General features: G+C 61.5%; 51 protein-coding genes, 2 tRNA genes, 1 other RNA gene, 1 pseudogene and 1 riboswitch. Of the genes and pseudogenes, 36 read left to right on the top strand and 19 right to left on the bottom strand.

Annotated features, from left to right (window positions below; translation table 11 throughout):
- The 6 genes from JQN68_RS13100 to JQN68_RS13080 form a co-directional block, all read right to left on the bottom strand.
- Positions 1-1,985, bottom strand: a 1,985-nt coding sequence (locus JQN68_RS13100) for a type I secretion system permease/ATPase (RefSeq protein ID WP_249621233.1), incomplete at its 3' end; no start/stop codon positions are given.
- A 568-nt stretch (positions 1,986-2,553) separates the two neighbouring features.
- Entirely contained in the window at positions 2,554-2,688 is a 135-nt protein-coding gene (locus JQN68_RS14665; RefSeq protein WP_283775539.1) for a hypothetical protein, read from the bottom strand.
- Entirely contained in the window at positions 2,688-2,957 is a 270-nt protein-coding gene (locus tag JQN68_RS13095) for a CopG family ribbon-helix-helix protein (RefSeq protein ID WP_225072798.1), read from the bottom strand. Before JQN68_RS13095 ends, JQN68_RS14665 begins: the two co-directional genes overlap by 1 nt.
- Positions 2,958-3,064: 107 nt before the next feature.
- Positions 3,065-4,519, bottom strand: a complete 1,455-nt coding sequence (locus JQN68_RS13090) for a DUF4139 domain-containing protein (RefSeq protein WP_225072799.1) — start codon at positions 4,517-4,519, stop codon at positions 3,065-3,067.
- Positions 4,520-4,622: 103 nt separating this feature from the next.
- On the bottom strand, positions 4,623-6,809 hold the full coding sequence (locus JQN68_RS13085) for an ATP-dependent helicase (protein WP_225072800.1): 2,187 nt from the start codon (positions 6,807-6,809) through the stop codon (positions 4,623-4,625).
- On the bottom strand, positions 6,802-8,607 hold the full coding sequence (locus JQN68_RS13080; protein ID WP_225072801.1) for a chloride channel protein: 1,806 nt from the start codon (positions 8,605-8,607) through the stop codon (positions 6,802-6,804). Before JQN68_RS13080 ends, JQN68_RS13085 begins: the two co-directional genes overlap by 8 nt.
- A gap of 258 nt (positions 8,608-8,865) precedes the next feature.
- On the opposite strand from JQN68_RS13080, the gene JQN68_RS13075 reads away from it, so the two are divergent.
- The gene (locus tag JQN68_RS13075) at positions 8,866-9,642 is read left to right on the top strand and encodes an SDR family oxidoreductase (RefSeq protein ID WP_225072802.1); all 777 of its coding nucleotides are present in this window, start codon (positions 8,866-8,868) and stop codon (positions 9,640-9,642) included.
- A gap of 82 nt (positions 9,643-9,724) precedes the next feature.
- Here the strand turns inward: JQN68_RS13075 and JQN68_RS13070 are convergent, their stop codons facing one another.
- From JQN68_RS13070 to JQN68_RS13055, 4 genes are all read right to left on the bottom strand, one after another.
- On the bottom strand, positions 9,725-10,912 hold the full coding sequence (locus JQN68_RS13070; RefSeq protein WP_225072803.1) for an FprA family A-type flavoprotein: 1,188 nt from the start codon (positions 10,910-10,912) through the stop codon (positions 9,725-9,727).
- A gap of 189 nt (positions 10,913-11,101) precedes the next feature.
- On the bottom strand, positions 11,102-11,260 hold the full coding sequence (rd, locus tag JQN68_RS13065) for a rubredoxin (RefSeq protein WP_225072804.1): 159 nt from the start codon (positions 11,258-11,260) through the stop codon (positions 11,102-11,104).
- A 43-nt stretch (positions 11,261-11,303) separates the two neighbouring features.
- Positions 11,304-11,840: a rubrerythrin gene (rbr, locus tag JQN68_RS13060; RefSeq protein ID WP_225072805.1), complete on the bottom strand. Its 537-nt coding sequence runs from the start codon at positions 11,838-11,840 to the stop codon at positions 11,304-11,306.
- A 111-nt stretch (positions 11,841-11,951) separates the two neighbouring features.
- Positions 11,952-12,398: a Fur family transcriptional regulator gene (locus JQN68_RS13055; protein ID WP_225072806.1), complete on the bottom strand. Its 447-nt coding sequence runs from the start codon at positions 12,396-12,398 to the stop codon at positions 11,952-11,954.
- A 244-nt stretch (positions 12,399-12,642) separates the two neighbouring features.
- On the opposite strand from JQN68_RS13055, the gene JQN68_RS13050 reads away from it, so the two are divergent.
- The gene (locus JQN68_RS13050) at positions 12,643-16,479 is read left to right on the top strand and encodes a CheR family methyltransferase (RefSeq protein WP_225072807.1); all 3,837 of its coding nucleotides are present in this window, start codon (positions 12,643-12,645) and stop codon (positions 16,477-16,479) included.
- Between the two features lie 77 nt (positions 16,480-16,556).
- On the opposite strand, the gene JQN68_RS13045 is transcribed toward JQN68_RS13050, so the two are convergent.
- Positions 16,557-16,633: transfer RNA gene (locus tag JQN68_RS13045), tRNA-Met, on the bottom strand.
- A 135-nt stretch (positions 16,634-16,768) separates the two neighbouring features.
- Here JQN68_RS13045 and JQN68_RS13040 point away from each other — a divergent pair.
- Positions 16,769-16,945, top strand: a complete 177-nt coding sequence (locus JQN68_RS13040) for a hypothetical protein (RefSeq protein ID WP_225072808.1) — start codon at positions 16,769-16,771, stop codon at positions 16,943-16,945.
- A gap of 45 nt (positions 16,946-16,990) precedes the next feature.
- Here JQN68_RS13040 and metX read toward each other — a convergent pair whose 3' ends face one another.
- Both metX and JQN68_RS13030 read right to left on the bottom strand, forming a co-directional pair.
- On the bottom strand, positions 16,991-18,133 hold the full coding sequence (gene metX / locus JQN68_RS13035; protein ID WP_225072809.1) for a homoserine O-acetyltransferase MetX: 1,143 nt from the start codon (positions 18,131-18,133) through the stop codon (positions 16,991-16,993).
- A 72-nt stretch (positions 18,134-18,205) separates the two neighbouring features.
- Positions 18,206-18,314, bottom strand: a riboswitch (SAM riboswitch).
- A gap of 55 nt (positions 18,315-18,369) precedes the next feature.
- Positions 18,370-18,867, bottom strand: coding sequence for an RrF2 family transcriptional regulator (locus tag JQN68_RS13030; RefSeq protein ID WP_225072810.1), 498 nt, complete (start codon positions 18,865-18,867; stop codon positions 18,370-18,372).
- A gap of 185 nt (positions 18,868-19,052) precedes the next feature.
- Between JQN68_RS13030 and gluQRS the strand changes: the two genes are divergently transcribed.
- Positions 19,053-19,967 carry a tRNA glutamyl-Q(34) synthetase GluQRS gene (gene gluQRS, locus JQN68_RS13025; protein WP_225072811.1) on the top strand — a complete coding sequence of 305 codons (915 nt, stop codon included), beginning with the start codon at positions 19,053-19,055 and terminating at the stop codon, positions 19,965-19,967.
- A gap of 38 nt (positions 19,968-20,005) precedes the next feature.
- On the opposite strand, the gene JQN68_RS13020 is transcribed toward gluQRS, so the two are convergent.
- Entirely contained in the window at positions 20,006-20,821 is an 816-nt protein-coding gene (locus tag JQN68_RS13020; RefSeq protein WP_249621232.1) for a transporter, read from the bottom strand.
- A gap of 146 nt (positions 20,822-20,967) precedes the next feature.
- Between JQN68_RS13020 and JQN68_RS13015 the strand changes: the two genes are divergently transcribed.
- The 28 genes from JQN68_RS13015 (at position 20,968) to rpsA (ending at position 48,232) form a co-directional block, all read left to right on the top strand.
- Positions 20,968-22,221: an MFS transporter gene (locus JQN68_RS13015; protein ID WP_225072813.1), complete on the top strand. Its 1,254-nt coding sequence runs from the start codon at positions 20,968-20,970 to the stop codon at positions 22,219-22,221.
- A gap of 77 nt (positions 22,222-22,298) precedes the next feature.
- Positions 22,299-23,099 carry a hypothetical protein gene (locus JQN68_RS13010; RefSeq protein ID WP_225072814.1) on the top strand — a complete coding sequence of 267 codons (801 nt, stop codon included), beginning with the start codon at positions 22,299-22,301 and terminating at the stop codon, positions 23,097-23,099.
- A gap of 531 nt (positions 23,100-23,630) precedes the next feature.
- Positions 23,631-24,878 (top strand): transcription termination factor Rho, encoded by a 1,248-nt coding sequence (rho, locus tag JQN68_RS13005; protein ID WP_225072815.1) that lies wholly within the window; start codon positions 23,631-23,633, stop codon positions 24,876-24,878.
- A 123-nt stretch (positions 24,879-25,001) separates the two neighbouring features.
- Positions 25,002-25,208: a 50S ribosomal protein L31 gene (rpmE, locus tag JQN68_RS13000; protein WP_225072816.1), complete on the top strand. Its 207-nt coding sequence runs from the start codon at positions 25,002-25,004 to the stop codon at positions 25,206-25,208.
- A gap of 137 nt (positions 25,209-25,345) precedes the next feature.
- Positions 25,346-26,032 (top strand): FAD-dependent thymidylate synthase, encoded by a 687-nt coding sequence (thyX, locus tag JQN68_RS12995; RefSeq protein WP_225072817.1) that lies wholly within the window; start codon positions 25,346-25,348, stop codon positions 26,030-26,032.
- Between the two features lie 28 nt (positions 26,033-26,060).
- Positions 26,061-27,128, top strand: coding sequence for a peptide chain release factor 1 (prfA, locus tag JQN68_RS12990; protein WP_225072818.1), 1,068 nt, complete (start codon positions 26,061-26,063; stop codon positions 27,126-27,128).
- Positions 27,129-27,130: 2 nt separating this feature from the next.
- Complete coding sequence (gene prmC, locus JQN68_RS12985; protein WP_283775536.1) at positions 27,131-27,982, top strand: peptide chain release factor N(5)-glutamine methyltransferase; 852 nt, start codon at positions 27,131-27,133, stop codon at positions 27,980-27,982.
- A 56-nt stretch (positions 27,983-28,038) separates the two neighbouring features.
- Entirely contained in the window at positions 28,039-29,292 is a 1,254-nt protein-coding gene (gene murA, locus JQN68_RS12980) for a UDP-N-acetylglucosamine 1-carboxyvinyltransferase (RefSeq protein WP_225072820.1), read from the top strand.
- Between the two features lie 104 nt (positions 29,293-29,396).
- Positions 29,397-30,065: an ATP phosphoribosyltransferase gene (hisG, locus tag JQN68_RS12975; protein WP_225072821.1), complete on the top strand. Its 669-nt coding sequence runs from the start codon at positions 29,397-29,399 to the stop codon at positions 30,063-30,065.
- Positions 30,065-31,354, top strand: coding sequence for a histidinol dehydrogenase (gene hisD / locus JQN68_RS12970; RefSeq protein ID WP_502799363.1), 1,290 nt, complete (start codon positions 30,065-30,067; stop codon positions 31,352-31,354). The genes hisG and hisD overlap by 1 nt, the downstream gene beginning before the upstream one ends.
- A 104-nt stretch (positions 31,355-31,458) precedes the next feature.
- On the top strand, positions 31,459-32,046 hold the full coding sequence (gene hisB / locus JQN68_RS12965) for an imidazoleglycerol-phosphate dehydratase HisB (RefSeq protein WP_225072823.1): 588 nt from the start codon (positions 31,459-31,461) through the stop codon (positions 32,044-32,046).
- Between the two features lie 4 nt (positions 32,047-32,050).
- Positions 32,051-32,671, top strand: coding sequence for an imidazole glycerol phosphate synthase subunit HisH (hisH, locus tag JQN68_RS12960; RefSeq protein WP_225072824.1), 621 nt, complete (start codon positions 32,051-32,053; stop codon positions 32,669-32,671).
- A 55-nt stretch (positions 32,672-32,726) separates the two neighbouring features.
- Entirely contained in the window at positions 32,727-33,470 is a 744-nt protein-coding gene (gene hisA, locus JQN68_RS12955) for a 1-(5-phosphoribosyl)-5-[(5-phosphoribosylamino)methylideneamino]imidazole-4-carboxamide isomerase (RefSeq protein WP_225072825.1), read from the top strand.
- Between the two features lie 110 nt (positions 33,471-33,580).
- Positions 33,581-34,348, top strand: coding sequence for an imidazole glycerol phosphate synthase subunit HisF (gene hisF / locus JQN68_RS12950; RefSeq protein ID WP_225072826.1), 768 nt, complete (start codon positions 33,581-33,583; stop codon positions 34,346-34,348).
- A gap of 320 nt (positions 34,349-34,668) precedes the next feature.
- Positions 34,669-35,004, top strand: a complete 336-nt coding sequence (locus tag JQN68_RS14805) for a phosphoribosyl-ATP diphosphatase (protein WP_225072845.1) — start codon at positions 34,669-34,671, stop codon at positions 35,002-35,004.
- 207 nt (positions 35,005-35,211) lie between these two features.
- Positions 35,212-35,661: a GatB/YqeY domain-containing protein gene (locus tag JQN68_RS12935; RefSeq protein ID WP_225072827.1), complete on the top strand. Its 450-nt coding sequence runs from the start codon at positions 35,212-35,214 to the stop codon at positions 35,659-35,661.
- A gap of 22 nt (positions 35,662-35,683) precedes the next feature.
- Positions 35,684-36,199, top strand: a complete 516-nt coding sequence (locus JQN68_RS12930) for a CvpA family protein (protein WP_225072828.1) — start codon at positions 35,684-35,686, stop codon at positions 36,197-36,199.
- Between the two features lie 6 nt (positions 36,200-36,205).
- Positions 36,206-38,575, top strand: a complete 2,370-nt coding sequence (locus JQN68_RS12925; RefSeq protein ID WP_225072829.1) for an endonuclease MutS2 — start codon at positions 36,206-36,208, stop codon at positions 38,573-38,575.
- Complete coding sequence (gene dnaG, locus JQN68_RS12920) at positions 38,572-40,356, top strand: DNA primase (protein ID WP_225072830.1); 1,785 nt, start codon at positions 38,572-38,574, stop codon at positions 40,354-40,356. The genes JQN68_RS12925 and dnaG overlap by 4 nt, the downstream gene beginning before the upstream one ends.
- Positions 40,357-40,423: 67 nt before the next feature.
- Positions 40,424-42,181 (top strand): RNA polymerase sigma factor RpoD, encoded by a 1,758-nt coding sequence (gene rpoD / locus JQN68_RS12915; protein ID WP_225072831.1) that lies wholly within the window; start codon positions 40,424-40,426, stop codon positions 42,179-42,181.
- 68 nt (positions 42,182-42,249) lie between these two features.
- Positions 42,250-42,325 (top strand) — tRNA-Ile (locus JQN68_RS12910).
- Between the two features lie 114 nt (positions 42,326-42,439).
- Positions 42,440-43,564 carry a Nif3-like dinuclear metal center hexameric protein gene (locus tag JQN68_RS12905; protein WP_225072832.1) on the top strand — a complete coding sequence of 375 codons (1,125 nt, stop codon included), beginning with the start codon at positions 42,440-42,442 and terminating at the stop codon, positions 43,562-43,564.
- Between the two features lie 65 nt (positions 43,565-43,629).
- A complete protein-coding gene (locus JQN68_RS14800; RefSeq protein WP_349632324.1) occupies positions 43,630-44,343 on the top strand; it encodes a zinc ribbon domain-containing protein in 714 nt (237 codons plus the stop codon).
- A gap of 31 nt (positions 44,344-44,374) precedes the next feature.
- An RNA gene (rnpB, locus tag JQN68_RS12895) (RNase P RNA component class A) lies at positions 44,375-44,770 on the top strand.
- A 72-nt stretch (positions 44,771-44,842) separates the two neighbouring features.
- The gene (locus JQN68_RS12890) at positions 44,843-45,400 is read left to right on the top strand and encodes a hypothetical protein (protein WP_225072833.1); all 558 of its coding nucleotides are present in this window, start codon (positions 44,843-44,845) and stop codon (positions 45,398-45,400) included.
- A gap of 36 nt (positions 45,401-45,436) precedes the next feature.
- Complete coding sequence (locus JQN68_RS12885; protein WP_225072834.1) at positions 45,437-46,465, top strand: LOG family protein; 1,029 nt, start codon at positions 45,437-45,439, stop codon at positions 46,463-46,465.
- Between the two features lie 35 nt (positions 46,466-46,500).
- Positions 46,501-46,989 (top strand): NUDIX domain-containing protein, encoded by a 489-nt coding sequence (locus JQN68_RS12880; protein ID WP_225072835.1) that lies wholly within the window; start codon positions 46,501-46,503, stop codon positions 46,987-46,989.
- Positions 46,990-47,035: 46 nt separating this feature from the next.
- Complete coding sequence (rpsA, locus tag JQN68_RS12875) at positions 47,036-48,232, top strand: 30S ribosomal protein S1 (RefSeq protein ID WP_225072836.1); 1,197 nt, start codon at positions 47,036-47,038, stop codon at positions 48,230-48,232.
- 104 nt (positions 48,233-48,336) lie between these two features.
- Here rpsA and JQN68_RS12870 read toward each other — a convergent pair whose 3' ends face one another.
- The 4 genes from JQN68_RS12870 to purB all read right to left on the bottom strand — a co-directional run bounded on the left by JQN68_RS12870 (position 48,337) and on the right by purB (position 51,584).
- On the bottom strand, positions 48,337-48,807 hold the full coding sequence (locus tag JQN68_RS12870; RefSeq protein WP_225072837.1) for an FKBP-type peptidyl-prolyl cis-trans isomerase: 471 nt from the start codon (positions 48,805-48,807) through the stop codon (positions 48,337-48,339).
- Between the two features lie 161 nt (positions 48,808-48,968).
- Positions 48,969-49,793: a CvfB family protein gene (locus JQN68_RS12865; RefSeq protein WP_225072838.1), complete on the bottom strand. Its 825-nt coding sequence runs from the start codon at positions 49,791-49,793 to the stop codon at positions 48,969-48,971.
- A 44-nt stretch (positions 49,794-49,837) separates the two neighbouring features.
- Positions 49,838-50,059: a DUF1653 domain-containing protein gene (locus tag JQN68_RS12860; protein ID WP_225072839.1), complete on the bottom strand. Its 222-nt coding sequence runs from the start codon at positions 50,057-50,059 to the stop codon at positions 49,838-49,840.
- Positions 50,060-50,228: 169 nt separating this feature from the next.
- On the bottom strand, positions 50,229-51,584 hold the full coding sequence (gene purB, locus JQN68_RS12855) for an adenylosuccinate lyase (protein ID WP_249621231.1): 1,356 nt from the start codon (positions 51,582-51,584) through the stop codon (positions 50,229-50,231).
- 271 nt (positions 51,585-51,855) lie between these two features.
- Here purB and JQN68_RS12850 point away from each other — a divergent pair.
- The 4 genes and pseudogenes from JQN68_RS12850 to JQN68_RS12835 form a co-directional block, all read left to right on the top strand.
- Positions 51,856-52,095 (top strand): annotated as a pseudogene (locus tag JQN68_RS12850) (tyrosine-type recombinase/integrase); the annotation flags it as partial.
- Positions 52,096-52,136: 41 nt separating this feature from the next.
- Complete coding sequence (locus JQN68_RS12845) at positions 52,137-52,712, top strand: hypothetical protein (RefSeq protein WP_225072841.1); 576 nt, start codon at positions 52,137-52,139, stop codon at positions 52,710-52,712.
- A 27-nt stretch (positions 52,713-52,739) separates the two neighbouring features.
- Positions 52,740-53,195: a DUF2846 domain-containing protein gene (locus JQN68_RS12840; RefSeq protein WP_225072842.1), complete on the top strand. Its 456-nt coding sequence runs from the start codon at positions 52,740-52,742 to the stop codon at positions 53,193-53,195.
- A gap of 211 nt (positions 53,196-53,406) precedes the next feature.
- Complete coding sequence (locus tag JQN68_RS12835; RefSeq protein WP_225072843.1) at positions 53,407-53,934, top strand: hypothetical protein; 528 nt, start codon at positions 53,407-53,409, stop codon at positions 53,932-53,934.
- Between the two features lie 288 nt (positions 53,935-54,222).
- On the opposite strand, the gene JQN68_RS12830 is transcribed toward JQN68_RS12835, so the two are convergent.
- On the bottom strand, positions 54,223-56,544 hold a 2,322-nt coding region (locus JQN68_RS12830; protein ID WP_225072844.1), incomplete at its 5' end, for an ATP-binding protein.

Genomic DNA, 56,544 nt, shown 5'->3' with positions numbered 1-56,544 from the left:
GCGATGAGGAACACCGTTCGTCCCCGGCAGATGTGGGTCATGTTTTTCTGGATGATGGCTTCCGATTCATAATCCAGGGCACTGGTCGCCTCGTCGAAGATGAGAATGCGCGGGTTGCTGACCAGGGCGCGCGCGATGGCGATGCGCTGGCGCTGCCCGCCGGACAGGGAGCAACCGTGCTCGCCGACCAGGGTATCGTAGCCCTCGGCCATTTCGACGATGAATTCGTGGGCGCCGGCGAGTTTGGCCGCCTGGACGACATGTTCCATGGGGATGCCCGGGTCGGAGAGGGCAATGTTGGCTCTGACGGAGCGGTTGAAGAGGAAATTTTCCTGCAGTACCACGCCGATCTGGCGCCGCAGCCAGGTGGGATCGATCTGGGCCAGGTCGATGCCGTCGATGAGCACCCGGCCGCTCTCGGGAACATAAAGACGTTGAATGAGCTTGGTGATGGTGCTTTTGCCGGAACCGGATCGACCTACCAGGCCGATGATCTTGCCCGTCGGCACCTCCAGGGACAGCCGCCGCAGGATTTCGGGGCCGTCGGGACGGTAGCGGAAGGTGACCTGGTCGAACACTACATGTCCGGTAAGGCTCGGCAGGGTAGCGCGATTGGGGTTGAAGGCGGGTTCCGGGTGGGTGTTGAGGATATCGCCGATGCGTTGTACCGAGATCCCCGCCTGTTGGAATTCCTGCCATAGCTGCACCAAGCGCAAAACCGGCCCGCTGACCCGCCCGGCCAGCATGTTGAAGGCGACCAGTTGGCCGATGGTCAGCTTGCCGTCCATGACCAGGTAGGCGCCGACCCAGATGATGGCGATGGTGGTCAGTTTGTTGATCAGGGACGCGCTTTGGCCGGCGAGGTTGCTGACATGGTGGGCCCTGAATCCGGCGCGTACGTAGCCGGCCAGCTGTTCTTCCCATAGGCGCTGCATGGCCGGTTCCACCGCCATGGCCTTGACGGTCTGGATGCCGTTGACGGACTCGACCAAAAAAGCCTGGTTTTCGGCGCCCCGATTGAACTTCTCGTTCAGGCGGGCGCGAATGACCGGGGTGACGAAAACCGAGAGCAGGATATAAAAGGGCAGGGTGCCCAGAACGATCCAGGTCAGCAGGGGGCTGTAGTAGAACATGACGGCAATGAAGACGAAGGTGAAAAACAGGTCGATGACCACCGTGACGCTGGAACTGGTTAGAAAATTGCGGATATTTTCCAGTTCGCGAACCCTTGCCACCGAGTCCCCGACGCGTCGTGCTTCAAAATAGGCCAAGGGCAGGCGCAGCAGGTGACGGAACATGCGGGCGCCGAGGCCGACGTCAATGCGGCAGCAGGTGTGGGTGAACAGGTAGGTGCGCAGGCCGCCGAGGAGGATTTCGAACAGCGCCAGGGCCAGCATGCCGATGCCCAGGACCTGCAGGGTGGTCAGCCCTTTGTGTACCAATACCTTGTCCACCACCACCTGAAAAAACAGCGGCGTCAGAAGGGCGAAAAGCTGAATGAAAAAGGAGGCGACGAGAACGTCGCCCAGCAGTCGACGATATTTGACCAGGGCAGGAATGAACCAGGTGAAATCGAAGGTGCGGTCTTCAGGGCGCAGGCCGGCACGGCGGGTCACCAGAATGAGAGCGCCGCTCCAGGTTTGTTCGAGTTCGGCTCGCGAAAGGACGCGCGGCTTTGCCTGCTCGGGATCGTGAATCAGCACCTGCTCCTGGTCAACCTTGGCCAGCAGGAAAAACCGGCCATCGCCAGTAGCGGCAATGCAGGGCAGAGGCGTTTGGGCGAGGCGTTCCCAGGAAGATAGGATCTGTCCGGTTTTAAGGCCAAGGTGGCGCGCCGCGAGCAGGATTTCCTGGCTGCCAAAACTGCTGCCGGAGCGGCCGAATTCGTGGCGCAACTGGGCAGCATCGGCGGGAAGGCCGAAAAAGCGGCATAACAGCACCAGGCAGGACAGGCCGGTATCGGACCGGTAATCAGGATGGTTCAAGCGCGCCTCGGGTCTTTTTGTCGGCAGTGGGGTCAAAGGACCATGCAGGGTATTTTTGAAAAAAGGAGCGGGTAATAGTCGATTTCTGCATTCTGGCCAAACAGGCTTCCTAATAATTTATCTGAGTTGAACGGGGATAATGAAATTAACTTTTTTATTAGCAGTAGTCAAGGTGGTTTTTTAGGTATAGAAAATGAAATTTTTTGCATACGCGGCATGTTGCGGCATTGCCATGAAGGCATTGGGCGACGCATTGTTGCAATAATTGGTTGTGTCAGAGGCAGTGTTTGGGGGCGAGCTCAAAAGATGGGAGTGGATAATGACGGGAGAACTTCATGTAGAAAAAACGGGGAACGCCAAGGCGTTCCCCGTTTTGGGGTGTGTCGGTGGGAGGTGGCGGCCGGATGACTTGGCGGTGCAAGTCGTTTGTGGAACCTGAAAGCGAGAATTACTAGCCGGATGGAAAGGGCTTCTCAGCGAGGCATGGTTCCCCTGCCTGGCCGAGGGATAAGAAAATGCCCAACCGGATCATTCATGAATGCAATGATTCCTGCCGGCCTTCCCGATGTTACCATTGACGATTTTCTCTGGCATGCCAGAGCCGCAGCACATAAATAATCTCGTCCGCGACCTCGTAGCGCATCTCGTATTGATGCAGGCGTGCCAAATCGGACAACGCCTTGCTGGTCCACTTCAGTTCCATTAGCGAGGCAGCGGCAACGGTTCGTCGGTACTCAGGCTATCCGCCCAGGCCTGAACGGAATCGTGGTTGCTGACGCGACCGGCGTCCACGTCGGCCAACGCCTCATGGGTCAAACGGTCGCGTTCTTCCTCCTGGGCGATCCAGGCTGAGAGTGCCTGCTTCATAATCCAAGCGCGTGAACGCTCCAGGCGGTCGGCCAACTGGTCTACTTTTTCGGCCAGTGGAACGGGGATATGCGCGGTCACCACTCGAGTTTCGGTTTTGGCCATGGGCAGGCTCCTGCTTGAGTTTTTCGCAGAGTATTAGATTCAGAATCAATCAAAGCGATGAGCCATCAATCAAGCAAGCAGGATGTCCATGCCCCAGCTTCCCCGCCTCAGAAGCGCACCCGCACCCGGTAGGTCAGCACCGTCTGGCCTTCGGCCGGGACCGGGATGCGCCACAGGGCGGTGCGGGCCGATTCCTTTTGATGGGGGTGGCTTTGTTGGACGATCTGCCAGTCGCCGGGCATGGTTTCCTCCACCACCACCGTGACCGCTTCCTTGCGGGCGTTCTTCAGCACGATGCGGTAGGCGCTTTCGGTCACCGTCTCGTTGGGCCCTGAAGCGATTTTCTGGAAATCGGTCTGAGTACGGTCGGCGGTGACGTCGAAGGCGTCGCCGAGGCGCAGGCGGACCTTTTCGTTTTTCGGGGTATGATCGATGCGGTCTTCACCGACGAACTGGGCGGCGCCGCCGGAATCCTTTTTGTAGACCCGCATGATGCCCATGGGCAGGGGCAGGCCCAAGCCGCTCTTTTCGGTGTTGGCGAACTCCAGGAAGACGGCGGCCTTGATTTTTCGGCCGAGGTCGCCGTAGCGGCCGCGATAATAGTAATTGCCGCCCTGCAGCCGGTATTCCTTGACCACGGGGATGCCGGAACCGCTCAGCAGGGCGACCTGCTTGACCTGGTTTTCGCGGATGGTGGTCGGCCGTTCGAGGGTGTACAGGTGATAGTCGAGGAGGCTTTCCTGCGCCATCTGCGGGGCTTCGGCGGCGGCCTTCAGGGTGCGCACGGCGAAATCGGCGGTTTCCATCTGCGCCGGGGTGACGCGATGCACGTCGCCGGCCACCAGTTGCAGGCGGGCGTTCCGGTAGGCGCTGCCGCTCTGGTTGTTGAGGGTCACCCAGCCGGACAGGTCGAGGCGATCGTCAGCGGCATTGAGTTCCGCCACGTAATCGGCCTTCCAGGACAAGCCGCCGGTCAGGTAGCTCAGTTCCACCTGTCGGCTGCCGGCAGCGGCGTTGCTGAGCTGCACCACCAGGGTCGGGCGGTCCCGCAGGTTGGCCGGCACGTCAGGATAGACCAGGCGTCCGGGGATGCCGGTTTCGATGCGATTGCCCATGCCCAGCACCACGCCGCCGTTGGCGGCCAGCACCTGGGCCGGTTCCATGGTCTCGGCGCCGGTCTGCGGATGGGTGCGCACCACCTGGACGGTGCGGCCGACATATTTTTCCAGCAGTTTCTGGGGCGTCAGCAGGTCATAGTCGAAGCTCTGTTCCACCACCGTCAAAGGCGCCTGGCCGTCAAGGCTGCGCAGCAGGGCGGTTTCCGGCATCATCCGGGCGCTGACCTCGCGCAGGGCCAACAGGCTTTCTCCCTTGGGCAGGCGCACCTGCCGCTGATCCTTGACCAGGGCCAGGTTGTCGTTGTAGATGGTCACCGCCACTGCGCGCTGATCGTCCAGGGTGCTGCGCAATTCCTCCAACGCTGCGACCGGTGCGACCAGGGTCAGCAGAACCAGGCCGCCGAGCAGACTACGGCCGCAATGTTTCACCAGACTTCGCTTCATGATGGTCCTCCGTGGATATCGGCTTGTTCCGGAAAAGGCATTTTGAACAGTCTAGCCTGACCTGAATCCTTGGCAACATTTGAGTCATGAAAAGCAGAAAGGTTTACGCCGGTTCCAAGCCGGCGAACCGCACCAGCAGTTTTTTCAGTCCGACGGTGCGGAACTGGACCATGACCTTCTGGCTTTCGCCGCTGCCCTCCAGGCGGCGCACCACGCCGACCCCGAACTTGACGTGACGCACCTGGCAGCCCGGGCGCAGCCCGTACTCTGCTTCCGGGACCAGCCGCACCTCCTCGAAAAAATCGTCCGCATCCGCCAGGGGATCGGGCTGCAGCTGTTCGAACACCGAAGCCAGGTTGTGGGACGGCGGCTGCTGCAGGACGGGCTGCGCTTCAGCCAGCAGCCGGGGGGGGATCTCCTTGAGGAAGCGGCTCGGCGCATTGTACTGGAAATCGCCGTAAATGCGCCGCCGCCGGGCATGGCTCAGGAACAGCTTGCTCATGGCCCGGGTCATGCCGACGTAACACAGGCGGCGTTCTTCCTCCACGTCGTTGTCCTGCTCGGCGGCGCGGCCGTGGGGAAACAGGCCCTCTTCCATGCCGGTCATGAACACCACCGGGAATTCCAGACCCTTGGCGGCATGCAGGGTCATGAGGGTAACCCGGTCGAGGCGGGTGTCGTAGCTGTCCAAATCGGTGACCAGGGCGACCTGCTCCAGGTAGTCCTGCAGACTGCTTTCGTCGCTCTGGTGCTCCTCCATGCTGGACAGCAGTTCCTCCAGGTTCTGCAGGCGTTCGCGGGCTTCCTCGCTGCGCTCCTCGCGCAACGTCGGCCCGTAGCCGCTCTGTTCCATGAGTTCGGCGGTCAGCCGGGGATAGGGCCATTCCTGCAGGCGGGCGGCGAAGGCATCCATCAGTTCAACAAATTGGCGGACCTTGGCGGCTGCCGCGCCCTTGAGCAGGCCGCGCTCCAAGGCCAGCCGGCAGGCCGGCAGAAAACCGCCCGCCTCCTCGTCGAGAGTGGCGATGCGATCGACGGTGACGGCGCCGATGCCGCGCGCCGGGACATTGACGATGCGCCGGGCCGACAGGGAATCGGCCGGATTGACCAGCACCCGCAGGTAGGCCAGGATGTCCTTGATCTCCTTGCGGGAGAAGAATTTCAGACCGCCGACCATGACATAGGGCAGGCCTTCCCGCACCAGGGTTTCCTCCAGCACCCGCGACTGGGCGTTGGTGCGATAGAACACCGCCATGTCGCGCAGGTGGCGGCCAAAGCGGTGCAGGCGGGCGATCTCGCCGGCCACGAAGCGCGCCTCTTCGAGATCGTCTTCCAGGGTTTCCAGGGTGATTTTTTCCCCGGGCGGATTGTCGGTCCACAGGGTCTTGCCCTTGCGGCCGATATTGCAGGCCACCACCTGCCCCGCGGCTTCGAGAATGGTGGCCGAGGAGCGATAATGCTGCTCCAGGCGGATGACCCGGGTGCCGGGAAAATCCCGCTCGAAGTGCAGGATGTTGCCGATCTCGGCGCCGCGCCAGGCGTAGATGCTCTGGTCGTCGTCGCCGACCACACAGAGGTTTTGCGAGCCGGCGGCAAGCTGTTTCACCAACTGGTACTGGACCAGGTTGGTGTCCTGGAATTCGTCCACCAGCAGATGGGTGAAACGGGCCCGGTAGCGCTCCAGGACTTGTGGGTGCTCCCGGAACAGCCGCACGGTCTGCAGCAGCAGATCACCGAAATCGAAGGCATTGGCCCGCGCCAGGCGCTGCTGATAAAGTTGATAGACGCGGACCATCAGTTGCCCGGTATAGTCCCGGGCCTCGTAATCCTCCGGCAGTTGACCGCGATTCTTGGCGCTATCGATGGCCGCCGCCGCGGCCCGCGGCTTGAGGGTTTTTTCGGCGATGTCCAATTCATCCAGGCAATCCTTCACCAGTCGCTGCTGGTCCTGGTCGTCATAGATGCTGAAATCCGACCGGTAGCCGAGGGCTTCGGCCTCGCGGCGCAGGATGCGGACACAGGCCGAGTGGAAGGTGCTGATCCAGAGATCCTCCGTTGCCCCCAGCAGCGATGCCAGGCGCTCGCGCATCTCGGCTGCCGCCTTGTTGGTGAAGGTGACGGCCAGAATGCGCCAGGGAGCGATCTGTTGCTGTTGTACCAGGTAGGCGATGCGATGGGTCAGGGTACGGGTCTTGCCCGAGCCGGCGCCGGCCAGGATCAGCAGGGGCGCACCGTGGTGCAACACCGCCTGGCGCTGGTTTTCATTGAGGCCGCTCAGCAACTCAGCCATTCTGCTCCTCCTCGAGGGTACGGGTCATCAGGGCCCGGTTGTAAGCCGATACCATGTCGCGGCGACTGATGATGCCCAGCAGTTTGCGGCCGGTTTCACGATCCACCACCGGCAACCGTTCGATGTCGCGATAGCCGATCTTGCGCATGGCCTGGTCGAGATTGTCTTCCATGTGCACGGTAATGACCTCCAGGGTGGCGAGGTCCTTGACCACCACCAGATCGAACAGATCGCGCTCGAAGACCACACCGAGAAAATCCTGGGCCGACAGGATGCCGGTCAACTCTCCCTGGCTGTTGACCAGGGGGAAATGGGTGTGGCGGGTGGTGGCGAGAAATTGGTTGAACTGGCGCAGGGTCATGCTTTCCGGAATGGCTTGGGGATCCTTTTTCATGACGTCGCCGACCAACAGGGATTTCATGATGTTGCGTTCCTTGCCCGCCTCCAGATCGATGCCGGCCCGGGTCAACTCGACGGTATCCAGGCTGTCGGCCTTCAGCCGGCGGGCGACGGCGGTGCCGACCACGCAGGCCAGCATGATGGGGATAATCAACTCATAGGAACCGGTCAACTCGAAAAGCATGAAGATGGCCGTCATGGGGGCGTGAGTGGCGGCGGCCAGGAAGGCTCCCATGCCGACCAGGGCGTAGGGCCCCGTCGCGTTGACCATGTCCGGCAGCAGTTTCTGGAACACCTTGCCAAAGGCGCCGCCGGTGGTGGCGCCGATGAAGAGAGAGGGAGCGAACAGGCCGCCCGGCATGCCCGAACCGAGGGTGATGGAGGTCGCCAAAGCCTTGATGACCACCAGGCCGGCCAGCAGCATCAAGGTGCCGTCACCATGCAGGGTCCGTTCGATGAAGGCATAGCCGTTGCCGAAGATCTGCGGACAGACGATCCCCATCAGCCCGACCAGGCCGCCGCCCACCGCCGGCTTGATCAGGGGATGCAACTTCAGGTCGGTAAAGCGGTCCTTGATGCGGAAGTGGATGCTGATGAATGCCGCTGCCAGCATGCCGACCAGCAGACCCAGGGCGAGATAGCCGAGCAGTTCGACGGGTTGAAAGGAGCCGTAGGCCGGGGCCAGCAGTTCCGGGTGATCGCCCAGCAAGGCCCGTGAAACAACCGTTGCGATGCCGCTGGCGATGACGATGGAGGTGAAGCTGGTCAGTTCGAAGGAGGAGATCAGGACGATTTCATGGGCGAAAAATACCCCGGCAATGGGGGCGTTGAAGGTGGCGGCAATGCCGCCGGCCACGCCGCAGGCGACCAACAGCTTCAAGCGATGGCCGCTCATCTTGAACAGTTGCCCCCAATAGCTGCCGATGGCGCCGCCGATCTGGGCGATGGGTCCTTCCTGGCCGGCGGAACCGCCGGTGCCCAAGGTGATGGCGCTGGCCAGGCCGCGGGTAAAGATGGTACGGCCATGGATCTTGGCGCCTCGCAGGTTGACCCGCTGCAGAAAATCGGCGAAACCGGAGCGTAGATCCTGGCCGAAAAACAGCCAGAAAGGGATCAGCAGCAAACCCCCGGTGAGGGGAAAAAACACCGACCAGAGGCGGGCCGTGCTCCAGTGTTCGAAGGAGATCTGCCAATAGGCCTGGCCCTGCTCGATGACCAGCCAGTGGATCAGCTTGATGGTATGGCGAAAGGCATAGTTGGCCAGGCCCGCCACAATTCCGACACCTACGGCGATGAGGGCCAAAAAGGTATTTTCGCTGAAGCGCAACCGACCAAGCATGGCCGTGGCGTGCCGGACCAGCCCGTTGGTCAGGGCGGTGGAGCGAATCGTTGGTCGCATGGCTCGAAATGGGGGTTGGAGGCGCAAATCGGGGCGAAGGCAGAATCGTCGGACAGCTTCCGGGCCGCGGCATTTGGTCATGGTGGAGCGAAGCCGCAGCAGACGACGCGCCGATGGGGTCTGCCGCAATGCCGGCCGTCTGGGCAGGGCCGGACGTGCCTGACAATAAAAAATCCATTATAGTATAGAGACCCCTTGATGAAATCAACCCGCAAATCGCCCCGCGCCGGTTTGGTGGGTCACAGGCAACAGTTTGGAATGGAAAGTGAGACAGCCATGGAGGAACGACCCGTAGTATTGATTACCGGTGCCGCGCAGGGCATCGGCAAGGCTATGGCCGGCGAGTTTTTACAGGCCGGTTATCGGTTGGCTTTGCTGGATGTGGATCTGGAAGCCGGCCGTGAAACGGCGGCTGAACTGGCAGCCGGCGAAGATCTGCTGCTGGTGACGGCCGATGTAGGCCGCGAAGCCCAGGTGGCAGCGGCCGTAGCCGACGTGGAGAAGGGGTTCGGGCGGCTCGACGTGCTGATCAACAATGCCGGTTTTTGCCGGCGCAAACCCCTGGCCGAGTTGAGTCTGACGGAATGGCAGCAGGTGCTGGATGTCTGCCTGACGGGGGCGTTTCTGTGCTCCCGATACGCCCTGCCCCTGTTGCGCCGGTCCCGAGGCGCCATCGTCAATGTCGCCTCCACCCGGGCTCTCATGTCCGAGCCCGATACGGAAAGCTATGCCGCCGCCAAGGGCGGGCTGGTGGCCCTGACCCATGCCCTGGCCGTCAGTCTGGGGCCGGAGATTCGGGTCAACTGCATCAGCCCGGGCTGGATCGATGTCACCGCCTGGCAGTTGCAGAGCCGTCGGCGGCCGGCGGCGATTGCCTCCGAGGACCATGCCCAGCATCCCGTCGGCCGGGTCGGGAGGCCCGAGGATGTGGCGGCCCTGGCCCTGTTTCTGGCCGGTCCGCAGAGCGGTTTCATGACCGGCCAGAACCTGGTGCTGGACGGCGGCATGACGCGCAAGATGATTTATCTGGAGTAACCGCCGGCCCGCCGGTTAAACGCATGGCGGCCGCCTTCCGCAAGGAGGACGGCCGCCATGGCATTCGTGACACCCGTGCCGGTCAGGCCTGTTGCATGGTCTGACCGATGCGGCGACCGTATTCAAAGCAGGCTTCCAGGGCGGCTTCGTCGGGTACGAACAGCACTTTCAGGGGATCTTCCACCATCCGGCAGCCCATGGCGACCAGTTCGTCGTGAACCAGCTTGGGAGCTTCGCCGCTCCAGCCGTAGGAGCCGAAGGCCGCGCCGAGGCGGTTCTTCGGTTTGAGCCCCTTGAGATAGGTCAAGACATCGGCCAAGGTCGGGAACAGGCCGTTGTTCAGGGTCGGCGAGCCGACGATCAGGGCCTTGGCGTCAAAGGCGGCGGTGATGATATCGCTGCGATGGGTGTTGCGGGCGTTCATGGGCTCGGCGCGGATGCCTTCCGCCTGCAACCCGGCGACGATGGCCTCGGCCATGGCCTCGGTGCTGTGCCACATGGTGTCGTAGATGACCAAAGCCTGGTCGCCCGGCTCCTGGCGGCACCATTCCTGATAGGCCGCTACGATTTTCAGCGGATCCTGGCGCCACATGATGCCGTGATCCGGACAGATCATCTTGATGGGCAGGTTCATCTTGACGACCTTGTCGATGAGGTTTTTGATCAGCGGCGCATAGAGCCAGAGAATATTGGCGAAATATTTCTTCGCGAAGGGCATGATGGCATCGCCGATCTCATCGTCAAAACGTTCCGGCCCGGCATAGTGCTGGCCGAAACCGTCGCTCGAGAACAGAATCTGGTCTTCGACCAGATAGCTGAACATGCTGTCCGGCCAGTGCACCATGCGGGTTTCCATAAACTTGACGGTGCGCTGGCCGAGGCTCAGTTCTTCACCGTCCTCCACGGGGCAGTAATTGAGGCCCGGCGCAAAGTGCCGGCTCAAATCCTTCAGGCCCATCTTCGAGCAGTAGATGGGCTTGTCCTTGCCGATGGCTTCCATCACCGCCGGCAAACCGCCGGAGTGATCCATTTCCGTATGGTTGCTGATCACCAGGTCAATCTTTTTCGGATCGACGATTTTAGAAACTTTGCGCAGCAGTTCGCCGACAAATTCCTTCTTCACCGTATCGATGAGAGCGATCTTTTCGTCGACGATGAGAAAGGCATTGTAGGTCGAGCCCTTCTCGGTGGAATAGCCGTGGAAATCGCGGACATTCCAGTCCACGGCGCCGACTTCGTAAATCCCTTTGGCGATTTCTATGGGCCGCATTGTTTTGTCCTTTAGTGTTGAATACAGGCTGCATCAGCCGCAGCGACACACCTGTAAAGGCTGGTAATAGTCCGCCCCGCGCCGGAAGTCAGGGACCGCCGGCGCGGGGCGCAGGGTGAAACGTCGTTGTTTCAAAGATAGTCAGGCAACGGACGGTGTTGCCGGATCCTGCCATAAGCTGTTGCGGAATCAGGCCGGTTCGAACAGATCCTTACCGGCGCCGCAGATGGGGCAGGTCCAGTCTTCGGGCAGATCGTCGAAAGCGGTTCCGGCTGCGATGTCGTTGTCCGGATCGCCCACCTGCGGATCGTACTCATACCCACAGACCGTGCAGACATATTTACCCATTGTTTCCTCCTTGTGATAAGGGATTAAAAAACTGCTCTCAATATTACAACAGGTCGACCTCAATTTCAAAGAATCCTTGCGGATGGGCACAGACCACGCAGCTCTGAGGTGCCGCGGCATCGTTCAGCAAGTGCCCGCAGTTGCGGCATTTCCAGGTGACGGATGCCTGGCGCTGGAAAACCGTACCGTTTTCAATGGCCTGCAGGATGCGCTGATAGCGTTCCTGGTGGGCCTTTTCGATGCGCCCGATCTCCTCGAACATGACAGCCAGGTTTTCAAAGCCTTCCTCCCGGGCTTCGGCGGCCATGCGCGGATACATGTCGGTCCATTCATGGTTTTCGCCTGCCGCGGCGGCCCGCAGATTGTCCAGGGTGGAGCCGATACCCTGCAGGGCTTTCAGATGCAGTTTGGCGTGTTCCTTTTCGTTGTCCGCCGTTTCCTGAAAGATGGCCGCGATCTGCTGATAGCCCTCTTTCTTGGCCACGGAGGCGAAATAGCTGTATTTGTTGCGGGCCATGGATTCGCCGGCAAAAGCTTCCTGCAGGTTGCGTTCGGTTTTGGTACCTTTCAAATTCGCCATTTTTCCCTCTCTGTCACTGAATGTTTTGGGTTGAAGTCATGAGCGGCCGCGGTCCGGTTACGGGCGATTCTTGCCTGGCTCGGAGTGGTTAACCGGTGCCCATGACGGGTCCTATAGCTCGCGGCAGCGGGCACAGCGGCCAAGAAAAACGATGGAGCACTCTTCGATGGCAAAGCCATCATGGGTCAGCGCCGGGTAGGCCAGGGCCGGCAAGCTTACCTCATGACCATCCATGACCTGTTGGCAGCCAAGGCAAACCAAGTGGGCATGGGGACGGGTATTGGCGTCGAAATGACTGCGGGCATCGGGGCAGGCGATTTTTTTAACCAAGCCGTGATGCACGAAGGTGTCCAATACCCGGTAGACCGTGGTGCGCGACAAGCCGTCCTGCTGTTCCCGCAACGCATCGAAGATCTGGTCGGCCGTCGGATGGTCGACGCGTTCCGCCAAGTGGGCGAGAATCGCTTTGCGTTGCAAGGTCAGGCTCAGTCCCCGCGCTTGGCAGAGGGTCAGCAACTCACGGTATTTTTCGTTTTGAAAAGTTGTCTTGGCGTCCATGGATGCAACAATATTGCAAATGGTATTTTGTGTCAATAGAAAAAATGTAATTTTATGCAAAAGGGTGGAGAGAGTAATGCTCCCGGCTCGGATAACAGAAAAATAATCTTTATGGGCCTTGTAATTTTCCCGGGAACTGGAAAGATTAGGGGCTTAAATTCCGTCGGATTAACAATCCGGCGTCTGATGCATTGGCAACGGGATGGATCGGGGGATCCGCAAACAACCTGCACGGAGAAGGCTTATGATGTCTGACCTGCCGCAAGGGCCTGGTTCCTCCTTGACGACACCGGATTCCGCTCCCCGTCTTCCCTCCCATGTGGTGGCCATCGGGGCCTCGGCGGGGGGGTTGGCCGCCCTGGAGGATTTTTTCGACCACATGCCGGCGGACAGCGGGATGGCGTTTGTCATCATCCAGCATCTGTCACCGGACTTCAAAAGCCTGATGGATGATCTGCTGGCCCGGCATACCCGCATGAGCATACATCGGGTTACCGAAGGCATGCGGCTGGAAGCCGATTCCATCTACCTGATACCGCCGAAAACGGTCATGACCGTTACCGATGGACGGTTGCGCCTGCGTGCCGTGGCCGGGGGGCAACACAACGAACTGCCCATCGATGCCTTCTTCCGATCCCTGGCCGAGGATGCCGGGGCGAAGACCATCGCCGTCGTTTTGTCGGGGACCGGTACCGACGGTTCCCGGGGCATTGCCCCCATCAACCAGGCGGGCGGATTGGTGCTGGTGCAGAGCTTCGACAGCGCCCAGTTCGATGGCATGCCGCGCAGTGCCTTTGCCACGGGCCTCTGCCATCTGATGCTGAACCCGGAACAGATGCCGCGGGCCATCATGGCCTATCTGCAGACGCCCGAAGGCGAGCGGCCGGAGTTTTTCCAGCAATGGCAGCAGGACGAAGAGCATGGGGAATTTCACCAGATCTTCGCCATTCTGCGCAGCCACTATCATTTGGATTTTTCCAAGTACAAGCCGCCCACCGTCGGCCGACGCATCCAGCGCCGCATGGAGTTCATGCGCCTGGACAATCCGGTCAGTTATGCGGCGTTGTTGGCGACCAACAATGAGGAGCTCGATGCCCTGTATCGGGATCTGCTCATCGGGGTGACGGAGTTCTTCCGCGACATCAAAGTGTTTCGGCGCCTGGAGCAGACCGTTCTGCCGGATTTGTTCCGCAATCGCAAGGCGGAGGAGGAGGTGCGGGTCTGGTCGGCGGGCTGCGCCACCGGTGAGGAGCCCTACTCCTTGGCGATACTGCTGGCGGAACACGCCGCCCGCACGAATTTTCAGGGCACCATGACGGTATTCGCCACCGATGTTCACCGGGTCTCCCTGGATCTGGCTTCCCAGGGTATTTTTGAAAAAGCGCGGTTGAAGAACGTCTCGCCCGAGCGGTTGGAGCGCTATTTCATTCCTGAGTCCGGTGACCGATACCGCATCAGTCCGGCGATTCGCAAGATGATCGTATTCGCACCGCACAATCTGATCAGCGATCCGCCCTTCACCCGCATGGACCTCATCTGCTGTCGCAATCTCCTGATCTACCTGCAGCCGGAGATTCAGGACAAGGTGTTGGCCCTGTTTCATTTCGCCCTCAAGCGCAACGGCGTCCTGTTCCTGGGGACCAGCGAGGGGCTGGGCAAGCTGGCGGGGGAATTTGAAACGCTGGAACATTCCTGCAAGCTGTATCGCAAGGTCCGCGATCTGCGGATTGCCCTGGACATGAAAATGGAGCCTGCCGCCCCCCGGTTTTCCGTCTCGGGCATCAGCCCCCATCCCCATCGGCTGACGGTCAGTCTCGACCGCCAACTGGTGACCGACTATGATCGCCTGCTGGAACTGTATATGCCGGCCGGCGTTCTCATCGATGAAAACCGCCATATTCTGCACTGCTTCGGGGACGTTTCCAACCTGGTCCAACAACCCCAGGGACGTTTCGAAAACGATCTGCTGGCCTTGGTTTCAGAGGATCTTAAAATACCCCTTAGTACGGCCTTGCACCGGGCGGGAAAGACCCAGAGTCACGTTACGGTGCCGAATATTACCGTTCGGCGCGGAGATGCCTGCCAGAAGCGGGATCTTTTCGTGGAATACCTGCAGGACGCCAAAAGTCCGGCGGGCCATTTTTTCGTTACCATCCAGCCGGTGCCCGTAGGAGTTCCGGAGCCGCAGATGGAGCAGAACTGCCAGATCGACAGCAATCAGGTGCCCGTGCATCTGCATTCCCGCATCGGCGATCTTGAGCAGGAATTGCAGGTTACCAAGGAGAACCTGCAGGCCACCATCGAGGAGTTGCAGACCACCAACGAGGAACTGCAGACCACCAATGAAGAGCTGATGGCGGCCAATGAAGAACTGCAGAGCACCAACGAGGAACTGCATTCCGTCAACGAGGAACTGTATACGGTCAATGCCGAATTCGAACTGAAAAACAAGGAACTGAAGCAGCTCAACCAGGATCATGAAAACCTGCTCGGCAGCACCGATGTCGGCACCGTCTACCTTGACAAGCACCTTCGGATTCGCAAGTTCAATGCGGCCATCGAAAAGATTTTCAAATTGCTGCCCCAGGATATCGGCCGCCCCATCGACCACATTGCCTGTCATCTCAATCACCAGGACGAAATGCTGCACCATATCCGTCGGGTGCTGGAAAGCGGCCAGGTCGAGGAGCGCGAGGTGGTGACGCAGGAAGGGCAGTGCCTGTTGCAGCGGTTGCTGCCCTTTCGAACGGAAGCCGGCAAGGTCGAAGGGGTGGTGCTGACCTTTACCGACATTACCCGCATCAAGGAAACGGAGCGTGCCCTGGCCGAGGCCAACGAGCGGCTCGAGAGGGAGGTGGTGCAGCGCACCGCCCAACTACAGGAAGCCAAGGCCGCGGCGGATCGGGCCAACGCCGCCAAGAGTCTGTTTTTGGCCAATATGAGCCATGAGATACGCACTCCCATGACCGGCATTTTCGGCACCATTCAATTGCTGGAAAATACCGAACTGTCGCCCCGCCAGCAGGAATGCCTGCGGACCCTGCGCATCTCCGCCGGCAACCTTATGGAAATCCTCGACGATATTCTGGATTTTTCCAAAATCGAGGCCGGCAAGATGATTCTCAATCCGGAAGAATTCTGCCTGGCAACCCTCATCGAGGAATTGCGTCAATTGCATCGGCCGCGTCTGGAGGCCAAAGGGTTGGATCTGGAGCTGGACTTGGCGGATGGTCTGCCTGCCGCTTTGGTCGGAGATGCCCTGCGCCTGAAGCAGGTGCTGTCCAACCTGTTGGCCAACGCCATCAAGTTTACCGACCGAGGCAAGGTGGGATTGCTGGTGCAACAGGTTGGGGACGCAGAGGAACAGTTGCAGTTGCAGTTTACCGTCTGGGATACGGGCATCGGGTTGGCACCGGAGGTCTTCAAACTGATTTTCGAACCCTTCACCCAGGCCGATTCGTCCATTACCCGACGCTATGGCGGCACCGGACTTGGATTGGCCATCTGCAAGAAGCTGGTGACTTTGATGGGCGGCCGGATCTGGGCGGACAACCGACCGGATGGCGGGGCGGCGTTCCATTTTACGGTGCTGCTCCATGTCCCCATGAGCCGGCATCCCGAAATTCTGCGGGGTGGTATCACGGAGAACGCCGCCATGCTACGGGGGCAGCCGGGCCTGAAGGTGCTGGTAGCCGAAGACGATGCTCTCAATCGGGAGATGATCGTCGCCATACTGCAGCATCTGGGCTGCGTGACCGTAACCGCCCAGAATGGCGCCGAGGCCATCGAGGTGCTGGCGCGTGAGCCCATCGACATGGTCCTGATGGATGTTTCCATGCCGGAAATGGACGGCGTCTCGGCAACCCGACACATTCGTTCCCTGCCTGAAACTGTCCCGCAGCGCCTGGTGCCCATCATCGCCCTGACCGCTCATGCCCTGGAGGAAAATCGCCGGCAGTTCATGTCCGCCGGTTTCAACGAAGTGCTTACCAAACCCTTCACCATCGAAGCGCTGAAAAAAGCGCTACACCGTTGCCGTCGCCAGCCGGACGAGGGGACCTCCCCGCTGCCGCCGGTCTGACGGGGTTGGCGGCCCGCAGAGAAGCGGGCATGAAAAAAGGGGATTCGCCGGCCGGCGAATCCCCTTGAACATTTATTTGGTAGCGGGGGCAGGATTTGAACCTGCGACCTTCGGGTTATGAGCCCGACGAGCTACCGAACTGCTCCACCCCGCGTCAACGAAGTCGAATCATACTCAAGCACGCCCGGATTGTCAACCCCCCTGCCATGCCTTGTCCTCCAAGGGTTACTGCTTGCAGGAGAGTTGCCGGGCTGTTAGAATCGGATCGTCTGCCATCAGGGAGAGTCGCTTGGTCAGAAAAACCCCCGTCGAAACCTGTAATGCGCTTTGCGCCCGCTGCATCCATGCCTGCCGGCAACCGGCCGGAACGGTACTGGTCTGTTGTCCCCGCTTTCAGCCCCGCCCCTTCAAAATCAAGGAATACCGCTTCGACCAATTGGAACTGTTCGATCATCGCAAGCCCTGACGACCTGCAAGGTGTTGGCGGATTAAGCCGCGGACCTGGCTCCCCTTACTCCGCCTGTTGCAGGCCATTCAGGAAGGCGGTGATGTACGGCGTGAACTTTTCCGGCTCGATGAGAAAGGAGTCGTGACCGTACTCCGACTCGACGAGGTGGTATTGTACCGGTTTGCCGAGGGTCTTCAGGCTGGTCACCAGCTCTTCCGTCTGGTAGGGCGGATACAGCCAGTCGGAAGAAAAGGCGAACCACAGGGACGGGCAGCAAAGACGCGCCAGGGCCTGTTCGCGACTGTCGAAATTCCAGGCCACGTCATAAAGATCGAGAGCTTTGGCCAAGTATAGAAAGGCGTTGGCGTCGAAACGGTCGACGAAGGCACGTCCGTTGTATTCCAGGTAGCGTTCCACTTCGAAGCGGCCGAAGAAATCGAACATGCCGTCGCGGGCTGAAAAGCGCCGTCCGAACTTGAGCTGCATGGAGGTGTCGGAGAGAAAGGAAATGTGCCCGACGGCTCGTCCCAGGGCCAGGCCGTCGGCCGGCGGCTGTTCCGGACGGTAATTGCCCTTTTTCCACATGGGGTCGTTGAAGATGGATTGGCGCGCCAGGGCGTTGAGGGCAATGGCCATGGGGGAGGTCTGCCCGGTGCCGGCGATGGGGATGATGGAGCGGGGCACCTCGGGGAACAGCACGCCCCATTCCAGAGCCTGCATGGCGCCCATGCTGCCGCCGATGACGCTCAGCAGGGAGTCCAGTTCCAAACGGTCGATGAGCAGTTTCTGGGCCCGCACCATGTCGCGCACCATGACGACCGGGAAGGCCAGATTATAGGGCCGGCCGGTGCGGGGGTTGATGCTGGTCGGGCCGGTGGAGCCGCGGCAGGAACCGATGACGTTGCTGCAGATGATGAAATAGCGCTCCGTGTCCAGGACCTTGCCGGGACCGATCATGTCGTCCCACCAGCCCGGTTTGCGGTCGTCGGGACTGTTTTTGCCGGCCGCATGGGCGTCGCCGGTCCAGGCGTGGGTTACCAGGATGGCGTTGGAGCGACGTGCGTTGAGGGTGCCGTAGGTTTCATAGGCCAGGGTCAGGGGCGCATCGAGCAGGCGACCGCTTTCCAACTGCAGTTCGACGTCAAAGGTCGCGTATTGGGTGGTGACGATGCCAACCGACTGGTCCAATGCCCTGAAGTCCTCCATGCGACGAAAAACGGCCCCTTCCCAAATGTGAGAAGGGGCCGCCAGTCATATATCCCTGCCAAGCGGGCTCCATCCTCATCTTTCTCCCCGGGGGAGAAGGAATTAGCACCTGACATCCGCCCTTGGCGAACCGGTTGCTGTGGCTTCACAGGGCCTGTCCCTCCACCACTCACGATAAAGACGTTGCGCTTTTTCAAGCTATGTTGCCAAGACTCTATAAGAGGGCGGTGAAAATGTCAATCCCCGCTGCAAAGGTTGCCCGTGGCCGTGCCTGCGACGTCTTCCGCCAGCCAGGCTTGGAGGGGGGCCGGAAGCGAGTCTCGATTGAGGTTTTCCATCTGTACTAGTTGGGCAAAGTTGTGTTGCTGCAGGGTGGCCAGCAGATTGACGCGGGCTTGATGCCAAACCTGGCTGACGGGGCAGAAATGCCGCCGTTCGCAATCGTCGTGTTCAAGGAGGCAGGTATTGAGAAAGGGCATGCCTTCCTCGGCGGCAATCACGTCCAGGAGGGATATGTCCTGCGGTTGTTTCTGTAACAGAAATCCTCCGCCGACCCCGCGCTGGGAGCCGACAATGCCGCATTTGATCAGGGGTTGCAGAATCTTGGTGAGAAAGGCCGGCGTTATTTTCATGGCACGGCAGATATCTTTTTTCAGCACGGTGACGCCGGGTTCCCGGGACGCCATGAACAGGACGGCGCGAATGGCATATTCCGTGGCACGGGTGATAATCAAGGGGCAGCCTCCATTATTGATTACTTGTCCGGTTATCATTACCCGGGGGGACGCCTTTTGTCAAGAACCCGTACGGCGGCAGCGTTGCCATCGGTGGGGCAGGGTGCCGGGCATTCCCTGCGGCATGCTTGACAGAGAGGGGCGGAGCGCCGCATTATCGTCAATCAGGCAAGGAGGAGGGTAACGTGGCAGAGGGCACATGCGCAGCCGTCCCGGTGGGACGCTTTGCTCCAAGTCCGACGGGGCCGTTGCATTTCGGTTCCCTGGTGGCGGCAGTGGGCAGTTTTTGCCTGGCGCGGTGTGCCGGAGGGCGCTGGCTGGTACGTATCGAGGACTTGGATACGCCCCGGGTGGTGGCCGGTGCGGCGGAGGATATTTTGCGCACCCTGGAGCGGTTCGGCCTCACCTGGGACGGGCCCGTCTGGAGGCAAAGTCGCCGCCGGGAGCACTACGAGGCGGCCCTGAACCGCCTGGCGGGGCAGGGCCGGCTGTTTGCCTGCGGTTGTTCGCGTAAAGAGGTCCTGGCCAGTGCCCCCCATGTCGGCGAGGAGGGGCCGGTTTATCCCGGCACCTGTCGCCAAGGGGTGCCGGGGGGGCGGCCGGCCCGAGCCTGGCGGCTCAGGGTGCCTGACCGACTGATCGAGTTCGACGATCCGGTCTGGGGAAGGCAGCGGCAAAACCTGGCCGTTGAAGTCGGGGATTTTGTGTTGCGCCGGGCGGATGGCTTGTTCGCCTACCAGTTGGCCGTGGTGGTGGATGATGCGGCAAGCGGCATCACCCAGGTCGTGCGCGGCCAGGACCTGCTGGCATCTACCCCTCGACAGCTGTATTTACAGCAATGTCTGGGCTATCCGGCGCCGCAATATCTGCATCTGCCCCTTGCTCTGGGCCCGGACGGCACCAAAGTCAGCAAGCGTCATGGCGCCCTGGCGGTGCCGGAGAGTCTGGAACCGGGAGAGTTGCTATGGCGCGCCCTGCACTTTCTGGGGCAGGGGGTGCCGGAGGAGTTGTACGGAGCGCCGGCCCCGGAACTGCTCGCATGGGCCTTGAGCTGCTTCAGGGCCGAACGCATACCGGCAAGGTCGGCGCCGGCCGGGTAAAGGCGCCTAGAGGCCTTTACCCGGCCCGCTGAATCCGCCTACCAGCCGCCGGGCAGGGAGAATCGGGTGGTCAGACCGGTGCGAACGCTCCAGTCCTCGCTCTTGCTCTTGTATCCGACCGAGCCGCCCAGATCCCAGATGAATCGGCCCAGGTAGGTTTGGACGCCGGCCCGCAAGGCACCACGACGATTGATGGATTCACCGCCTTCCATGCCTTCGATGGAGACCAGGGCATCGACGCGCTCGGCCGCCAGGGGCACACGCACGCCGAAGCCGAATTTGAACAGGTCGTCCTGGCCGCTGAAGCCGGGGCGGGGGTCGCCGAGAATGGCCACGCCGAGGTTGGCGTAGAGGGAAAAATTCTGGAAGTTGCGGGTGGTCAGCAGTTCGATATAGATATCCGCTTCATCGGTACCGAAATCTTTCTCCTCGTCGGCATTGGGCAGTTTGGTGGCCAGGCGCAGGGCCACCGCCGGCAGGTGCAGTCCTTCGCGCAGGAGGCGCACCTTAAGGCCGAGGGTCACGTCCCCGCTGCCCCATTTATCGCCTTGGCCGTCTTCGCGAAGGTGCAGGTAGCTGTAAAGGATTTGCCCCTCCACACGTTCGCCCAGGCCCAGGTTAAGAGTCAGAGAGGGCACCTCCATCAGGCGACGGTTGCGGTTTTCGCGTTGAAACTGGTTGTGCAGGCCATCCGCATAGGAAAAGCCGACGCGCAACTCGGCGCTGTTTTTGGGCAGCAACTGGCCATCCTGCAGTCCGGTCGGTTCCAGGATGGCGGCCTGGGCGGTTCCCGCCAGCAGTATGCCGGCCAAGATCAGGCAGGCCGTGAGGCCTTTGGCAGAGCGGAAATTCATGAAATTTACCTCCTTGAAAGAATGGACAAATCAATTGTGATAAAGGCGAAATGGGGGAAATTTGACTTTGAATGTTAAACCCTCAATAAGGGTCTGTCAACTCTGCAGGCACCATTGCCTGGCTGGTCGCCGACGGGTTGTCGAAAGTGGCTTTTAAAGAGAGCAAATGGCGCTTCTTTCTGATCTTGACCGGCGTCTATCTGCTGGCCTATTTTTATCGCGTATCAACGGCCGTTATCGCCCAGGAGTTGCGCGTCGATCTCGGTCTGAGCGCCTCGCAGTTGGGCAGTCTGTCAGCGGGCTTGTTCTATGCCTTTGCCTTGGCGCAATGGCCCTTGGGGCCATTGCTGGACCGCTTCGAAGGCGGGCGGGTCATCGGGGTTCTGGGTTTCGTCACCGCTGCGGGGGCGCTGCTGTTTGCCGGCGCGACGGAGCATGGCCCGGCCCTGGCGGGACGAATCCTCATCGGGGTCGGAACCGCCGGCGTTCTGATGGGCTCCCTGAAGGTCTACACCACCTGGTTCTCCGCCCGGACCTTCGCCACCCTGGTCGGGCTGCAGGTGGCTCTGGGCAACACCGGCAATCTGTTGGCCACCGCGCCCCTGGCCTGGCTTTCGGGTCACTTCGGATGGCGGACCGTGTTTGTCGGTTGCGCGCTGCTTTCGGCGGTCGGCGGGGCTCTCGTCCTGTGGGTGGTGCGTGACGGGCCGCTGGCACCCAAGCGTCCGCAATCCGACCTTGGCGCAATATGGCGCAATTGGCGTCGGCTTTACCGACGGGCGGATTTCTGGCGGGTCGCCGTGCTGGCTTTCTTCTGGTATGGCGGTTATATGGGCATGCAGGGGCTCTGGGGCGGTCCCTATCTGCGGACGGTCCTTGGCCTGGAACGCGATTCCGCAGCGCGACTGCTGTTGATGACCGCGGTCGGCTTTATCATCGGCAGCCCCCTGGCAGGGCGTCTTTCCGACCGGATTTGGCGGTCCCGCAAACGCTTGGTGATGCTCGGGCAGGGCGGTCTGACCCTGTGTCTGGCGCTGCTGCTGGGACCCTTGACGCACCTGCCGGACTTTTGCCGACCGTTGTTTTTCCTGGTTTTCGGTCTGTGTGTGGCGACGGGACCGGTGCTGTTCGCGCAGGTCAAAGAGCTGTTTCCGGCGGATATGGCGGCCACTGCCATGACGGCCATGAACTTTTTTGTGGTGCTGGGCGCTGCGCTGATGCAGCAGAGCATGGGCCTGATCCTGGCCTTCCGCCAGGCTTCCGGCGCCACACCGGCCGAGGCGTTCCGGGCCGCCTTCGCTATGCCCCTGGTGGGGCTCGGTTTGGCCTGGATCTGGTATTGGCGCTGCCGGGATACAAGCCCCGACTCGCCCCCTCACGCGGTAATGCACGAGGAATAGGAAACCGGAATTCGATGGGCGGCCGGGTCGAAACGGACCCGGTTTTCCCAACGTAACCCCAATCGGGAGGTTTTACCATGAAGCGATGGTTATCGGGTCTGCTGGCAATGGTTGTGCTGGTCGGTTGTGGCGGTGGAAGCTACAAGGTTACGCGACAGGAGTACCGGGAACGGGTCCGAACCCTGGCCGTGGTGCCGTTGATGGTCGACGGCGGCTCGGTGGTCAATCACCCGCAGCGGGCGCAGGTCATGGAACTGCTGCGCAACGCCAATGTCGGGCGTACCCCGGAGCTGGTCACGGCCTTGCAGGAAAAACGAGCCTATTTCGATGTGCGGGAAGTTGCCGGGCAGCCGGAGCGTTTGCTGGAACAGTTGGCTGCCGCACGGATTCCCCTGGCCGATACGGATGGCGGCTTTCGTTATCGCTTTCACCGGGAGGCGGTGGCCGAATTGACCCGCGTCAATATGGCCGACGGACTGCTGGTGGTGGTGCTCCACGGTGCGGTGCGCAACGAGCGGCAATGGGACCGGACCCGACTGAAATATCTGGATGACAGCTTCAATGTGATCATGGCCTACGCCGCCGTGCTGTTGCCTTCCGGAGAAACGGCCTGGGAATGGCGCAGCCCCGTGAACAAGGCCTTTTTGAACCTGCAATATGCCGATTTCGACGAGGCGGCCCACAACCGGACCGACAAGGTGTCCACCAAATTCCTGCTCCCGGAGGGACTGGAACGGACCCTGACCGAACCCGGGCGGAACCTGCTGGGGCGCAGCCGTCTGCCGGATCCCTATCATCGGTTGTTTTCCGATCTGTCCTCCGCGTTGCGGCCCGGCCTGCTCAATCCTTTCGCGCCCGCGCCCGCCGCGGCGCCCTAGCCCTCGACGGGGGGTGGCGCGAGTTGCTGTTTCAGGACGGCTTGAATAGCCGCCTTGTTTGACAGGCTTTGAACAGACGTGCACATTCCCCGGCCGGCCGGTTCACTATGGCCGCCGGCCAGGGATTGAAAAATGTCTAAAACCGGCTTAATGTTTTGTTGTGAGGCAAATTATTATTTGACATGGCCGACTAAAAAGGGTAGAAAAAATCGATATTCAAAATGCCTTCGGCCAGCAGTCCCAGAAAACTCCTTTCGGAAATTCATTCCATACCACAACGCGAAGCCATGGGCGATTGACGGACCGATCTGATACCCGCTGCCAATGCATGACGCGATGGCGCCATAAGGAAAATACCCTGCCAATTTCAACATATTATTAATTCTTCCAGGACCAGCGAAAATTCACATCCACAATATTCGTAAAGCATAACAGCGATCATCGGGCAGCGGTCCGGTTGCCCTCCATGGCAAGGCCTGCCGCGGTCGGGGAATGTCTGTTGCGGGCGGCAAATCCGGCCGAGGAGAAAGCATGAATCTGAAGGAACTCAAGGAAAAAAAGATTACTGATTTGGCGGGGATTGCCAAGGATTTGAAACTGGATGGCGCGGCAGGGATGCGCAAGCAGGACCTGATTTTCGCCATTCTGAATGCGACGGCGGAAAAAAACGGCGCCATTTTCGGTGAAGGGGTGCTGGAAATCCTGCCCGACGGCTTTGGCTTCCTGCGGGCGCCGGATGCCAACTATCTCCCCGGTCCGGACGATATCTACGTTTCGCCCTCGCAGATTCGGCGCTTCAATCTGCGTACCGGCGATACCGTTTCCGGACAGATTCGGCCGCCAAAGGAAGGGGAACGCTACTTCGCGCTGCTGAAGGTCTCCGAGGTCAATTTCGAAAATCCCGCCGTGGCGCGCGACAAGACCCTGTTCGACAACCTGACCCCCCTCTATCCCGAAGAACGACTCATTCTCGAAACCGCCCCGGACAACCTGCCCATGCGGGTCATGGATTTGGTCACTCCCCTCGGCAAGGGCCAACGCGGCCTGATCGTGGCGCCGCCGCGCACCGGCAAGACCCTGCTGCTGCAGAATATCGCCAACTCCATCGCCGTCAATCATCCCGAGGTCTATCTCATCGTGTTGCTCATCGACGAGCGACCGGAGGAAGTGACGGACATGCAGCGCTCCGTCAAGGGCGAGGTCATTTCCTCGACCTTCGACGAGCCGGCCACCCGTCACGTTCAGGTCGCCGAGATGGTTATCGAAAAGGCCCGCCGGCTGGTGGAGCACAAGCGGGACGTGGTCATTCTGCTCGATTCCATCACCCGCCTGGCCCGCGCCTACAACACCGTGGTTCCGCCCAGCGGCAAGATCCTCTCCGGTGGCGTCGACTCCAATGCCCTGCACAAGCCCAAGCGCTTTTTCGGTGCCGCCCGCAACATCGAGGAGGGGGGCAGCCTGACCATCATCGCCACCGCCCTGGTCGATACGGGCAGCAAGATGGACGAGGTGATTTTCGAGGAATTCAAGGGTACCGGCAACATGGAGGCATTGCTGGATCGGCGCCTGGTCGACAAACGCACTTTCCCGGCCATCGACATCAACAAGTCGGGTACCCGCCGCGAAGAGCTGTTGGTCACGCCGGTGCAACTGCAGCGACTCTGGCTGCTGCGCAAGGTTCTCTCGACCATGAACGTGGTGGACAGCATGGAATTCCTCCTCGAAAAACTGGGGGCCACCAAAACCAATCAGGAATTTTTCGATTCCATGAACCAGTAGCCGCCGATGGCCGACGGACGGTGAAAAATCCTTGTTTTCCGGTTCCGGAAATGTTACAAGGTACGCTTTGCCTGTGTTTGTGCAACCACCCTGTACCTGCCAGGGATCCAAGGAGATGCGCTCATGAAAGAAGGAATCCATCCCAAGTACGAGACGGTCACCGTCAAGTGTCACTGCGGCAACGAGTTTGAAACCCGCTCCACCCGGGGACAGGACATTCAGACCGAGGTCTGTTCCGAGTGCCATCCGTTCTTTACCGGCAAGCAGAAGCTGCTGGATACGGAAGGCCGCATCGAGCGGTTCCGGAAAAAATACGGTCAAGGCAAGTAACTGCCGGAGACGGCCCTCCGGGGCCGTTTTCTTTTTTCCGAACAAGGCAGAGTCGCCCGAGGCGTCTCTGCCTGCTCGCGTTCTAAGGGTGGGCGCTGTCCCAAGAGGCGGCGGGCACCCCCTGGCAGGATGCCGTCATGCTGGTGGAATTGTTGACATATACGCCCGATCCCGAGCGACTGGTGGCGGCCGCGGCGCGGCTGTGCTATTCGCCGGCGGCGATTCGCGAACTGCTCGACCAGGAACCGGCCCAAAGGCGTCGACTGCTGGATCGGATCCGGGAAATGGGACACCTGTCGGTTCTCGAGCACGTCGCATTCAGTTTTGGTATCGAGGGCATCAGTCGGGCCTGTTCCCACCAGCTGGTGCGCCATCGGCTGGCTTCCTATTCACAGCAGAGTCAGCGTTACGTGTCACACCAGGAGCCCTTTGCGGCGGTAACCCCCGACTCCATTGCCGCCATGCCGGTTCTGTTGCAGCGTTACCAGGGCCTGCTGGCTGAGATCCATGCGGTATACGGCGAGCTGCTGGCCGCCGGAATTCCCGCCGAAGATGCCCGCTTCGTGCTGCCCAATGCCGCCCAGACCAAGCTGGTCATGACCATGAACGCCAGAGAATTGCTGCATTTTTTTCAGCTGCGCTGCTGCCGGCGGGCCCAGTGGGAGATTCGCCGTCTGGCCACGGCCATGCTGCGTTTGGTCAAACCGGTGGCCCCCCTGCTGTTCGCCGGCGCCGGGCCCGCCTGTCTGGAAGGCGCCTGCCCCGAAGGCCAGCTGAGTTGCGGGGCCCTGGCCGAGGTGCGCCGGGAGTTCGAGGCGCAGTAACTGCGGCTGCAAGGCTGCCAGGAAATATATGTTCGACAAGCTGGAAGAAGTTGAAGATCGTTTTCGTGAGGTGGAAGGCCTGCTCTCGGATCCGACAGTCATGGGCCGCCAGGATCGCTTTCGGGAACTGACCCGCGAACACGCCGAGCTGTCCGCTCTGATGGAGGTCTACCGGGCCTACAAGCGGGTTTGCGAGGATCTGGAAGGCAACCGCGAGCTGCTGCAGGATGCCGATGCGGAGTTGCGCGACCTGGCGCGCCAGGAGCTGCCGGGGCTGGAGGAGCGCCGCGAGGCTCTGGCCCAGCAGCTTAAGGTCCTGCTGCTGCCCAAGGATCCCAACGACGAGCGCAATGTCATCCTGGAAGTGCGCGCCGGCACCGGTGGCGAGGAGGCGGCCCTGTTTGCCGCCGATCTGTTCCGCATGTACAGCCGCTACGCCGAAACCCAGGGCTGGAAGGTCGAAACCCTGAGCGTTTCCGAGGCGGATGCCGGTGGTGTCAAGGAAGCCATCGCCATGATCAGCGGCCAGCGCGTCTACTCCCGCCTCAAGTACGAAAGCGGCACCCATCGGGTCCAGCGGGTTCCGGAAACGGAAGCCCAGGGGCGGATTCACACCTCGGCCTGCACCGTGGCGGTGTTGCCGGAAGCCGACGATGTCGACCTCAATATCGATCCGACGGAGTTGCGCATCGATGTCTATCGCGCCTCCGGGGCCGGCGGTCAGCACGTCAACAAGACCGAATCGGCGGTGCGCATCACTCACATTCCCACCGGGGTGGTGGTGGCCTGCCAGGATGAAAAATCCCAGCACAAGAACAAGGCCAAAGCCATGAAGATTCTGCAGTCGCGGATTCTCGACAGCCTGGTGGCCGAACAGCAGGCACGCATGGCCGCCGACCGCAAAAGCCAGGTCGGCAGCGGCGATCGCAGCCAGCGCATTCGCACCTACAACTTTCCCCAAGGGCGTTGCACCGATCACCGCATTGGCCTGACCCTGTATCGGCTGGACGCCATCATGCAGGGCGACTTGACCGAATTGGTCGAATCCCTGACAACCTATTTCCAGAGCGAAGCCCTGGCCGCCCAGGAGGCGTGAGCTTGGCCGAAACCTGGACGGTGGTGAAAATTTTGCAATGGACCGCGGACTATTTCCTGTCCCGGGGTCTCGAGGGCGGTCGCCGGGATGCCGAACTGCTGCTCGGCGCCGTATTGGGCCTGGATCGCGTAGGTCTCTATCTGAATTACGACCGACCTCTGGAGGCCGCCGAGTTGACGGACTACAAAGCTCGGGTGGTGCGCCGCGCGCAGCACGAACCGGTGCAGTACATTCTCGGCGAAACGGAATTCTGGTCCCTGCCTTTTACCGTTAACCCGGCGGTGCTGGTGCCGCGCCCGGATACCGAGGTGCTGGTCGAAGAGGCGTTGCGTTGCGCTCCCGCGGCGGAACGTATTCTCGATGTCGGCACCGGCAGCGGCGCCATTGCCGTGACCCTGGCCCATGAATTGCCAAGGGCCCGCATCGAGGCCCTGGACATTTCGTCCGCCGCCATCGCCGTGGCCGGAGAAAACGCCCGGCGCAACGGTGTTGCCGAGCGGGTCTGTTTCCTCGAAGGGGATCTGGCCCATTTGCCGGCCGGCCCCTTTGATTTGATCGTGTCCAATCCGCCCTACATCCCGGCGGCCGACCTGGCCGGCCTGATGCCCGAGGTGCGGGATTTCGAGCCACGGCTGGCCCTGTGCGGCGGGGCCGACGGTCTCGATTGTTATCGCCTGCTGGCGGCCCAGGCTCCAAACTGCCTGGCTCCGGCCGGTTGGTTGTTGCTCGAGGTCGGTATCGGCCAGGCCGACGCGGTGCGGGATCTGCTCACCACCGCCGGACTGACGGACCCCTTCTGCCGAAACGATTATGCCGGCGTGCCGCGGGTCGTCGGCGCCAGAAAAGCCGGCTGAACCGCATCATCAAACCCTGTTCCGCATCTTCAACCTTCTACTAGGTGGTTCTGGCATTGGAAAAGATCATCATTCACGGCGGCCGGCGACTCAAGGGTGAGGTCGCCATCAGTGGAGCCAAAAATGCGGCATTGCCGCTGCTCTTCGCCACCCTGCTGACCGGCGGCCGGCATTGCCTCGACAATGTGCCGGCGTTGCGCGACATCCATACCGCCGAGCAGTTGCTGACCACCCTGGGCGCCTCCGTCGAACGCCACGGGTCCCGATTCGAGGTCGAGGCCAGCCATCTCAATCACGTCGAAGCTCCCTACGATCTGGTCCGCACCATGCGCGCCTCGGTGTTGGTCCTCGGTCCGTTGCTGGCCCGTCTCGGCCATGCCCGGGTCAGCCTGCCCGGTGGTTGCGCCATCGGCGCCCGTCCCATCAATCTGCACCTCAAGGGTCTGGAGGCCATGGGGGCCCGCATCGAGTTGAGTCACGGCTATGTTGAAGCCCGCGCCCGACGTCTGCGTGGCGCCCGGATCTATTTCGACCTGCCGACGGTCGGCGGCACCGAGAACCTGATGATGGCCGCCAGCCTGGCGCGTGGCACGACCGTCCTGGAAAACGCCGCCTGCGAACCGGAAATCGTCGATTTGGCCCAGGCCCTGACGCGCATGGGGGCCCGCATCGAGGGCGCCGGCAGCGACCGCATCGTCATCGAAGGGGTGGATGAACTGCATCCGCTCCAGTATTCGGTCATGCCGGACCGCATCGAAGCCGGAACCTTCATGGTGGCGGCGGCCATGACCCGCGGCGATATCCGCCTGCGCGGCGCCCGTCCCGGAGACATGGAAGCCTTGATCAGCAAGTTGCGCGAAGCCGGCGCCGAAGTGACCGTCCTGGACGATGGCTTGCGGGTTCAGGGAAACCGCCACATCAGGCCGGTCAACATCAAGACTCTGCCTCATCCCGGCTTTCCGACCGACATGCAGGCCCAGTTCATGGCCCTGATGGCTCTGGCGGAGGGCACCAGCGTCATCACCGAGAGCGTTTTCGAGAACCGTTTCATGCACGTTTGCGAACTGCAGCGCTTGGGGGCGGATATTGCTATCGAAGGCAGTACCGCCACCGTCAAGGGGAGCAGGGGGCTGGTTGGGGCTCCGGTCATGGCCACCGATCTGCGGGCCAGCGCCTGCCTGGTGCTGGCCGGACTGGCGGCGGAAAACACCACCGAGGTGGCGCGCATCTATCACCTGGATCGCGGCTACGAGCGCATCGAGGAAAAATTCCGTCAACTTGGCGCGAGTATCGAGCGGGTCAAGGCGTAACGCAACATGGGTCACTGGTCATCAGTCATGGGTTGCCGTCCGTTAGACCATGACAAACGACAAATGACAGCTGACGGTTTTCCCGGCTGACAAAGGACCGTTGAATGAGCGATTATATAACCTTTGCCCTGCCCAAGGGGCGCATCATGCAGGATTCCATGGCGCTCTTCGAGCGCATCGGCATCACCTGCCCGGAAATGAACGGCGACAGCCGCAAGCTGGTGTTCGAAAACCGCGACAGTCGCTACCGGTTCATGGCGGTGCGGGCCACGGACGTGCCGACCTATGTCGAGTACGGCTGCGCCGACCTGGGCGTGGTGGGCAAGGATACCCTCCTCGAGCAGGGCAAGGACCTCTACGAGCCCCTGGATCTGAAATTCGGCTATTGCCGGATGGTGGTGGCGGAACCGGGGGAACTGCTGCGTGACGAGGACCCGTCCAGTTGGTCCAATATCCGGGTGGCGACGAAGTACCCCAATATTACCGAACGGTTTTTCGCCCGGCGCGGAGTGCAGGTGGAGATCATCAAACTCTACGGATCCATCGAATTGGCGCCCCTGGTCGGCCTGTCGGAACGTATCGTCGACCTGGTGTCGAGCGGCGCGACCCTGCGCGACAACGGCCTGGTGGAGGTGGAAACCATTTCCGAAATCACCAGCCGCCTGATCGTCAACCGTGCCAGCCTCAAGACCAAGCACCAGCGCATTACCCGTATCATCCAGGATCTGGAAGCGGTCCTGGCCGCCGGGGAGCAGGAGGAGGCCCGCCCATGATGCAACTGCTGTCCTTTGACGACGAGCGTTTCGAAAGTGCCCTCGACGCCATCGTCGGCCGGGCGGAAACGCCGCCGGCCGGCATCGAGGAGACCGTCGCCGCCATCATCGAAGCGGTGCGGCGCGACGGCGACCGGGCCCTGATGGAATATACCGCCCGCTTTGACGGCCTGCAGCTGAGGGCCGCCGATCTCGAAGTATCGCCGGCGGAAGTGGAACGGGCCATGGCGGAGGTCGCGGAGGAGGATCTCGCCTGCCTGCGGCTGGCGGCGGAGCGCATCCGCGCCTTTCACAGCCGCCAGAAGACCGAGAGCTGGATCACCAACGACGAGCCCGATGTGCTCCTCGGCCAGTTGGTGCGGCCCCTGGAGCGGGTCGGCATCTATGTGCCCGGCGGCAAGGCCAGCTATCCTTCGTCGGTGCTGATGAACGCCATCCCGGCCAAGGTGGCCGGTGTCGGCGAGGTGATCATGGTCGTCCCCATGCCCCGTGGCGAGGTCAATCCCCACGTGTTGGCCGCGGCGCGACTGGCCGGCGTCGATCGCATCTTCCGCATCGGCGGCGCCCAGGCGGTGGCGGCCCTGGCCTATGGCACCGCTACGGTGCCGCGGGTGGACAAGATCACCGGGCCTGGCAATATTTATGTGGCGACGGCCAAAAAGCAGGTTTTCGGTCAGGTGGACATCGATATGATCGCCGGGCCGAGCGAAATTCTGGTGGTCAACGACGGCAGCGGCAATGCGGCCCACATCGCCGCCGATCTGCTGTCCCAGGCCGAGCATGACGAACTGGCCGCCGCCATCCTGGTTACCACCGACGCCGATTTCGCCCGCCGGGTGCAGATCGAGGTGGAGACCCAGTTGGGCGGTCTGGGCCGGCAGGCCATCGCCCGGCGCTCCATCGATGCCTTCGGCGCCATTTTCGTCGCTCGGGACCTCGAGCAGGCGGTGGCCCTGAGCAACCGCATCGCTCCGGAGCATCTGGAACTGGCGGTGGCCGAGCCCTTCGCCCTGCTGCCGCGCATCCACCACGCCGGGGCCATTTTCCTCGGTCACTACTGCCCCGAGGCCCTCGGCGATTACCTGGCCGGGCCCAACCATACCCTGCCCACCGGGGGCACGGCGCGCTTCTTCTCGCCCTTGGGGGTGGACGACTTCGTCAAAAAGTCGAGCCTGATTTCCTGCAGCCCGCAGGGATTGGAGCGGCTCGGCGGTGCGGCCCTGCGCCTGGCCGGACTGGAAGGACTGGAAGCCCACGGCCGGTCGGTCGGCATCCGACTGGAGCCGTGACCGGTTGCTGAGAAGTTCGGCCATGGGTTAATCGGCGCCGCCCGTTGACGTTTTTCCGGTCGCCCGCCAATGTTTGTCATCCTTTTCACGTCAGGAGGTTCGTCATGTCCCGCAGCGCGACTATCGACCGTCAGACCGCGGAAACCCAGATTCACCTGACTCTGAGTCTGGACGGGTCCGGCAGCGGCCAGATCGCCACGCCGGTGCCCTTCATGAACCATATGCTGAACCTCATGGTCCGCCACGGTTTCTTCGACCTGGTGGTCCAGGCGGCCGGCGACGTCGAGGTGGACGACCACCACACCGTCGAGGATCTCGGCATCTGTCTCGGCCAGGCCTTCGCCCGGGCCCTGGGTGACAAGCAGGGGATTCGCCGCTACGGGGATGCCGTGGTGCCCATGGACGAGACCCTGGCGACGGTGGCGGTGGATTTTTCCGGGCGGGCCCGGCTGGTGTTCAACGTACCCCTGCCGAAAGCGCGGGTCGGCACCTTCGAGGTGGAACTGGTGGAAGAATTTTTCGCTGCCTTCTGCAATCATGCCGCGGCTAATGTGCACGTCAACCTGGCCTATGGCAGCAATCTGCACCACATCGTCGAGGCGGTCTTCAAGGCCTTTGGCCGGGCCTTGGACGCGGCGACGGGACTGGACCCCCGGGTCCGGGGGGTGCTGTCCACCAAGGGGAAACTGTAAACACATGATCGTCATCATCGATTACGGCATGGGCAATCTGCGCAGTGTGCAGAAGGGGTTCGAGAAAGTCGGTTTCGAGGCCCTGGTGAGCGACGATCCGCGCGTCATCGAAGGGGCCGACAAGCTGGTCTTGCCCGGGGTCGGGGCGTTTCGCGACTGCATGGACAATCTGCGACAGGGCGGCTTCATCGGGCCCATCGAGCGCCATATCGAGGCCGGTCGGCCGTTTCTGGGCATCTGTCTCGGCCTGCAACTGCTGTTCACCGAGAGCGAGGAATTCGGCTTGCATGCCGGCCTGAACATCATTCCCGGCCGGGTGCGGCGCTTTCCCGCCGATCTGCAGCAGGCCGGCCAGGCCCTCAAGGTGCCGCACATGGGCTGGAACCAGCTCGCCATCCAGCGTCCGGCGCCCCTCTTCGAAGGGGTGCCGAGCGGCGAGTCGGTCTATTTCGTCCATTCCTATTATGTCGAACCCGAGGACCCGTCGGTGGTGGCGGCCACGGCCGACTACGGCCTGACCTTCTGTGCCGCAGTGTGGCGGGACAACGTCATGGCCACCCAGTTCCATCCGGAAAAAAGCCAGCAGGTCGGCCTGCGCATTCTGAAAAACTTCGGTGGGATGTAAACCGGCCGCGGCCGGTCCCGTCCCATACCCATAAGTCATCACGGAAAGGATATCCATGCTTGTCATTCCGGCCATCGATCTGAAGGAAGGACGCTGCGTCCGGCTCGAACAGGGCCTGATGGAGCGGGACACGGTGTACAGCGACGATCCCGCCGGCCAGGCCCGCATCTGGCAGGAACAGGGCGGCGAACTGCTGCACATCGTCGATCTGGACGGCGCTTTCGCCGGCGTGCCGCGCAACCGGGAGGCCATCCGCGCCATCGTCGAGGCGATTTCCATTCCCACGGAGTTGGGCGGCGGCATCCGCGATCTGGCGACCATCGAGGCTTATCTGGAACTGGGGGTCGGCCGCGTCATTCTGGGTACTGTGGCCAAGGAAAATCCGGCCCTGGTGGCCGAAGCCTGTCGCCTGTTTCCGAGCCGCATCGTGGTCGGTATCGACGCCCGCGACGGTCTGGTGGCGGTGCGCGGCTGGGCCGACGTGACGGAAAAGCTGGCCCTGGATCTGGCCCGGGAGATGGAGAACTTCGGCGTCGAGGCCATCATCTATACGGATATCGCCCGCGACGGCATGATGGGCGGTCCCAATCTCGAGGCCACCCGCGCCCTGGCGGAAGCCATCCGCATTCCGGTCATCGCCTCCGGCGGCGTTTCCTGCCTGGAGGATATCCGCCAATTGCTGACCATCGAAGCCAGCGGCGTGACCGGGGTCATCACCGGCAAGGCGCTCTACAACGGCTCCCTGGATCTGCGAGAGGCGGTAGCCCTGGCGAAACAGCCGCGTCAGGCGGCCGGCTGACCCATGGGATCGAGCCGGTCGTTGGCCAACGGCAACCGGGGCAGGCTGTCGGAAAATGACCGCCAGACCTTGCAATCTCATCCGGGCATACTTACTTTGGATATAAAACCATGCTGACCAAACGCATCATACCCTGTCTGGATGTCAAGGACGGCCGGGTGGTGAAAGGCATCCAGTTCCTGGAACTGCGCGATGCCGGTGATCCGGTGGAAGCGGCCGAAGCCTACGATGCCCAGGGCGCCGACGAGCTGACCTTTCTGGATATCACCGCCTCCAGCGACAAACGCAACATCATATTGGATGTGGTGGCGCGCACCGCCGAACGGGTGTTCATGCCTCTGACGGTGGGCGGCGGCATTCGCGAAATCACCGATATCCGCAACCTGCTCAATGCCGGGGCCGACAAGGTTTCCATCAACACCGCCGCCGTCTACCGGCCGGATTTCGTCCAGGAAGCGGCCGAGCGTTTCGGCTGCCAGTGCATCGTGGTGGCCATCGATGCCCGCCGGGTGCCCGGCAGCGATCCGCAGCGCTGGGAAGTCTACACCCACGGCGGCCGCACCCCGACGGGCATCGACGCCGTGGAATGGGCGGCGCGCATGGAAGCCTACGGCGCCGGCGAGATTCTGCTGACTTCCATGGACTGCGACGGCACCCGGGACGGTTACGATCTGGCCCTGACCCGCACCGTCAGCGACCGGGTCGGGATCCCGGTCATCGCTTCCGGCGGGGTCGGCAACCTGGAGCATATCCGTCAGGGATTGACCGAAGGCGGCGCCAGTGCCGCCCTGGCGGCCAGTATCTTTCATTTCCGCGAATACACCATTCGCGAGTGCAAGGAATATCTGCAGCAGCGCGGCGTGCCGGCGCGGCTGTGACGGGGGACAAGGTGGCGAATCCGGCAATGGAAGAGATCCGTTTCAACGCCGATGGCCTGGTGCCGGCCATCGTCCGCCGGGCCGTCGACGGCGAGGTGCTGACCCTTTGCCATCTCAATGCCGAGGCCGTGGAACGGACTCTGGCCACGGGCCGTCTGCACCGCTGGTCCCGCTCCCGCAAGGCCCTGGTGGTACCGGAGGCCGGCGAGGCGGTGCGCGAGGTGCGCCTGAGCTGTTCCGGCGACGCCCTGCTGGTGGCGGTCGAGGGCCTGGCGACCGGCGGCAACTGTTTTTCCCGATTGCTGCAGGGTGACGGGACCCTGTCCCCCGCTACGCCGACCGAGGATATTCTCGAGGCGGTCTATCGGGTCATTCTGGAGCGTCGCGCCAATTCGTCCCGGCAGTCCTATGTCGCCTCCCTGTTCGACAAGGGACTGGACAAGATTCTCGGCAAGATCGGCGAAGAAGCGACGGAAACCGCCGTGGCCGGCAAGGGTGGCGACCCCGAGGCGGTGGTTTACGAAACCGCCGATCTGTTTTTTCACGTTCTAGTGCTGCTTGGCTACTACGAGTTGCCGCCGGAGCGGATCTATGCCGAACTGCGGCGCCGTTTCGGGCTGTCGGGCATCGCCGAAAAGGCCGGCCGGGCAGGATGAGGCGGAAGGCCGGGCGAGGCCTTGAAAAACCATCGTTGAATGGTCGCCACAGGGTCTCGGGGCACCCTCACCGAGGGTGTCTGGCGCCCGGATGGCGCCAGTCAAGCCCCAGGGATGGGTTCATGCGGCCCTCGGTGTGGGGGTCGTGAGACCCTTATCCACGGCAAGTGAATAGTTTCGAACCATTTTTATCAGGTTGGAGCGGTCATGAATCTCAAGCAGCAGTTGACGGAAGCCATGAAAACGGCCATGAAGGCCAAGGACAGCCTGCGGTTGAGCGCGGTGCGCATGATTCTGGCGGCCGTCAAGAACCGGGAGATCGAGCAGCGTCAGGAACTGGACGACGAAGCGGTGCTCGGGGTGCTGACCACCCTCGCCAAGCAGCGCCGGGAAGCCGCCCAGGCCTACCGGGACGGCGGCCGCGAGGACTTGGCCGCCAAGGAAGAGGCGGAACTGGCCATGCTGCAGGATTTTCTGCCGGCGCCTCTGACCCGGGAAGAACTGGTCGCCCTCATTGAGCGGGCGGTGGTGGAGACCGGCGCCGCAAGCATGAAGGACATGGGCAAGGTGATGAAGATCGTCAGCGCCGAGACCCTCGGCCGGGCCGACGGCAAAACCGTCAGCGATCTGGTCAAAGCTCGTTTGAGCGCCACCTGACGGCGCGGAAAGGGGGACCGGCGTGAACTGGCTGGATATGGCCATCCTGGTAGTCCTGGCAGGTTTCCTGGCCAAGGGACTGTTCCGGGGGCTGCTGAAGGAATTGTGTTCACTGCTGGGACTGTTCGGCGGCATCTTCGTCGCCGTGCGCTTCAATCCCTGGCTGGCGGAAGGGCTGATCAAAGTTTTCCGGGTGCCGGAAACCCTCGGCAAGGTGCTGGCCTTCATCCTGCTGTTTCTGTTTACGGTGCTGCTGTTCGCGGTCCTGGGGTTTGTCTTGTCGCGGTTCGTCTCGCTGCTGTTTTTGGGCGGGTTCAACCGGGTGGCCGGCGGTCTGTTCGGCCTGTTGGAAGGCGGCCTGCTGCTGACCCTGGTGCTTTACGGATTGTCCCATTGTTCCCGTCCGGAGGCCTTGCGCCAGGCCTTGCGGGGGTCCGAACTGGCGCCGCCCCTGGTCGAGTTGGGCGAGCGTCTGCTGCACAAGGAAGGCCGTGGCAAGGATTCCGCGCCGATGCGGACCACGGCGGCAAGAATATAGGCGGTAATGAACGAAGCGACCCTGCGGGTTCTCGAATTCGACAAAATCCTGGCGCTGTTGGCCGGTTTTACGGTGACCGGGCCGGGCCATGCGGAACTGCGGCAACTGCAGCCTCTGGCCCAACCGGAGGAGGCCGCCGAGGCCCTGGCCGAGGTGACGGAGATGACCGGCCTGCTGGAACGCGACGGTCGCCCCCCCTTGGGCGGCTGCCGGGATCTGACGGAGTCGCTGCGGCAGCTCCACAGCGAAGGGGCCTGGCTGCCGAGCGAAGATCTGCTGGACGTGCTGTCGAGCCTCGAAGCGGCGGCCGACTGCCGTCGCTATTTCGCTGCGGCGCCCGACGCGATTCGGCTGGCGACCTGGGCCGCGGGTCTGTCCCCCTGTGCGGCACTGGCGCGCGAATTGCGGGACAGCATCGGGCCGCGCGGCGACATTCTCGACAGCGCCTCCTTCGAGTTGGGCGAACTGCGTTACGGCATCCAGCGGTTGCGGGCCCGGATTCGCCGTGCCCTGGAGGATCTGCTGCACAAGGATGGCCTCGACGGCGTCTTTCAGGATCGCATCGTCACCGAGCGCAACGGCCGGTACGTGGTGCCGGTGCGAGCCGATGCCAAGGGCCGAATCAAAGGCTTGGTGCATGACGAGTCGGCCAGCGGCCAGACCTTGTTCGTCGAGCCCAATTCGGTCCTCGCCTGGAATAACGAACTGCAGTCCCTGCAGCGCGAGGAGCAGCGCGAACAGGAGCGCATTTTGCGGCGCCTGTCCGCCAGTGTCCGCGACCAGCGGGACGCTTTGCGCCACAATCAGCGGGTATTGGCACGTCTCGACGTGCGCGCGGCCAGCGGCCATTTTGCCCGGATGACCGGTGCCGTGGCGCCGCAATTGGCCGCCGCGCCGGAAATCACCCTGCTCGGGGCCCGCCATCCGCTGCTCATGTGCCGCGCCGACGGCGGTCTGCATGCGGAGGATGCCCAGCCTGTCGATCTGTGCCTGGAGGCGGCAGACCAGTTGCTGGTCATCAGCGGTCCCAACACCGGCGGCAAGAGCGTGGCCCTCAAAACCTTCGGTCTGCTGGTGCTCATGGTGCGTGCCGGGCTGCCGGTTCCCTGCCGACCCGACAGCCGGGTGTTCCTGTTCCCCCAGGTGCATGCCGATATCGGCGACGAGCAGAGCATCGAGCAGCACCTGTCGACCTTTTCGGGGCATCTGACCCGGCTGCGGGAGATTTTGCAGCAGGCCGGGCCGGATGCCCTGGTGCTGCTGGACGAACTGGGCACCGGTACCGATCCGGCCGAAGGCGGCGCTCTGGCCATGGCGTTGCTCGATCGGCTGCGGGCGATTGGCGCGCGGACCGTGGTCACCACCCATCTCAACCTCATCAAGGGGTATGCCTGCCTGCGCACCGGGGTGCGGAACGCGGCGGTGGAATTCGATCCCGTGACCTTGGCGCCGACCTACCGGCTGCATTACGGCATTCCCGGCGCCAGCCAGGCCTTTGCCATCGCCCGGCGTCTCGGTCTGCCCGAAGATCTGCTGGCTGATGCTGAGCAGTACCTGGGGGAAGGCGAACGGGCCGGCCTGGAAATCATGGAGCGCATCAACGCCCAGCAGGCGGCCCTGGAGCGGGAGTTGGACGACGCCCGGCGCCTGCGGCAGGAAGCCGCCCAGGAGCGGGACCGGCGGAAAAAACTGTTGGCCGAACTCGAGAGCCAACGGCAGGCGCTGCTGGAAAAATCCCGCCGCCGCGGCGAGCAACTGGTGCGGGAGACGGAACGCCAACTCAAGGAGTTGCTGGCCCAAGGGGGCCAGAGCGCCGCGCCCCTGCCCGAACAGGCGCGCCTGGCGGGGGCGGTGCGCGAGGTGCGCGACGCCCTGCAGCAGCCGGAGGCGCCGCCGCGCGGCGCCGGTCGCACGCCCAGGGGGGTGCGAACCGGTGAACTGTTGCGCATTCCGGCCCTGCGCGCCGAAGGCGAGGTGGTGCGGGTGCAGGACAAGGAGGTGGAGTTGAGCGTGGCCGGCAAAAAGCTGCGCTTGCCCCTGGCGGACCTGGAACAGTTTGCACCGCGCCGTTTTGTCTCCGGCAAGCCGCGGCCCGGTGCCGTGCGCAGCCAGGTAACGCGGGAAACCTTCAGTTCCCGGCTGGTGCTGGTCGGCCGGCGGGTCGACGAGGCCCTGCCCCTGCTGGAACGCTTTCTGGATGATGCCCTGCTGCACAACCTTCTGGAGTTGGAGGTGGTACACGGCAGCGGCGAAGGGGTTCTGCGGCGGGCGGTGCGCGAATATCTGGCCGGGCACCGGGAGGTGGCCGGCTTTCATGCCGGCGCGGTGAGTCAGGGCGGCGACAACATTACGCTGGTGCAACTGAGGCGCACATGACCGGTCTGATCGCGGAACAGACCATCGAGGAAATCCGGACGCGGGCCGACATCGTCGAAGTGGTGGCCCGGTACGTGACGCTGAAGCATTCGGGCCGCAATCATCTCGGTCTGTGTCCGTTTCACAGCGAGAAGACGCCCTCCTTCAATGTCAACGCCGAGCGGCAGATTTTCCACTGCTTCGGTTGCGGGGCGGGGGGCGACGTGTTTGCCTTTCTGATGCGCATGGAGGGACTGGCCTTTCCTGAAGCCGTGCGCCGTCTGGCCGAACAGGTCGGAGTCGAGGTCGGCGATGCCGTCCTGTCCGCCGAGGAGGAACAGCGGCGGGCGGAACGGGAGCAACTGCGGCGCATCACCGAGGTGGCCTGCCAGTTTTACCAGCAGCAGTTGCTGGAGGCTTCCGCCGGGGCGGCCGGGCGACAATATCTGCGACAGCGCGGCTTTGACGGGGAACTGGCGCGGCAATTCCGCCTCGGCTGGGCGCCCGATTCCTGGGACGCCCTGGCTCGTCATTTGCATGATAAAGGCTTCGAGGCCCCTCCGGCGCGGGAGCGCCTGGGGTTGCTGCGGGCCGGTCAGGAAGGGCGGAGCGATTACGATCTGTTTCGCCGCCGACTGCTGTTTCCGATTCTGGACGAGCGCGGGCGGCCGGTGGCTTTTGGCGGCCGGGTACTGGACGACAGCCTGCCCAAATACATCAATTCGCCCGAATCGCCCATCTACCACAAGAGCCGGGTGCTGTACGGGCTCTACCAGGCGCGCGAAGCCATGCGGCGCAGCGGCGCAGCCATCGTGGTGGAAGGCTATTTCGATCAGTTGGCCCTGTACCGAGCCGGCTTTCACAACGCCGTGGCCACCTGCGGTACCGCCCTGACGACGGAGCAGGCCCATCTGCTGAAGCGCTTCGCGAACCGGGTGCTGATGCTGTTCGACCAGGATGCGGCGGGGCAGAAAGCCACTTTTCGCGCCATGGACGTGTTGCTGGCCGAAGGGTTGGGCGCCGCCGTCGTGGCGCTGGAACCGGGCGATGACCCCGATTCCTTTCTGCGCCGCCACAGTGCCGCGGATCTGCAGACACGTCTGGACGCCGCCCGGCCGGTACTGGAAGTCTACATGGATACGGTACTGACGGCCCATGGCCCCGCCATCGAAGGAAGGGCGCGGGCCGCGGAGGAGATCCTCGGCAAGTTGCGGCTGTTGGCCAGCGATATCGAACGCGATCTCTACCTGCGCGAATTGGCACAGCGTACCGGTCTCGACGAGGCGCTGCTGCGCGGCAAGACGGCGGCCCCGGCCCGCAAGGTCGAGGCGCCGCCACTGCCGCCGCCCGGTCCTGCGGTCCGTCGCACCGAGGGGGCGCTGGTCAAGGCGCAACGCTATTTGCTGCGTCTGCTGCTGGCGGATGCCCGGCTGCGCGGGGAACTGGCGGCGGGGGATGTGGCCGAGTTGTTCAGCGACCTGGATTTTCAGGTGGTGGCGGCGCGCATTCTGGCAGCGCCCGAGCCGTTGGAGACACGGGCTGCCGCGACCCTGTGCGAAGGTTTGAATGATCAGCAAAAAGGCTTGCTTTCCGGTATTCTTGTAGAAGACGAAAATCAATTTGCCGAAGACCCCGAGGCGATGTTTCACGCCTGCCGCGCAACGGTGCTCAGAGAGCGCAGAAAACTCCGTTTCAAGGAATTGGCGGAGTTGGTGCGCGATGCCTATCGAAGGGGCGACACCGCCCAAATGGCGCAATGGCAGCGGGAAATGAATGAATTATCGCGCAGCATCAAGGGATGAACGGTAAAATGGAGCATGAAAACCCGTAATCTTCCCGCGCTGGAAGATTCAGAGGAGACAATCAGGCATGGCCAAGAAACATGGCATGGAAGATTTTCAGCAACTTATCGATATGGGCAAGGAAAAAGGCTACCTCACCTATGACGAGGTAAACGATTTCCTGCCCGAAGGCATGGTGTCCTCCGAACAGCTCGACGATGTCATGAGCCTGTTCGGCGAGATGGATATCGAAGTCGTCGATGCCGAGCAAAAGGTTCCCCTGCGGCAGGGCCAGGGCGGCGACGAAGAGGCCGGCGAGGACGGCGGCGAGGACGAAACCGAATACGAAGCCGGCGTGCTGGGTCGCACCAGCGACCCGGTGCGCATGTATTTGCGTGAAATGGGGCAGGTTTCCCTGCTGACCCGGGAAGGCGAGGTGGAAATCGCCAAGCGCATCGAAGAGGGGGAAGCCCTGGTGACGCGGGTCATCATGCGCACCCCCATCGCCTTCCGGGAAGTCATCGGTTTGGGCGACAAACTGACCCGCGGCCTGATCAGCGTGGCGGAAATCACCAAGGAATTCGAGGAAGAGGAAGGCAGCGAAGTCGAAGAACGGCAGCGGCAGCGCATCATTGACCTCATCGAGCGCATCAACGCCCGCAATGAGGAGTACATGGGCCTGCGCCAGCAACTGGCGGATGCCGCCGGCCGCCAGGAACGCGGCGAACTGGAGCGCCAGATCAAGGAACTGCATGCCCAGATCGGCGAATTGATGCGGGAGATCCGCCTCAAGGATTTCCAGGTGGACAAGATCCTCGATCGCCTCAAGGAGATGGCCCAGCAGGTCAAAAAGGGCATGGCCGAAGTCCAGGCCTGCGAGGAGGAGCTCAAACAGCCCCACCGGGAAATCAAGCGCCTGCTGCGCCGCATGCGCAAGAGCGACGAGGAAGCCCATCACATTTCCCAGGAACTGGGCGTGCCCATGGACACCCTGCTGGCGGTGGAAAAACGCCTGAAAAGCGCTCAGCGCAAATTCAAGCGGGTCGAGGAGGAGTCCAGCTTCGCGCCCGAAGAGCTGCTCGAATCCCTCAAGGAGGTCCAGAAGGGAGAATGGCGCGCCAAGGCGGCCAAGAGCGAACTGGTCGAGGCCAACCTGCGCCTGGTGGTGTCCATCGCCAAGAAATACACCAACCGCGGTCTGCAGTTCCTGGATTTGATCCAGGAGGGCAACATCGGCCTGATGAAGGCCGTCGACAAGTTCGAATACCAGCGCGGCTACAAGTTCTCGACCTACGCCACCTGGTGGATCCGGCAGGCCATCACCCGCGCCATCGCCGATCAGGCCCGCACCATCCGCATCCCGGTGCACATGATCGAAACCATCAACAAGCTGATCCGCACCAGCCGGCAACTGGTACAGGAGATGGGCCGCGAGCCGACTCCGGAAGAGATCGCCGAGCGCATGGAGCTGCCCCTGGAAAAGGTGCGGCGGGTGCTCAAGATCGCCAAGGAGCCCATCAGCCTGGAAACGCCCATCGGCGAGGAGGAGGATTCCTCCCTGGGCGATTTTATCGAGGACAAGGGCGTGGTATCGCCCCTGGAGGCGGTCATCAAGGGTAACCTGGCCGATCAGACCTCGCGGGTGCTGTCGACCCTGACCCCGCGCGAGGAGAAGGTGCTGCGCATGCGCTTCGGCATCGGCGAGAAGTCGGACCATACCTTGGAGGAAGTCGGCCAGGATTTTGCCGTGACCCGCGAGCGCATCCGTCAGATCGAAGCCAAGGCCCTGCGCAAGCTGCGTCATCCCAGCCGGGCCAAGCGCTTGAAGAGCTTTGTGGAGAGCTGAGACCTGCCAGAAGGCCCGGAAAAATCTTGACAGCGATATGGTGAAAACCTAAACTGAAAGACTGTTTCGGGCCTATAGCTCAGTTGGTAGAGCCACCGGCTCATAACCGGTTGGTCCCAGGTTCGAATCCTGGTGGGCCCACCACTCGGACAGGTCATGGAGTTGGCATTTCCATCGTCATATCGGCATGAGTAGACTGGCAGTACCCGGGGAGTGCAACGAACGAGTTGCACTCTTCTTTTTTCCCATCGATTGGTTATGAAGGAACGCATCGCACGCATTCAGGACCTGCTTGGGCTGGTCAACGGTCTCTATCCTCCGGCGCTGGCGGAAAGCTGGGATAACGTCGGACTGCAGGTCGGCGACCCCGCCATGCCCGTCAGCACGGTCCTCATTGCTCTCGACCCCTCGGCCGCGGCTTTGAACGCGGCGGTCGAGTCCGGGGCCCAGGCCCTGCTCTGCCATCATCCGCTACTGTTGCAGCCTCTGAAACGCCTGACGCCGGCGGACGAAACCGGGCGCCTGGTGCTGCAGGCCGTGCAGCAGGGCATCGCCGTACTCGCCGCCCACACCAATCTGGACAGCGCCCGGGACGGCCTCAACGACTGGCTGGCCCGGCTGCTGAACCTGCGGGATGCCGTGCCATTGGCGCCGCCCGACGGACAACTGCTGAAGCTGGTGGTGTTCGTACCGGCCGGCTACGAAGAGCGGGTTGCCGGCGCCCTTTACCAGGCGGGCGCGGGCCACATCGGCAATTACGATTGTTGCTCGTTCCGCAGCGACGGCACCGGCACCTTTCGCCCGGGCGCCGACAGCCGGCCCTTCATCGGCGCCGCCGGGCAGAGCGAGCGGGTGCGCGAAATCCGCCTGGAGACCATTCTGCCCCGCGACTGCGTGGCGCGCGCGGTGGAGCGCATGAGCAAGGCTCATCCCTACGAAGAGGTGGCCTACGATCTCATTCCCCTGGCCAATCGTCGCGCCGATGTCGGTTTGGGGCGTATCGGGCGCCTGCCGGAGCCGATTCCCTTGGATAGCTTTGCCGCTCAGGTGAAGCAGGTCCTGGGCATCCCGGTTCTGCGACTGGTCGGCGATCCGCAGCGCCGCATCGCCAAGGTTGCGGTTTGCGGCGGCAGCGGTGCGAGTCTGTTGGCAGAGGCCCGGCGCCAGGGTGCCGATGTCCTGGTCACCGGTGATGTCAAGTATCACGAAGCACGCGGAGCCCAGGCGCGGGGGCTGGCTCTGCTGGATGCCGGTCATTTTGCCACCGAGCGGATCATGGTCCGCGAGATGGCGACGGCTTTGCGCAAGGCGGCGCAGCAGCGCGGCCTGGCCATGGAATTTGTTGAACTTCAAGGGGAGGAGGACCCGTTTCAGGTGGTCTGAATCCCCTTTCTTCTTTTCGGATTCTTATCCGGAAAAAGCCAAACGGAAACATGGGAGGCAAAAACGTGCAAGCAAAGATGCAACTACTCAAGGCATTGCAGGAACTGGATCAGGAACTGAGCCAGATTCGCCAGCAGCAATCCGGCCTGGAGCAGGAACAGGCAGCCATGGCCGCGGAAGAGGGCCGGGTGCAGGATATGGTGGACAGCCTGTTGCGGGACTTGGAGGGTCTGGAAAGCGAACGCAATGCGTTGCGGCAGTCGCTGGGGCAGGAGCAGGAGCAGGTGCAGCGCTCCGAAGGCCGGCTGTCGGAAATCAAGACCCAGAAAGAATACCTGGCCGTGCTCAAGGAAATCGACACGGCGAAAAAGGTCAACAAGGACCTGCTGGACAAGATCCAGGAGAAAGAGAGCCAGATGGCCGCGCTGCGCCAGGAAATGGACGAAAAACAGTCCGAACTGGACGGCTTGCGGGCCCAGTTGGCCGAGCGCGGCTCCGAAATCAGCGCCGCCCTGCAAGCTTTCGGCAAGGTTCTGGAAGAAAAGGATGCCGAGCGTCAGGCGCACCTGGAGCCGCTGCCCTCGACGCTGCGCAAACGTTATCAGCAGCTCATGGACCGGCGCGGCGGCATCGCCGTGGTCGAGGCCAAGGACGGCACCTGCACCGGTTGCCACATGCATTTGCCGCCGCAGTTGTTCAACAGCCTGTATCGCACTACCGACATCCAGAGCTGTCCGCACTGCAGCCGGCTGCTGTTTGTGGTGCCGATTTCGGAGTGACGGGCGCCCAACACACGTTTTGAGGATGGTCGGAGAGGGACAGATGATCGCCGGCCGCTCCCGGTTTCGACCGGGGGAGGCGGGAGGAAAGTCCGGGCTCCATAGGGCAGGATGGTTCCTAACGGGAACCGGGGGCGACCCCAGGGAAAGTGCCACAGAAAGCAGACCGCCTGCCGAGGCTTTGGCCAAGGCAGGTAAGGGTGAAACGGTGAGGTAAGAGCTCACCAGTTCCGGCGGTGACGTCGGAAGCTCGGTAAACCCCATCCGGAGCAAGGCCAAATAGGGGAGTGTTTGAGGACGGCCCGTCCGAGACTCCCGGGTTGGCTGCTGGAGGCCGTCGGCAACGGCGGTCGTAGAGGAATGATCATCACCCTGCGGCGGGTAACCGCCACGGGGAACAGAACCCGGCTTACGGCCCTCTCCGGCCATCCTTGGTTCTTTTGGCGAAACTTTCAGTAAGGTGGAGCAGGGTCTCGCGCCCTTTCACGCCGAGAATCGCATGGTTGAAGAACGATGGCAGCGCTGGCAACAGCTCAGCGAGGCCCTGCGGTCCGCCCTGGCGGCCATGGATGAGCCCGGTCGCAACTGGTTGCGGCCGCGGCTGGCGCGCATCGCCGCGCTGCAGGAGCAGCTGGACGCCCTTTACCGGCAGGCGGGCGGACCGCGATGCTGTGCCGCTTGTCGCGGCGCCTGCTGCGCGGTGGGGGTTCACCACTTTACGCTGGTGAATTTTCTGGCCTTTGCCGAGGACGGACGGCAGCCGCCGGTCCCCGACTTCGCTCTGACCTGCCCCTTTCTCGGTCCGGCCGGATGCCGTCTGGATGCGGCCCACAGGCCTTTCAACTGCATCATTTTCTGGTGTGAAAAGGTGCTCGCCGGCCTGGATGGGGGGCAACAGGAGCAGGCCCGGCGGCTGGAAACCGAACTGCGCACCCTGTATCTCGAATTTGACGGACGGTTTGCCGGCTCCAGCCTGCGCGGCCTGTTTCTCGGCGCCGAACGGGTGCCGCCCGAACAATTATTGACGCCGAAAGCCATGGCCGGACCGATGCGATGACGAAAATGAGCTGACAACGGGAGGGGATGGGTATTCATGACCGAACAAGAGCCCTGTTTCGATGAAAGACTGCTGGCACTGGTCGATGAACTGGTGGCCCTGGGCCGGGTCCACCATCCGGAGATGATCCGGGAAATGGTCCTCAGTGCCCTGCAGACCGGTCGGCAAATCGATTATCTGGCCGATCTCAAGCTGATGCGCACCACCATGCAGGAGATGCGCTTTACCGGCCAGCTTTTCGGTCAGCACCGGGGCCGCAAGAAGGTGACCATCTTCGGCTCCGCCCGCACCGAGCCGGAGTCGCCCGTCTACCAGAAGTGCGTGGGTTTTGCCCGGCAGTTGGTGGCGCACGGCTACATGGTCATCACCGGGGGCGGCGGCGGCATCATGCAGGCCGGGAACGAGGGGGCCGGGGCCGAAAATTCCTTTGCCGTCAATATCCGCCTGCCCCACGAGCAGGAAACCAACCCGGTGATGTCGGAAAGCGCCAACGTCATCACCTATAAATATTTTTTCAATCGCAAGGTGGCGTTTCTCAAGGAAGCAGCGGCCGTGGCCCTGTTTCCCGGCGGGTTCGGCACCCTCGACGAGGCCATGGAAACCCTGACCCTGATGCAGACCGGCAAGAATCCGCCCATGCCCCTGGTGCTCATCGACGACGATGAGGGGGGCTACTGGGAGCGGCTGTTCAACTTCATGAAGGATCCGCTTCTCAAGCAGGGGCTCATTTCCGGCGAGGATTTCGGCCTGTTCAGCATCACCCGGGATCCGGCTGAGGCAGTGCGGATCATCGATGAATTTTACCGCGTCTATCATTCCATGCGCTTCGTCGGCAAGACCCTGGTCATCCGCCTCAACAAGCCTTTGACCCGGGAGCAGTTGGAGCTGTTGGAAAGGTCTTTTCCGGAGATCAAGGAACCGGACAGCCACCTGCAGTTGAGCGGCCCCCTGCCGGCGGAAAAGGACCAGCCCGATCTGCTGCCTCTGCCGCGCCTGATATTCCAGTTCAACCGGCGCAGCTACGGACTGCTGCACGCCTTCATTCGCCAGATCAACACCTTTTGACCCGGCACCGCGCAGGTGCCGAAAGGATGTCGACCATGACGAAAAACTCCCATTGTTCCTACTGCGGACACCCCTTTGCCGCCGATCAGCCCTGGCCGCGCACCTGCGGCAACTGCGGCCGGATCAGTTATGTCAATCCCCTGCCGGTGGTGGTCATGCTGCTGCCCGTGGCCGACGGCCTGCTGCAGATCCGCCGCGGCATCGAACCCGGGCGCGGCAAGTGGGCCTTCCCCGGCGGCTTCGTCAACCTCGGCGAAACCTGGCAGGAGGCGGGGGCGCGGGAGGTGTTGGAGGAGACCCACGTCCGCATCGATCCCGCCGAGATTCGCGAATTCCGGGTGCGCAGCGCGCCGGACGGCACCCTGCTGATCTTCGGGCTGGCGCGTCCCCGCCAAGTGGCGGAACTGCCGCCCTTCGCCGCGACGGACGAGACCACCGAGCGGGAGGTGCGTCGGGAGTTGACCGGCATGGCCTTTCAACTGCACGCCGAAACCGGCGAGGCTTTTTTCAACGGCTGTCGCTAAGTCTATTGGCGTTGGCGGGATCAATCAATCCGAGAATGAGGTTGTCATGGTGGATGAAAGGCACGACGAGGAAACGGGACAGGAAGAGGAAGATTTTGCCAAATTGCTCGAAGCGAGCCTGACGGAGACCGTGAAGCTGGAACCGGGCCGCAAGATCGAGGCCACGGTACTGCAGATCGGCCCGGAATGGATCTTCCTCGATGTCGGCCAGAAGGGCGAAGGAGTGCTCTCGGCCAAGGAGTTGTGCGACGATGAGGGCCGGCCGACGGTGGCGGTGGGTGATCGGATCAGTGCCTATTTTCTCTCCCGGGAAGGCGGTGAATTGCGTTTCACCACCCGCCTCGGCGGCGGGGCCGCCGGTCTGGCCCAGCTCGAGGAGGCCTGGCGCAGCGGCATTCCCGTCGAAGGCCGGCTGGAGAAGGAGATCAAGGGCGGCTACGAAGTGCGTCTGCCCGGCGGCGTGCGCGCCTTCTGCCCCTTTTCTCAACTCGGCCTGCGGCGTCTGGAGCATCCCGAGGAGGCTGTCGGCCAGAGCCGCGCCTTCAAGATCAGCCAGTTCAGTGAACAGGGCCGCAATATCGTCGTTTCCCATCGCGCCCTCCTGGAAGAGGAGCAGGCCCGCCAGCGTGAGCAGCTGCGGGAAACCCTCCACGTCGGCCAGGTGGTGCGCGGCACCGTGACCTCCGTGCGCGACTTCGGCGCCTTCATCGACATCGGCGGTCTGGAAGGCCTGCTGCCCATCGCCGAGGTCAGCTATGGCCGGGTCGAGGATCTGCACAGCGTGCTGCAGGTGGGCCAGGAGCTGGAAGTGGCCATCAAGGCCCTGGACTGGGAAGGCAACCGCTTCTCCTTCAGCCTGAGGGACACCCTGGCCGATCCCTGGAGCAAGGTCGGTTCGGTCTACGTCGAGGGCATGACCTGCACCGGCACCGTGGCGCGCCTGGCCACCTTCGGCGCCTTTGTCACCCTGGAGGAAGGCATCGACGGCCTGGTGCACATCTCCAAGCTTGGCGCCGGGCGTCATCTCAAGCATGCCCAGGAAGCCCTCAAGGTCGGCGAACCCCTGACCGTGACCATCGACAAGATTGATCGCGACCAGCGGCGCATCTCCCTGGTGCCGGCCGCCGCCCATGTCGAGGCGGCGGCACCGACCTCCTATACGGAGCGGGCGCCGAGCGCCGGCCTGGGCACTTTCGGCGACCTGCTCAAGGCCGGAGGTCGCAAGCCCAAGAAAAAACGCTGACCGGTCATTGGGTTTGTCATGCTGAGGAACGCTCACGCAAAAAGGCTCCCGGAAGCATTTTCCCGGGAGCCTTTTTGCGTGTTGCGGTGCTATTCAAACAGCGATCAGAGGATGGCGACCAGTTCGAATTCGAAGGTCAGATCCTCGCCCGCCAAGGGGTGGTTGGCGTCCAGGGTCACGTCTTCGTCGGTGACTTCGATGACGGTCACCACTTCGCTTTCGCCGTCCTCGTCCGTCACTTCCAGTTCCAACCCTACTTCCGGGGCCAGATCTTCGGGCAGTTCGGAGCGGTTGACGGAATAGACGTTCTCCTCGTCATATTCGCCGAAGGCGTCGGCCGCCGCAACCACGACGGTCTTTTTCTCCCCCGGCGCCATGCCCACCAGAGCTTCCTCGATGGCGGGAAAGAAATCCTCCTCGCCGATGACCATTTCCATGGGCCCGTTGTCGCAGCCGCAATCGTCGCAACCGCAGGCATCGCCTGCTTCGGCCAGGGTGGTGTCGAAAACCGTGCCGTCCTTGAGGGTGCCGGTAAAATGAATCTGGACGCGATCGCCCTTTTTGGCCTGTGCCATGAATTGTTCCTTCCCTGTTGGGTTGTTGGTGGTTGAAGGTCCGGCCGCTGCGCCTGGTTTCTGCGCGAAGCCGGTTGGTGCCAGTGTAACACAGTCCGCCGCCGGCGGCGGACCGAGGTTGATACTATTTTGCCCGGCGATTGTCAAGATTAAATGAGGCCTCAGGATTTTTTCAGCCGGATGCCATCGCCGGTCAGTTCGATGCGGCCGGCCTTGTACAGTCCGCCGACGGCTTTTTTGAACAGTTTTTTACTCATGCCCAGGTTGCGCTGAATGATCTCCGCCGGGGTGTCGTCCTTCCAGGGTACAAAACCTTCCGGCTCCAGGGCCGCCAGCAAGGTTGCCACGGCCAGTTCCGTATCCTCCTTGCCACCGCGGCTGCGGGTGACGTCGACCTTGCCGTCAGGGCGTACGGCCTTGACAAAGCCCTTGAGACGGTCGCCGGGTTTCATGCCGGAACGCACCTCGGTCCGGTAGAGCAGGGCGCCATAGCGATGATTGACGATGACCTTGGCTCCCAGATCGGTGAACTGCCACAGGATCAGGTCCACAGGCTGGCCCTCCTGCAACTCGATGTTATCCGTTTCCAGCCATTTCTGGATGCGGCCGCTGGCGAAGCAGCGACCCTGGTCGTCGAGGCAGACCCGCACCAGATAGTGGCGGCCTTCCCGCATGCGATCCGGCTGCTCGCTGAAAGGCACCAGAAGTTCCTTTTCCAAGCCCCATTCCATAAAGGTACCCTGCTGGTCGGCCTTGTTGACTTTCAGCAGGGCGAATTCCCCGACCTGGGCCAGAGGCCGGCGGATGGTCGCCATGGGCTCGCCGGCATGCAGATACAAAAACACGCTGACGTCGCTGCCGGGACGGGAGCCTTCCGGCACCTGCCGCGCCGGCAGCAGCACCTGGGTGTCGCCGGCCCTCAGCCAGGCACCGCGGTGATCGATATGGTCGATGGTCAGGATCTGAACCCGGCCGATGTCCAACATGATGAACCTCCGAAAAAGGGGTGGCGAAAGCAGCGCTGCCAAACTCAGCAGGGGTGGTCATCCTCCGGGGTGAAGCGGGCCACCGTTCGGCCGTTGCGCTCCAGGATATCGCAGAACATGGCCAGCGGCCGGATCCAGACGCCGCCGTCGCCGTACAACTGGCGGTAGACCACAAACCATTCCTCGGTCTCGCTGTGCCGGGCTACCTCCAGCACTTCATAAAGCTGGCCCTTGAAATGGCGATAACGGCCTTTTGGGATGGGCATGGCGATGGGGCTCCCGGTTGGTGTGATATCAAATTTACCGCAGAGGGCGAACAGAACGCAAAAAAAGCTCAAAATAACTGAGTCTGGCCAGGCACAACGAGGATAAGGGCGACGACAAAGGGGCCGCGGCAGCGGCCCCCTGAACAACAAGTATCGGGCGCCTATGCCGTCAGTCCAGCAGATCGACGATGTTTGCCGCCATGCCGGTGTAGGAAGCCGGGGTCATATCCAGCAGGCGCTGCTTGTCCGCTTCGGCCAGTTCCAGGGTTTCCACGAAGGCACGAATGGTGTCCCGGTCGATGGCCTGGCCGCGGGTCAGTTCCTTGAGCTTCTCGTAGGGCTTCTCAATGCCGGCCTTGCGCATTACCGTCTGGATGGGCTCCGCCAGCACTTCCCAGGCGTGGTCCAGATCGGCGGCCAGCTTGTGCTCGTTCAACTTCAGCTTGCCAAGACCCTTGAGGGTGGCGCGGTAGGCGATCATGCTGTAGCCGAAGCCGACCCCCATGTTGCGCAGCACTGTCGAATCCGTCAGGTCGCGCTGCAAACGCGAAACGGGAAGCTTGGCCGACAGGTGGCCGAAGATGGCGTTGGCCAGGCCGCAGTTGCCCTCGGAGTTTTCGAAGTCGATGGGATTGACCTTGTGGGGCATGGTCGAGGAACCGACTTCGCCGGCGACGGTCTTCTGGCCGAAGTAGGCCATGGAGATGTAGGTCCAGATGTCCCGGTTGAGATCGATGAGAATGGTGTTCCAGCGCGCCAGGGCGTCGAACAGCTCCGCCATGTAGTCATGGGGCTCGATCTGGGTGGTGAACAGGTTCTGCTTCAGGCCCAGTTCTCCTTCGATGACCCCCTTGGCCAGGGCCGGCCAGTCCACCGCCGGGTAGGCGGAGAGATGGGCATTGAAGTTGCCCACCGCGCCGTTGAGCTTGCCGAGCAGTTCCACCTGCGCGATGTTGCGGCTCTGCTTCCGCAGGCGGGCGGCGAACACCGCCAGTTCCTTGCCGATGGTGGTCGGCGAGGCGGTCTGGCCGTGGGTGCGGGCCAGCATGGGCACGTCCCGGAACTCGACGGCCAGGCGCGTGAGAAAGGCGACGATCTCCTCCTGCAGCGACGTCAGCGCCGCCAGCCCGTCCTTGAGCATCAAGGCGTGGGAGAGATTGTTGATGTCCTCCGAGGTGCAGGCGAAGTGCAGGAATTCGGACAGGTCCTCCAGGGAGGTGCCGGTCAGCTTCTCCTTGAGGTAGTATTCCACGGCCTTCACATCATGGTTGGTCACCGCCTCGATCTTCTTGATGCGCTGCGCCTCGTCCGGATTGAAATCGACGAAGATGGCCCGCAGGCGCCGTTCCTCCTCGGCGGTCACGGCGCGGCACTCGGCAATGCCGGGTTCGGCGCACAGCGCCAGCAGCCACAGCACCTCCACCTTCACCCGGTTGCGCAGCAGGGCGTATTCGGAAAAGCACTCCGTCAGTACCGAAACCTTCGATGCATAACGCCCGTCCAGCGGGCTGATGGCCGTGATCATGGCAAGCCTCCTTCGCGTTTTGAACAAACGCATACTATAGAGAGGATGGGGGAATTCTGCAACAGTATTATGGGGTTTTGGGCGATGGGTTGAGGAGGGGGAAAAAATTAAAATGATTGACGGAAGCGGGATTAAGAGTCATAAAAATAGAAAAATTTTCATCCTTCCGTGGCTCGGCGATTTGAGGGCGTTCGTGCCCTTGTTTTCAGCGACCGCAGTTGATGGAATCGTGTTAGAGCGTAAATTTCCCAGCGCACCTTACCCATAGCGGTGGCAATGGGTTTTTCCTCAGGAAAATCGTGGGAAGAATGTCCAAACCGGAGAGGAAGGGCGACATCATATTCATGAGACTCTGCTTCAGGGGGCCATAAAAGAAGCGGTTTCCAGAGCCGGGCTGGTAAAACGCATCGATTGCCATACCTTTCGGCATTCCTTTGCCATGCACCTGCTTGAGGATGGCTGCGATATTCGGACGATCCAGGAATTGCTCGGCTGCAGAAATGTCAAATAACTGCAATTAAATGCTTAAAAATTATATTGAAGGCAACATCTATGGATATGACACTGTGGCCGAGAGGGATGACAACGAAAAATACAGGAGAGAGGATAACATTGACAATTATTTTCAAAATAATGGTCATCATTATGGTGCTGATGGTTGTCAGTGGTTGCGGGACTACCTGGCATGTTGAGCCGAAAGTAGCCGAAATCGACTCTGGAGGTTTTTGTGTGGTTGGGCATGTGGAGTACGAAGGCAATGACAATTATCTCCCGAAAACCATCAAAAGGGGGCGCGAAGGTGAAAGCTTGCCGACCATCAAGTACGAATACAAGATAGGATATGGAAAAGACAATTTTCCAGAAATATTTCCACTCTTAAATCCTTTGTCTCTCGTAGGCTTCCCTGTTGGTTCTGACAGTATTGTGATTTTCGGGGAGCTTGTTATTCAGAAACATGATTTTTTGAGACAATACCGGTCTACATGCCTTATCAATAATAGACGAAGTCTGTTTTATCAAGGTAAAACACTTTCAGAATTACGAAAAAATGGACTTTTGATGATCAAAAAAAATATCGAATCACAAATGGTTAACGACAGGGAGTTCCTGTCTAATTTGATCCGATAATTGTTTTCTCCAAAAAGGAGGCAGTCAATGTGCGTTCAAGTTCGTAAGGCTGTTGTCGTTCTCACTCTGCTGGCGCTGGCGCTTCTTGCTGGCTGTGCCAACCTTGGCCATGTCTACCAGGAAGAGCTTGTCCCTCAGAACAAGGGGGTGGTGTACATCTACCGTCCGAGCAGATTTATCGGCGGTGGTGTATCGTATGACGTCAAAGTTGGCGAGACTCCTGTGACGACTTTGTACAATGGTGGATATTTTCCGTATTTCTCCGACCCCGGCGAAGTCGAGTTCTGGGCAAAGACGGAAAGCAGAAGCGCCGTGACTTTGGATATCAAGGCTGGCGAAACCTACTTTGTAAAAGGGACGGTGGGTGTTGGCCTGCTTGTCGGCCGTCCACACTTGACTGTGGTGCCGAATGAAGCTGCGGGTAAGGAAATCGCTGACTGCAAATTGATTCCGGACAAACAGCTTTCGGCTAAAGCCAAATAGATCTACGGTTAGGCTTCCGAGATCTGATCCGGCGACTCGTTGGCGGGTTCAATCTGTTTTTAACAATCGTAGTGACAGACGAGAAAAGTCTTGGTGGTTCTCGAAACTTGCAGTGGTGCGCGCCCACCTCATCGCGGTCGCGCATACACGCCTTGGCCTCATAAACTACTTTGGGATCAATACAATAGCTGTCAGAAAAGGAAAAGAATAGATGGCCAAATGTGCATTTTGTGATAGGACTATTTTGTTCGGCGGGAAAAAGGCAGAAGGTCTTGCTTTTTGTAACGATAAATGTTTGGCAAATGCCCGCTTCACTCTGGTTGCAGATCAGGTGCCGGAAGACATTGTTTTTGCGCAGGTACATGAAATTCACTCTGGTCCTTGTCCGGTTTGCGGAAAAAATCGCGGCCTTGTTGACGTGCATACCTCGCATAAAGTTGCTTCTTTCCTTGTCGTCACATCTTGGTCTAGTGCTCCGCGAATTTCTTGCAACACATGCGGCATCAAAGCAAAACTTGGGGCGACCGTTTACTCATTAGTGCTTGGATGGTGGGGAGTTCCATGGGGTTTTGTAATGACTCCCGTGCAGGTCCTGAGAAACTTGGTGGGCTTGTTAAGCATGGAAACATCCATGACTCCTTCAGCGAAACTTGAGCAACTTGTACGGATGAGTATTGCGTCACAAACTCTTGAGGAGAAAAATAAGAGCCATTGCGAATCTCAAGATTTTTCATTCTAGGGTGATCGTCTAAAGGTCAAGTGCTAGCCAATCATTTTCAGGGGTTAGTGAAGTAAGTCCAAGTCTTGGGGGTTGAAGAAAAAGTGGCTTCCATATTTCTGCTAGGATCGACGAACGCACTTCTCCGAATGGTTTGGTTGCCCTAAATTCTGGCAATTTTTCTCGCTCGCCGACTTTTTGCGACTGCATCAAAAAACGTCTTGCTTTAAAATCCCCGCTCCGGACCCATAGCCTCCTTCGCCCAATTCCTGACCGGAAGAGCTGCTCTGATCGGTGGGAACCAATGATTCATAGGATGCCAAGCGCCGCCCGCACCTTGTTGCTTAATTCGCCCAAGGTAAAGGGCTTCTGGATGAATTGCCCGTCTTTCTCGAACACGCCGTGGGGAGCAATGACGGTGGCGGTATAGCCGGACATGAACAGGCATCTGAGATGGGGATGCTTGGGGGCCAGGCGCTTGGCCAGATCGCTTCCGTTGATCTCCGGCATGATCACGTCGGTGATCAGCAGGCGGATTTCGTCGGCGTGCTGTTCAGCCAGGTCGATGGCTTCCGCCGGCGAACCGGCTTCCATTACCCGGTAGCCGAGGGTTTCCAGCATCATCGCAACGGTACCCCGGATCGACGGGTCGTCGTCGACCAGCAGTACGCATTCGGTGCCCTTCTGGGGATGAGCGACGGCTGGCTGGAGCTGGAGCGGCTCTTCGGCTCCCCCATGCCGGGGCAGGTAAATCTCGAAGGAAGTTCCTTGGCCCGGTTGGCTGTAAACTTTTATCAACCCTTCATTCTGTTGGACAATGCCGAAAACCGTCGACAGGCCCAGCCCGGTGCCCTTGCCCACGTCCTTGGTGGTGAAGAAGGGTTCGAAAATCCTGGCCTGCGTCGCTGCATCCATGCCGCAGCCGTTGTCGCTTACGGTGAGGGATACGTAATCGCCGGGAGTGCAGCCAGGATAAGCGGCGCAATCGGCTCTGTCGATGGTGAGGTTTGCCGTCTCGATGGTGAGGCGGCCACCGCCGCTGATGGCATCTCGGGCATTGACGCTCAGGTTGGCCAGTACCTGGTCCATCTGGGTGGGGTCCATCCTGACCGGCCAGAGATCCGCCCCCGGTCGCCAGACCAGCTCGATATCCACGCCGATCAAACGGTGCAGCATCTGCAGAAGGCCATGTATGTTTTTGTTCAGATCGAGCACCTTCGGCACGACCGGCTGCCGGCGGGCGAATGCGAGCAACTGCCGGGTGAGGCCGGCGGAACTTTCGGCGGCCTGTTGAATTTGCTGCAGAGGGTGAAAGAGGGGCTGAGCCTCGCTGGTCTGCATAAGGGCCAGCTCCGCATAACCCAGGATAACCGCCAGCTTGTTGTTGAAGTCGTGGGCGACTCCACCGGCCAGTTGCCCGATGGCCTCCATCTTCTGCGCTTGCATGAGTTGGGCCTTGAGCTGCTTGCGCTCGGTGATGTCTTCGTAGATGCCAAGCATGCCGATGATTTCCTGCTGGTCGTTGCGGAGGGGGACTTTGGAAGTGCGAATCCAGAGCAGTTCTCCATCCGGGCTGGCCAGTTGTTCCTCGTAGGCAAGCTTGGCTACGCCGGTATCGATAACCTGCTCATCGTCCCCTCGGAACTTTTCGGCTTGTTCCTTCCAGGGAAATTGGTAGTCGTCCTTGCCGATCAGTTCCTCGGGGTGCGACCGCCCGGCATCCCGAGCAAAAGCGAGGTTGCAGCCCAGATAGCGGGATTCCCGATCTTTCCAGAAGATCCTCATCGGCGCCGTATTGACAATGGTCTGCAGCAGTCTGTTGGCCCCGGCCAGCCTCTCTTCCGCCCGCTTGCGCTGCTTGATCTCTCGGGTAAGTTTCCGGATCCAGAAAATCAACCCCACCAGTGCTGCCACAAAGACGGCCAGCACCCGCCAGAACAGGCGATAGTCGAAGTCTGGCTCATAAAGGTTGGGGACCCATTGGCGGTAGATGGCGGTTCGTTCTTCCGGAGAGATGGAATCGATGGCTTTCTGCAGAATGCCGGCCAGGATGGGCCAGTCTTTTCGAACCGCCATGGATAAGGCGTATTCGTAGGGGCTGATTCCGGCAATCTTGAGATCGTTGGCTCTGAGCTTGGCCAGATAATGGCTGATGACCAGCAGGCTATCGATAAAACAGGAAACGTCACCCCTTCGCAGACTGTGCAGTCCTTCTTCCACAGTCTGCACTTTGACGAGGTGGATATCCGGAAAGTCCCGCGACAGCCACTCGACCAGGGCGTAGCCGTCGACGACGGCCACCTTGTGCCCCGAAAGTTCCCGCATGTCCCCGATATAGGTGATCGCTTCCCGGGCCAGGATCACGATGGGAATGTTGAGGTAGGGCTGGGTGAAGGAGAGAAATTTGCCGCGTTCGGGGGTTTTGGAGAGGCAGCTGGTCATGTCGAGGTCCCGCCGTTGCAGCCGGGCCATCCCTTCCTGCCAACTCAAATCGGGCACCCTCTCAAAGGTGATGCCCAATCGTTCCTCGACCAACTGCAGGTAGCTTTCGGCAAGGCCGGATGGATTATCCTTCGGGTCGGTAAATTCAATGGGCGCCCAAGCCGGATCGTGCGTCACCCGAATCACCGA

The organism is Desulfuromonas sp. CSMB_57, from assembly GCF_020194955.2.
Classification (GTDB): domain Bacteria; phylum Desulfobacterota; class Desulfuromonadia; order Desulfuromonadales; family Syntrophotaleaceae; genus JAFCIY02.
Note: the sequence above shows the minus strand (reverse complement) of the source record. Positions and strands in the feature narration are given on the sequence as shown.

Bases quoted from the DNA above. Each gene is read 5' to 3' on its own strand.
- JQN68_RS14665 (WP_283775539.1), bottom strand. From the start codon at position 2,688: ATGGAACTGAAGTGGACCAGCAAGGCGTTGTCCGATTTGGCACGCCTG.
- JQN68_RS13095 (WP_225072798.1), bottom strand. From the start codon at position 2,957: ATGGCCAAAACCGAAACTCGAGTGGTGACCGCGCATATCCCCGTTCCA.
- JQN68_RS13090 (WP_225072799.1), bottom strand. From the start codon at position 4,519: ATGAAGCGAAGTCTGGTGAAACATTGCGGCCGTAGTCTGCTCGGCGGC.
- JQN68_RS13085 (WP_225072800.1), bottom strand. From the start codon at position 6,809: ATGGCTGAGTTGCTGAGCGGCCTCAATGAAAACCAGCGCCAGGCGGTG.
- JQN68_RS13080 (WP_225072801.1), bottom strand. From the start codon at position 8,607: ATGCGACCAACGATTCGCTCCACCGCCCTGACCAACGGGCTGGTCCGG.
- JQN68_RS13075 (WP_225072802.1), top strand. From the start codon at position 8,866: ATGGAAAGTGAGACAGCCATGGAGGAACGACCCGTAGTATTGATTACC.
- JQN68_RS13070 (WP_225072803.1), bottom strand. From the start codon at position 10,912: ATGCGGCCCATAGAAATCGCCAAAGGGATTTACGAAGTCGGCGCCGTG.
- rd (WP_225072804.1), bottom strand. From the start codon at position 11,260: ATGGGTAAATATGTCTGCACGGTCTGTGGGTATGAGTACGATCCGCAG.
- rbr (WP_225072805.1), bottom strand. From the start codon at position 11,840: ATGGCGAATTTGAAAGGTACCAAAACCGAACGCAACCTGCAGGAAGCT.
- JQN68_RS13055 (WP_225072806.1), bottom strand. From the start codon at position 12,398: ATGGACGCCAAGACAACTTTTCAAAACGAAAAATACCGTGAGTTGCTG.
- JQN68_RS13050 (WP_225072807.1), top strand. From the start codon at position 12,643: ATGATGTCTGACCTGCCGCAAGGGCCTGGTTCCTCCTTGACGACACCG.
- metX (WP_225072809.1), bottom strand. From the start codon at position 18,133: ATGGAGGACTTCAGGGCATTGGACCAGTCGGTTGGCATCGTCACCACC.
- JQN68_RS13020 (WP_249621232.1), bottom strand. From the start codon at position 20,821: ATGAATTTCCGCTCTGCCAAAGGCCTCACGGCCTGCCTGATCTTGGCC.
- JQN68_RS13010 (WP_225072814.1), top strand. From the start codon at position 22,299: ATGAAGCGATGGTTATCGGGTCTGCTGGCAATGGTTGTGCTGGTCGGT.
- rho (WP_225072815.1), top strand. From the start codon at position 23,631: ATGAATCTGAAGGAACTCAAGGAAAAAAAGATTACTGATTTGGCGGGG.
- rpmE (WP_225072816.1), top strand. From the start codon at position 25,002: ATGAAAGAAGGAATCCATCCCAAGTACGAGACGGTCACCGTCAAGTGT.
- thyX (WP_225072817.1), top strand. From the start codon at position 25,346: ATGCTGGTGGAATTGTTGACATATACGCCCGATCCCGAGCGACTGGTG.
- prfA (WP_225072818.1), top strand. From the start codon at position 26,061: ATGTTCGACAAGCTGGAAGAAGTTGAAGATCGTTTTCGTGAGGTGGAA.
- hisG (WP_225072821.1), top strand. From the start codon at position 29,397: ATGAGCGATTATATAACCTTTGCCCTGCCCAAGGGGCGCATCATGCAG.
- hisD (WP_502799363.1), top strand. From the start codon at position 30,065: ATGCAACTGCTGTCCTTTGACGACGAGCGTTTCGAAAGTGCCCTCGAC.
- hisB (WP_225072823.1), top strand. From the start codon at position 31,459: ATGTCCCGCAGCGCGACTATCGACCGTCAGACCGCGGAAACCCAGATT.
- hisH (WP_225072824.1), top strand. From the start codon at position 32,051: ATGATCGTCATCATCGATTACGGCATGGGCAATCTGCGCAGTGTGCAG.
- hisA (WP_225072825.1), top strand. From the start codon at position 32,727: ATGCTTGTCATTCCGGCCATCGATCTGAAGGAAGGACGCTGCGTCCGG.
- hisF (WP_225072826.1), top strand. From the start codon at position 33,581: ATGCTGACCAAACGCATCATACCCTGTCTGGATGTCAAGGACGGCCGG.
- JQN68_RS12935 (WP_225072827.1), top strand. From the start codon at position 35,212: ATGAATCTCAAGCAGCAGTTGACGGAAGCCATGAAAACGGCCATGAAG.
- JQN68_RS12925 (WP_225072829.1), top strand. From the start codon at position 36,206: ATGAACGAAGCGACCCTGCGGGTTCTCGAATTCGACAAAATCCTGGCG.
- dnaG (WP_225072830.1), top strand. From the start codon at position 38,572: ATGACCGGTCTGATCGCGGAACAGACCATCGAGGAAATCCGGACGCGG.
- rpoD (WP_225072831.1), top strand. From the start codon at position 40,424: ATGGCCAAGAAACATGGCATGGAAGATTTTCAGCAACTTATCGATATG.
- JQN68_RS12905 (WP_225072832.1), top strand. From the start codon at position 42,440: ATGAAGGAACGCATCGCACGCATTCAGGACCTGCTTGGGCTGGTCAAC.
- JQN68_RS12890 (WP_225072833.1), top strand. From the start codon at position 44,843: ATGGTTGAAGAACGATGGCAGCGCTGGCAACAGCTCAGCGAGGCCCTG.
- JQN68_RS12885 (WP_225072834.1), top strand. From the start codon at position 45,437: ATGACCGAACAAGAGCCCTGTTTCGATGAAAGACTGCTGGCACTGGTC.
- JQN68_RS12880 (WP_225072835.1), top strand. From the start codon at position 46,501: ATGACGAAAAACTCCCATTGTTCCTACTGCGGACACCCCTTTGCCGCC.
- rpsA (WP_225072836.1), top strand. From the start codon at position 47,036: ATGGTGGATGAAAGGCACGACGAGGAAACGGGACAGGAAGAGGAAGAT.
- JQN68_RS12870 (WP_225072837.1), bottom strand. From the start codon at position 48,807: ATGGCACAGGCCAAAAAGGGCGATCGCGTCCAGATTCATTTTACCGGC.
- JQN68_RS12865 (WP_225072838.1), bottom strand. From the start codon at position 49,793: ATGTTGGACATCGGCCGGGTTCAGATCCTGACCATCGACCATATCGAT.
- JQN68_RS12860 (WP_225072839.1), bottom strand. From the start codon at position 50,059: ATGCCCATCCCAAAAGGCCGTTATCGCCATTTCAAGGGCCAGCTTTAT.
- purB (WP_249621231.1), bottom strand. From the start codon at position 51,584: ATGATCACGGCCATCAGCCCGCTGGACGGGCGTTATGCATCGAAGGTT.
- JQN68_RS12845 (WP_225072841.1), top strand. From the start codon at position 52,137: ATGGATATGACACTGTGGCCGAGAGGGATGACAACGAAAAATACAGGA.
- JQN68_RS12840 (WP_225072842.1), top strand. From the start codon at position 52,740: ATGTGCGTTCAAGTTCGTAAGGCTGTTGTCGTTCTCACTCTGCTGGCG.
- JQN68_RS12835 (WP_225072843.1), top strand. From the start codon at position 53,407: ATGGCCAAATGTGCATTTTGTGATAGGACTATTTTGTTCGGCGGGAAA.